Genomic DNA, 57671 nt, shown 5'->3' on the forward strand with positions numbered 1-57671 from the left:
GAGTAGCCAAGTGGTAAGGCAACGGACTTTGACTCCGTCATTCGTAGGTTCGATCCCTACCTCCCCAGCCATACAGGGTTGATGCTCCCATAGCTCAGTCGGCAGAGCGCATCCATGGTAAGGATGAGGTCACCAGTTCGATTCTGGTTGGGAGCTCCAGTATATTATCGCGGGGTGGAGCAGTTGGCAGCTCGTCGGGCTCATAACCCGAAGGTCGCAGGTTCAAGTCCTGCCCCCGCAACCAACATTGTTTGAGGTCGGAAGATCATGAGTAGTGTATATTTACATATCGGCAGTATTTTTTATGGTTGATATGTTTTTTCGGCTCGGTAGCTCAGTCGGTAGAGCAGAGGACTGAAAATCCTCGTGTCGGCGGTTCGATTCCGTCCCGAGCCACCATGTATTGGCGCCATAGCCAAGTGGTAAGGCCAAGGTCTGCAAAACCTTCATTCCCCGGTTCGAATCCGGGTGGCGCCTCCATTTACATAGATATAGACCTAAAGGTTTCTCTCTGAGAAACTTTTTATATTTTATAATGCAAAGGATATACTAAATGGGTAGAACATTTTCTCCTCCTAGCATAGCCGCATTTACCATGCGGCTATGCTTGTTTGCGTTTCAGCAAATCTGGTCTAGTGATTACAGCCACAACTATTTCTCAAAACGAGACGGGATGACAATACATCATTTTCCAGTCTTGTGTTTTCGGTTTCTATGATTTGAATAAGTTTTTGCGCTGCTAAATCTCCTAGTTGTTGTGTGGGTTGTTGTACAGATGTCAATGGGGGTGAGATTAATTCACTTGTTGGAATGTCATCCCACCCTGTTACAGCAATTTCATCGGGTATGCGTATATTGTTTTCACGCAATGCTTGATACACGCCAAATGCTACTTCATCGTTTGCACAGAGTAAACATTGAGGGAGTGTGCCTTGTGTTAATAGTTTTTGTGCTGCTTGATAACCGTCTTGCTGACGATACCCGCAGCGGATTAATTTAGGTCTAGCTAGATTCTGTTCATGAGCAACTTTATTTACAGCACGCCATCTTTCAGTGACGTCATAGGCGATTTGCGGATCACCTAAAAAGGCAAAACTGCGATAGCCATGATCCTTTGTCAAGTGGGTCATAAGTTCAATTGCTGGGATCTGATTTTCAGAACGAACACTTGGTAAGTCTCCAATGGCAGAACGGGCTAAAAGGACGATTGGAATTCCTGAATCTGCAATAGCGGAAATAGTGGAGTCGCTTACTGTTCGATCCATAATCACCATACCGTCTACACGGCTTGATAATTCGGTGATCAATCGTGCACTTTCTTGGCGTCTATGGGTAGCGAGCACAAGAACACTATATCCAGCTGTGACCGCTTGATTTTCAAGTCCAAGAAGAACTCCGCCATAATATGGACCGGAAAAGTCGGGGAATACAATTCCTAATGCGCCATGACGTTGTTTTTGTAAGGCTTGACCAATTCTGTTGGGGACGTAGTTAAGCTGACGGATGGCCGCTAGCACTTTCGCTTTCGTTTCGGGAGATACTTGCCCGACACCGTTTTGTACGCGTGATACAGTTGCGATCGATACACCTGCAAGTTTTGCGACGTTTTTAATCGTGACTGTCACAGAAATCGCCTCACTTTAAAGATTGCAATTTTTCTTAAAGTCAATAGGCCGATTGGATGATTGACATCTGGTTGATTGCGCGTTATCCTGTAAACGTTTACGATACAATCTACTTTTATAATCATAACAAAAAGTAGATTGATATGCCAGGCCATTCTGTGGAGTGGGGGATAATTAGTGAAAAAATTTGTAGCTCAGTGGGATCGAGTAGATCTCCAGAATTCTGAGAATGCAGGCAGAAAGGATCATTCTGAGAGTTTATCGGGGGATCTTCCCGCTCCTGCTGAAGTTTTTGTGCAATCTGGTTTGGGTCAAGTGACGCTTCGATGGAGTGATGTGCCTGGAGCGTCAGGATATTTAATTTTCCGTGCGGATGCTAAGGAGGGGCCTTACGAAGTTGTTGATCACAAAGGCGGGGATAGTGTTAAAACGGTGCCCGGCCCCGTCTATGTTGATACGACTGGGGAACTAGGAAAGATCTATTGGTATGCAGTGGCGTCTGTTCGTGTTCCGGATCACGAGGCGGGACCCATGTCCATGCCTGTACAGGCTGGTGCACGTATATCTGGGGATTCGGAAATTCGCTTGGATGTGAAAGCAGATCAAATAGATTCTCCAATTCGGCCTGTCTGGCACATGATCGGCAGTGAACATCTTTCGCAAATTTTCTCAAAGGAGGTGATGGGCGGTAGAGAGATCGGATCTGAATTTCTTGCGTCGCTCGCAATTGCGCACAGTGAGCTTGGTGCAACCCATGTAAGAGCTCACGGGATTTTCCTTGATGAACTCGAACTGTTTCGCAGTGTCTCTGGGCAAGTGCCACAATACAATTTTCAAAAAGTTGATTTTATTTACGATCAAATTTTGGCGATCGGTCTAAAGCCTATTGTGGAATTGTCGTTTATGCCAAAAGAGCTTGCTCTCGATCAGGAGCCAACTGTTTTCCACTATCAGGCTTGTATCTCAAAGCCTCGTTCGTGGGCGCAATGGGCTGATCTTGTAAAAGAATTTGTTCGTCACCTTTTAGATCGTTACGGGGTAGATGAAGTCGGTCAGTGGGGTTTTGAAGTATGGAATGAACCTAATTTATCCGCATTTTGGGTAGATGCAAGTGAAGATTATTTTACTATGTACAAGGAAACGGTTCGAGCGATTAAAGAAGTAGATGCACATCTATTGGTGGGGGGACCAGCGACTGCTGCTGCAGGATGGGTGTTGGAGTTCATAAAGTTTGTCAGTGCAGAAAATCTTCCACTCGATTTTTTGGCGACACATCTCTATGGTAATTTGCCTGTAGATTTTCGTTCATTGCTGCACTCGGAGGGATTTCCTAACACAAAAATTTGGTGGACTGAGTGGGGAGTTACACCTACGCACTTCGCCCCCATTAATGACTCGGTGTTTGGAGCGCCCTTTATTTTACACGGAATAAAACGTTCTCAGGCAAGTCTTGATGCACTCGCATATTGGGTGATCAGTGATTATTTTGAGGAGCTTGGACGTGGCAAAAAGTTGTTTCATGGTGGATTTGGTTTATTGACAGTGGGTAACCTGCGCAAACCGCGTTTTTGGGCTTTGAAATTCGTTGAGGAGCTTGGACTTGAAGCACTTCAGATAGAACTGAATGGAGATGGTGCTGGTTCTCTTGTCGATGCGTGGGCGACACGGAAAGAATCTGGGGAGGTGGATGTATTGATCTGGAATGGCACATTAAATCAAGATCAACAAAATGGCCATCCCCTACTGGATCGAACGATTGAATTGCGGATTACAAATCTGCCTCAGGCAACCTATCAGGTGTCGCTAGCACGTATTGACGCATTGCATTCGAATCTATTGCGCGCGTGGTCGGGTGAACAAGAATGGCCAGACGATAAACAGTGGGAGATTCTTCAGTCGATGGATAAGCTTTCTGAAGTCATCATTTTTGATGAGTTTGTCAGCGACCTATGTGTTTTTGAACATAAAGTTGATTTGCCGATGCCAGGAGTAGCAAGATTGCGTCTTACACCAAAGATTGCTAGATAAACAGAGCAGTTGATCAGAATGGGGGCGGAATGATGAAAAAGATTGTAAAATATGCGGCGATGGTTTTGGCTATGGGGATATCAGTCACTTCCCTCACTGCTTGTGCTTCAAATACAAATAGTGCAACGAGCACTCCTTCCTCACGTGTAAATGCTTCGCAACTCGTTATCGGGGTAGATAATGGGTCGCCCACATTTACAGACAATTTCAATCCCTTTGGGCCGGGGAATCGAATTGGCACGAGCTATATCTATGAACCGTTATTTTTTATTAATACAATCAATGGGCAAGTGGTTCCATGGTTAGCGACTGCGTACAAATGGGAAGGGAATGAAAAATTAGTTTTCACAATACGCAGTGGTGTTAAGTGGAATGATGGGCAACCCTTTAGCGCAAAAGATGTAGCCTTTACTTTTAATTACATGAAATTACATCCCTCTCTAGATTGGCAAGGTTTGTGGCAAGTTCTTCAGAGTGTAACGGCGAATGGGAATAAAGTGACGTTTATTTTTAAACAACCAGATGTACCTGCATTTTACGAAATTTCCACTTCAATCATTATTCCTCAACATATCTGGGCTGCGATTGTGCATCCAACAAAAGGGATGAACATGAATCCGGTCGGTACAGGTCCTTACGAAGTAGCAAGTTTTACTCCTTACCAATATACACTCAAGAAAAATCCTTACTATTGGCAAGCGAGCAATGTACATGTTGAGAAGATTGTTTTCCCTGTACTGGGTAACAATCAGACGGCTGCTTTAAAACTCTCTTCTGGTCAATGGGACTGGGCTACTTTGTTTTTGCCGAATGTTCAACAGACCTATGTCAGTAAAGACCCACAGTACAATCAATATTGGTTTCCGCCCGGTGGGATTATTGCTCTAGAACTCAATTTAGGGAAGGCGCCTTTTCGTGATGTTCATTTCCGTGAGGCGTTAGCTTATGCGATTGACAAACAGAAAATTGCGCAACAAGCAGAAGATGGATACGTTTCTGCAGCAAGCCAAGTGGGACTCGTTTTACCAGGTCAACAACAATGGCTAAACCCCGCTCTTCCTAATCAAGGAGCCTACGGGTACAACGTGCAGATGGCAAAACAAATTCTCACGCAGGCAGGATATCACACAAACACACAAGGAGATTTGTTAGATCCGAGTGGGAAACCGGTTTCATTTAGCCTCGAAGTTCCTAGTGGATGGACAGACTGGATTCAAGCGGCGCAAATCATACAGGAAGATTTGAAACAGCTAGGGATTCAAGTGAATGTTTCAACTCCACAATACGGGGCTTACAGTCAAAGCCAGGCAATGGGGCAGTATGATGCGGCACTGATGGCATATGGTGGTACGCCAACGCCTTTTACTTCTTATGATTCACTGCTTGACAGCAAGTATACAGCGCCGGTAGGGCAAAATGCAAACGCAAACCAAGAGCGCTGGCATGATGCAAAAACGGATCAATTGTTAAATAATTGGCGACAAGCGACAAGCCAACAGACGCAGTTGCAAGATGCTTATCAGATTGAGTCGATTATGTACAAACAATTACCGGTGATTGATCTGTTTTATGGAGCAACGTGGAGTGAATTTAGCAGTAAAAAATTCATCGGATGGCCAAGTGCAAGCAATCCGTATGCTCCACCAGCTCCCTATGGGCAAGCGCCGCTCATGATCATGACTCACTTACAACCGCGCTCCTAGGATGTATGATGAGGAAAATTTTTTCTTGTATGCCCTTCATTGGCTTTTCTTGGGTCGGTGGAGGGCATCCACCCTTGATAAAGGAGTTCGGTAGCTGATGAAGTATTTTGTGCGCAAAACGGGCTTTTTACTTCTTACACTATGGATTGCGATCACACTTAACTTTATTTTGCCGCGACTGATGCCGGGTAATCCAGCACAGGCTATGATGGCAAAATATGCACAGCGTGGGCCGATTACACCAACAGAAGAACACGCGCTAGCTCTGATGTTGGGGCTCCCCACTGGATCGCTGTGGAGTCAATACTGGCAATATTTAAGTAATATTTTACACGGGAATTTTGGTGTTTCTTATTCATTCTATCCATTGTCTGTTATGGCTGTTATAGCAAATGCTTTACCATGGACTCTTATACTTGTTGGCTTGGTGACAATCTTGCAGTTTATCGTTGGTACACTCCTTGGTATTTATGCAGCTTGGCATCGTGGAAAAAAATTTGATTCGAGTGCGACCGTGTTGTTTTCTTTTACGTCTGCACTTCCGTATTTTTGGGTTGCCCTCATGTTTATTTATGTGTTTGGCTATATCCTCAATTGGTTCCCTATTTCTGGTGGATATTCTGGCTCATTGTCGCCCACATTGAATTGGAATTTCGCGGGAAGTGCTATTTATCACAGTGTTTTGCCTGCATTAACAATTTTTATCACTAGTATTGGCGGATCATTACTTGGGATGCGCAATAACATGATTAATACTTTGGGTGAAGATTACATTCTGCTTGCAAGAGCTGAAGGGTTATCAGAGACGACAGTGGCAATTCGTTATGCTGCACGCAATGCGTTATTACCTATTGTTACGAATTTCGCTATGTCATTAGGGATGGTTGTTGGCGGTTCACTTTTGATGGAAACGGTATTTGCTTATCCAGGAATGGGGTATCTCTTAGCCACTGCACTGAACAATCAAGATTATCCATTATTACAAGCCTTATTCTTCTTTATTACGCTAAGTGTATTACTCGCAAATTTTATGGCTGACGTGATCTATGGAGTTTTAGATCCACGAGTACGTAAGGGAGGTGCTCGGTAAGATGTTGTGGAATCCATTAAAACCATCGGTGACCCCAATTCGATTACAGTCGGATCGCGAGGATACACTGCGTAAACCACCCAATTTTTTCGTTCTTTTATGGTCAAATCGCAAAGCTCGTATTGGTATCACCATGCTGTTTTTTTTCTTTGCAATGGCTGTATTTGGTCCGCTTGTAGCACCGTATTCTCTCTCAGATACAGACTTTGCCACTTCGCAACCTCCAACTTTAGCACATTGGTTGGGCACGACACAAAGTGGTCAAGATGTGCTTACTCAACTTTTATATGGGGCGCGGGTTTCTCTATTTGTTGGTTTTGTCGCTGGGGCGCTCGTGATTGTCATTGCCATGTTCATTGGTTTCGTTGCTGGATATTTTCGTGGGTGGGTAGATGATTTATTGTCCTTATTGATGAATATCGTCTTAGTCTTACCTGGCTTGCCATTGATGATTTTAATTGCTGCCTATATTCCATCGCATGGAATTGGTGAGATTATACTCGTTATGTCAATTACTGGTTGGGCCTTTGGGGGAAGGACTCTGCGAGCACAAATGTTTACGATGGTCCAACAAGATTACGTGATTGCTGCAAAGTTTGCCGGTGAAAAGTCTCTATGGATTATTTTTCGGGAAATTGTCCCTAACATGTTGTCTTATATTATTGCCAATTTTTTTGGTGCAGTGATTGGCGCTGTATTGGCAGAAGCAGGTCTTGAGTTCCTAGGTTTAGGGAATCCAAGCATTACAAGTTGGGGTACCATGATTTATTGGGCACAAAGTAGTGATGCGATGCTAAGTGGGCAATGGGCGTGGATTTTAGCACCGGGTCTCTGTATTGCGGGATTGGCAGCATCTCTTACTTTTATAAATTTTGGCATTGATGCAGTGGCCAATCCGCGTTTACAGGAGGAGTGATAGCACAATGTTAGAAGTTAAGGATTTATGGGTGAAGTATAGATCACAACATGGACGATCCGTGTCTGCTGTGCGTGGGGTGAATTTTTCGATCCCCGACGGTACCTTCATGGGTTTAGTTGGGGAATCTGGATGTGGCAAATCAACGCTTGGCTTTGCGATCGCAAGACTCTTAAATTCGCAACAATTAGAGATCTCAGGAAGTGTATTGCTAAATGGTGAAGATCTGATAAAGATGTCCTCTCGTGAATTGCGCAAGTTGCGATGGGATAAAATCGCGATTGTTTTACAAGGAGGGATGAATGCATTTAATCCTGTACTTAAAATCAAGCAGCAATTTACGGATGTCATGAAGGCGCATGGACAGGGACGAGCGGAAGATAGGGATCAGCGCATTGCTGAGTTGCTGCGCCATGTGCAATTAGATCCAGCGTTGCTGGAAGCTTATCCACATGAGTTGTCAGGAGGGATGAAACAGCGAGTGGCGATCGCTTTGTCTTTGGTTTTAAATCCTGAATTGGTGATTTTAGATGAACCGACAACAGCACTTGACGTTATCGTGCAAAAAGCAATTGTCGAGATGCTGCAGGAACTACAACGACATATGAAATTCTCTGTGTTATTTATTAGTCATGATTTGGGACTTGTGTTAGAAGCGGCAGAACGTGTGATGGTGATGTATGCGGGTAAGATTGTGGAAGAGGAGCCTGTGGAAGTTTTACTCGAAGGGGCTAAGCACCCATACACAGAAGCACTATTAAGCTGTTATGGGGATCCACAAGCAAAGGAGTTGCGATTTAAAGGAATTCCTGGATCTCCTCCTGATCTTTCAAAACCTCTACAAGGTTGTTCTTTTGTGCCCCGTTGTTCAAAAGCGATGAGTGCTTGCAGGGAACTTGAACCACAGCGATTGGAATTAGAGAGAGGAGCGGTCGCGTGTCACTTATATACCAAAATGCAAGGAGGAATTGGAAAATGAAGCTTGATGAGCAAACGTTCTCGTCGCATAAAACCGCAATGTTAACCTTAAAAGAGGTAACCAAAGTTTTCAAAAATCGCGCAAGAACAACAGTAGCTCTGCATCGCGTAACTTTCACAGTGGCTCCTGGTCGCATTGTTGCATTAGTTGGAGAAAGCGGGAGTGGGAAAACGACTTTGGCTCGTATTGTGACAGGGATTGAGAAACCCACTGAGGGAAGTGTGACACTTGGTGAATGGCAGGTTGACCGCTTGCGTTCAAGTCAATTGCGAGTGTATCGGCGTTATGTACAGATGGTCTTTCAAGACCCTTTTTCATCATTGAATCCTCATAACACGGTATTACAAACAATTGTGCGTCCGCTTATGAATCACTTGCATTTGAATGTAAAGCAAGCGCGACTTCAAGCATTAGAAATTATGAATACGGTGCGTTTAACTCCAACTGATCAGTTTGCGCATAAAAAGCCGCATCAATTGTCTGGAGGGCAGCGGCAAAGACTTGTCATCGCGCGCGCAATTGCTCCAAATCCGGAATTGATTGTGGCGGATGAACCTGTATCTATGTTAGATGTTTCTATACGTGCAGATATTTTGGAACTTATCGATCAACTGCGCAAACGTACAGGCATGTCCGTGCTTTATATTACACACGATCTATATAGTGCTCGAGCGATGGCCGACGAAGTGGTTGTCCTGTATAAAGGTCATGTCGTTGAACGAGGCAACATTGAAGAAGTAATAAGTCATGCGCAACATCCATACACGCAATTACTGTTACAGGCAATTCCAAATCCGTGGAAAAAAAGGCAACCTACCGCACATCGTGTAGATGGTTCAGAGAGTGCTCCTCATTTTGCAGAGATTCCTGCAAAAGATGAGATCACTCTTTATGGTAGGTTACATGCGGGAGACAAGGGGTGTCCCTTTGCTGCACGATGTGAACTTGTCAGTGGGGAGTGTTTGCAAGCAAAACCTAGCTTGAAAGGGACAGAAGTACATCAAGTGAGTTGTTGGAACCGTCAAGTGTGAGTACAGTTTCTTCAACTTTCACGCTTTCTTTTTTCCTTAAGAAAAGTGTGCCAAGATAATGACGGTCGTCTTTTTTGAACAAGGGTATAGAGATTGTCATTATCTTGTTTTGACTAGATGGGGAGTTAGAATATTTTTTTTTCTTCTTGGTAGTCTTTTAGAATCTCTACAGCCTCACGAAAACGTATCGCATGGATGATTTCTCGTTGACGTAAAAACGAGAGACTATCTTTCAGGTCCACATCGTCAGTGAGATTGATGAGCCATTGATAGGTTGCACGTGCTTTTTCTTCAGCGGCAATGTCTTCGTATAAATCGGTGATTGGATCTCCTTTGCTTTGAATATAAGTCGCTGTAAATGGATTTCCTGCGGCATTTTCATAAAATAAAGAAACGCCGTGATTCGCATAATGTTCTCCTAACCCAGCAACTCGAAGTTGTTCTGGAGTAGCGTCTTTGGTTAGTTTGTAAATCATCGTAGCAATCATTTCAAGATGTGCAAGTTCTTCAGTACCAATGTCTGTAAGTAATGCGATGATTTTATCGGGAATCGTATAACGTTGATTCAGATAACGCAGGGCTGCAGCTAGTTCTCCATCTGCTCCGCCGTACTGTTCGATTAGATACTTGGCCATCTGAGGATCACATTTGCTCACTTTGACGGGGTATTGGAGTTTTTTTTCATAAATCCACACAGCACTCACCTCGTATAGGATGCATTACATTTGCCATGGCCAAGGACTTTCTATCCACTGCCAGGCTGTTTGTGTCATTTGCTGGCTGTATGATGTAAGGGGACCGAAAATTTGTTCAAATTGTCGTTCGATCGATTCTTTGCGTTGTAAAAATTGTTCGAATTGGGCAATTGCTTGTGTATCTGTGGGATGGGTATCGAGATAGAGAGTGAGTTCGCTAAGTACAAAGTCAAGAGATTGCAATTCTTGTAACTGATTGTAAAACTGTGGTGGCAATGGGTTAGTCATGAATCTGTCCCTCCAGTATATGGACTATAAAGATCGGGCCAAAGTACTCCATGGCGCAAGGCTTCGCGGTAAGCGAACTGCTTGAGACGACGGGGTTGAACCGTGAAAAACTGATTGACTGGGATAATAAATCGGCGTGTTTCTAAGACAGGGCAGGGATCGTTAGGACTTTTATAGGCAGAGTAGGTTTGCCAACGAGGTACCATATGCAATCCTCCTTCTCACACAGGAGATATGGAGAACGATATGCAAGTGGGACAAAAAATAGGTTAAAAAAATTCATGGAAATAAATAGTTGCTATGCTTCGGGAGCTTATTGAGATGACGAGTGCATAGGGGGAGATAAGTGTCGCTTCTGACTCAATTGACTCTTTGTAACATGATCTTTGTTAAAGATAGTTCACTATATCTTATTCTAAATCGTTGTGAACTTCTAGGATGTGGGCAGCGTGTATTGTACAATTGTGGGGCGATACAGATGGATCATGTCGCAGTGTTTTTGGGTGGGGGGATAAACAGTTGAATGCAGAACAAGAACATCCTTTTATTCCAGAAGTTTTGCATCCTTTTTTGCGATTAGGAGAAGCGGTGTCAATTACTGATGAGAAGCATATCTTCTTAGCAGTTAATAAAGAGTTTACCAGACTAACTGGCTATCGATCAAAACAGGTAATTGGGCAAAAGGCAAGTTTATTGCGGTCAACGATGACACCGCGATACGTATATCAGACGATGTATCACCGATTAAAAGAACAAGGATCATTTTCCGGTGTAATGACAAATCGCCGTCCGAGTGGTGAACTCTATTCAGTAAATCTAGGTATCACAAAATTTACAATTCAAGAGCGCGTGTTCTATGTAGGGATTTTCTGGGCTCTTGATCATCTCATGCGTGGTATGTACCTATCAAATGATCAATTAGAAAATTGGCGGCGCCGAATTTTAATGCAGTTAGCGTATGTCGCAGAGAGTTCAGATCCAAATATTGTAGATCATATACATCAAGTGGAACATTATACATTGACTCTATCACATGTATGGTTGAGAAAACATCCGATGTTTGCTTCTGAGCAGTGGCTTAAATCGATGGGGATTGCCGCTATGTTGCATGACGTTGGGAAGGCACATATCCCCTCTTCCTTACTTTATAAACCTGGCAAACTAAATACAACCGAGTTTGCATTAGTAAAACAGCATGTCGTTTATGGAGAGGAGATGCTACGAGAAATCGAGTTAGAGGGAATTTTAGCACCCGATGAGCAACTTAACGAAAATGTTTTTCAACTTGCCAAAGAGATCGCTCGTGCACACCATGAGTGGTGGAATGGGACAGGCTATCCAGATGGTTTACGCGGGGAAGAAATTCCGCTGTCTGCTCGCATTGTGGCGGTTGCAGACGTGTTAGACGCACTGCGCTCACAGCGTCCTTATAAACTGCCGTGGGCAGACCATGAGATTCAAAGTTATTTTTTAGCGCGTAAAGAAGTGCAATTTGACCCGGAATTGGTCGATCTGCTGATGGAAAATTGGTCACTTTTTCGCCCCTTAGAAGATGCACAGCGAAACTATAGGAACGTAGATTGATTCAAAGTGAGAAAGGCGGAATGGCCCCTACCATGCCAGAATATGATTGGATGAAATGGTTTATTGAGGGAAATACATCTCGCTCATTGATTCAAGCCTTTCGAGATCTAACTTGTGTACGTATTCATTCGCAGCATCAGCTAGTGATTGCAACTGATTCCGTCGGTGGCATTGGGATGAAAGCGGCAGATGCTGTGCGCGTCTTACCAGAAGTTGTGGGATATTTCGCTCTGCGTGTCCCATTGATGGAAATTTTGGCGATTGGAGCGACTCCATTTCTTGTGGTGAATACGCAATGTCAAACATCTGATGAATATAGTGACGCTATTTTACACGGAATGAAAATGCTTGCACAGGAAGTTGGAATGGAAGAACGTCTGCAGTTTAATGGAAGCACGGAGGATAATGTTCCCACAATACAGACGGGTGTTGGAGTCACGGTGGTAGGAATCGTATCTGATGAGAAATTTTATGGCGGCACAATTCGTGCAGGGCAAATAGCGCTTGTCGCGGGGCTGCCCAAAAGTGCACCCACTCACGAAATTCAGGTGGATGATCAGGAAATTTTATCGATCCGAGATTTACAAACGTTGCGTTCACATCCACAAGTTTCAGATATTCTGCCAGTCGGATCAAAGGGAATTCTATACGAGGCAAATCAACTAGCTTCTACTTCTGGACTTTCATTTCAACTAGAAGATTCGCCCATCTCATTCACATCATCTGCAGGACCAAGTACTTGTGTGGTGTTTGCTTGTGATGAATGGGGAGCAATCGATGTTATGCGACAGATTACGGCTCCAGTTACGCGAATTGGGACGTTTATCGCGCTTGATGCAAAGGAAGAATGAGGAGATCGACGAAGAATGCAAATACAGGGGAATGAACGATGGAAGATTGAACAATATGGGATTGACCCAATTCCTTATCATGCGCGGCAGGATCGACCAATGGATTTGTTTTGGGTATGGTTTGCCGCGAACATCGGCATTTTAGGAATTCTATATGGCGGGGTGATTATCGGGTATCATTTGAGTTTCTTGCAATCACTCCTTGCAGCTTTTATAGGCGCAGCCTCTTTTTTGATTGTGGGCATTCTTAGTGTTGCTGGGAAGCAGAGACATGCACCCATGTTCATTTTATCACAAAGTGTTTTTGGTGCTAGAGGAAATCTGTTTCCGGCGACTGTCGGTTGGGTAAACTTGCTTGGATGGGAAGCGGTTACAGTCGTCACAGGAACTCTTTCGCTTGCAGCTTTATTACAGGATATTTTTGTGCGAGCGAATCCGACCTATTTGGATCTCTTTGCTGTCACTTTATTTTCGGCTTGTGTCATTGTGCTTGGATTACTTGGACAGGCTACTTTACTCCTTGTGCAAAAGGTTGCGACCTTTGTTTTTGGATCTTTAATTTTAATCGTGATGCTCTTTTTGTTGCAGCATGGAATTCCGTGGAAATCATTGCTGGAGATGCCGACAGGGAATTGGCTGCAAGGGTTTCTTCCCGCAGTGGCAACCATTGCGGCAGGGACGAGCATTAGCTGGGGGCTTGTTGCAGCAGATTACAGTCGCTATCAAGCTTCGCATGTTCGCTCTCGTACATTGGTTTTGGCAGTCACATTAGGTGGCAGTATTCCTTTGTTTATTCTCATGACAATTGGCATTATACTCTGTGCACGAGATCCACAGCTTGTCATGAGTAGCAATCCGATTGCTGCAATTGGGTCGCTGTTGCCTCAATGGATGGTTATTCCCTATTTGCTAGCGGCGGTCGGAGGATTGATCGCGGAAGCAGATTTAAGTCTCTATTCTTCTGGACTGACGTTATTAGCGATAGGTGTACCTTTTAAACGGTATAAAACGATATGGATTGATGCAGCGGTAATGCTTGGTGTTACGATCTATATTTTGTTTTTTAAGCAAAACTTTCTAGGTCCATTTACTTCATTTCTTACGTTTACGGGGATTTCTTTGGCGGCCTGGGAAGCTGTATTTATTACAGATCAATGGCTTGTTCGCAGAGAGGATCCCGATGTATTGCGCATTGATGGGACCCTTAAAAAACAGAACCCGTCTTTTTTTCGTACGTTGCATCGCTACGCATTTATTTCTTGGCTGGCGGGTCTGATCATAGGAAGTTTGTTTACGACTTCTACATTCTTTCAAGGGCCGTTTGCAAATGGAGTATTTGCTACTAGTAGTCTGGGTATTTTGATTACGGCGCTCGTGAGTGGAAGTTTCTATTTCCTCCTTTTGGTGATCCAGCGTGGTAATTGGGGTAGGTAAACACACGATCTTGCTTTTGCTCCGGCGAACGCCGTCAACGATATCACATTTTCAATGTACCTTATCTACATAGTATAAGATGAACTGTGTTGCGGTTTGCGAGGGGGGAAAGAGTTGAAGGTGCAGGTGTACTCGGGGAAACATATGTGGATTTGGGAAGTTGATCAAACCTTCGCGGGGAATCTCTCGCTACTCATTCATACAGGTCAACAACTGGGGATCGATGGATTTTTAGTGAAAGCTCATGACGGCTCTACAATCTGGCCGCAATTTGCCAAAGTCATTGGCCCATTAAAGCAAGCAGGTTTTCATGTTGCCGCTTGGGGATACGTATATGGGACGGATGTTTTAGGTGAACTGAAGGCGGCACAAACGGTGATTGACCTCGGAGCGGATTGGTATGTACTCGATGCAGAGCAAAGTTTTAACGATCGGATGACTGCTGCAGAACAACTGTGCTCAGGACTACGCACGCAGTTTCCAGAGTTCATTATTGGGTATACGACATTTGCTTTTCCGAGTGATCACCCGCAATTTCCTTATACAACGTTTAGTCATTATTGTGATGTATGCTTGCCGCAAATTTATTGGGGAGATTTTGGTTTGGCACCTGCTCTTGCGGTACAACAGAGTTATTCTGAACTGCGCAACTTTGGAACCCCCATTGTTCCTGTGGGCCAGGCTTATGGAGCCGTAACGAGTGAGCAGATTGGGCAGTTTGCGCTGGCGGTTAGAGAGCAAGGGGGAATAGGGATAAGTTTTTGGGATATGCAATCGGCAAACTCAAAACAACTGCAGGCCATCGGACAAATTCGCCTTGGGAGGGAAAGCTACGTGAAAGACTCGCCAGCAGACATCCATCCAAATGATTGGTTCTATGGAGCAGTCAATGATCTACTTGCACGTGGAATCGTGACAGCGTATCAGGATGGACTCTTTAAGCCAGATGAGCCAATTACACGTGCACAAGCTGCAGATTGGTTAAACCGATTGCGCATCTATATAGAAAAGCAAACAGGAAGAGTCACATAGAGGCGGATTCATCCTCCTCTATGTGATTTTAGAACGCAGCTGCTATAAGTTTTGCAGCTTCTTGAAGGATTTGTTCAGACTGAACAAGGGCAAAACGCACGTAGTATTCTCCTTCAGGTCCAAATCCAACACCTGGAACGCAAGCGACTCCTGTTTTCTCAAGAAGTTGCCGCGAAAATTCTCGGGATTTCATGTGATTGGGTGTTTTTAGCCAGATAAACATTGTCGCTAAAGAAGGCTCGATCTCCCATCCTGCTTCTTGTAATGGTTGTAAAAAGGCATCACGTCGCGCTTGGTATAATTTACGGACATGGGTTATATGCGTTTCAGGGTGTTCTTTTAATGCAACTGTTCCAGCGAGTTGTGTAGCTCGAAAGACACCGTAATCGATGTTTGATTTGACGATGCGCAAGGCAGACAAAATTTCCCGATTGCCAGCGGCAAATGCCAGTCTTGGTCCTGCAAAATTGAATGTTTTTGAGAGCGAGTGAAGTTCAATGCCAACTTCTTTTGCTCCAGGTGTCGCCAAAAATGAAGGGGATGTCCGGCCATCAAATGTCAATTCAATATATGCCGCATCGTGAAGGACAAGGATCTCATGCTGTTTTGCGAATTCTACAACTTCCGCAAAAAAAGAATGAGTCGCAACTGCTGTTACAGGATTGCTTGGGTAATTTAAAATCATGAGCTTGGCTTTGTGCAAAATATCACTTGGAATTGCTGAAAAATCGGGTAGGAAGTTATTTTCTTTGCGCAAGGGCATGCGATAAGGTATTGCTCCGACAAGTAGAGCCGTTACTTCATAAATAGGGTAACAAGGATCTGGAATTAGAATGACATCTCCAGGATCGACAACGGCAACAGAAATATGTGACAATGCATCTTGAGCTCCCATGACAGTGAGTACTTCTGTATCAGGGTCAACTTTAGCCCCATAGCGGGATTCCAAGAAGTTGGCAGCTGCAGATCGAAATTCTTCTGTTCCTTCGGTTGTCGCATATCCGAAAACCCTCGGGTCTTTTAGAGCATTTTGAAACGCGGTTTGCACGTGGGAAGCTGGCGGCATATCTGGGGATCCAATTCCTAGATCGATGATACGAACTCCGCGCTTTGCTATTTCGGACTTGAGTTGTGTCATTTCAAAAAAAACTGCAGATGAAATTGCGGTCAGTCGTTTCGCTTTAACTTGCAACTCGATCCCTCCGAGACGTTATAATGTATATCCTACTATACTATGTTTTGGGGCGAAAGCCATGATTACACGTAAATGAACAATCGGAGATGGAATGAGTGGGGAATCACACAAATCCTTCAGTACTTGTGATTGGTGGAGGGCCAGCAGGACTTATGGCAGCGATCAGTGCGGCACGCTTAGGCGCCCAAGTGACATTGCTGGAAAAGGGCAATCGATTAGGCCGCAAGTTACTGATTTCTGGTGGAGGTCGCTGCAACGTTACGAATGCTCGTGGAATTGATCACATCATAGAGAATATACCTGGAAACGGGAAATTTTTGCATAGTGTGTTGCATCAATGGTCGAACCAAGATATTATTCAATTTTTCCGTGATTTAGGTGTCGAACTCAAAGAAGAGGACCGCGGGCGGATGTTTCCAGTGACAAATCGCGCTTCGACTGTTCTTGATGCATTATTGCAAGAACTGCATACACAAGGGGTGCGAATTGTATTTGAAGCATCCGTACAAGCTATTTCATATCGTAGCCAAACCTGCGATTTCGAAATTTTTATGCAAGGCGGTGGCACCTTTACTGGAGATTCTGTTGTAATAGCAGTCGGTGGATGCTCTGTCCCTGAAACGGGGTCAACTGGTGATGGTTATCACTTTGCTCGTACCTTTTCGCATACGATTGTAGAGCCTTATCCAACATCGGTCGCTTTAGTTATGCATGACCCTGTGATTCAAAATAAGACGCTTCAAGGCGTGTCTTTACGTCAAGCCGTCTTGCGGTTATATGACAGGAAAAAAAGACTTCTGACGACAGAGGAAGGAGATGTCTTATTTACTCATTTTGGATTATCGGGGCCGGCAGCGTTACGTGTAAGCCAATATGCGGTGAGAAGTTGGATGAAGGATGGGAAGGAACCACTCTTATTGACGATTGACGCAGATCCAACAAATACAGCAATGGAACTGAAGGAAAAAATCTTTGCTCTGTGTGAAATGATGCCAAAACGTGTGTTTCGTACTGTAGTTAAGGAGGTTACTGCAGTTAGTTTGTCGAATTTTATTTTGGAATCGTGTAATCTCCCTGGTGATCGACTTGCTGCGCAGGTGAGCAAGCGGGACATTGAACAGTTTGTTCGATGTCTTAAGGAGATTGAATTACATGTCGCAGATACGCTCGGACTTTCACGTGCAACGGTGACAGGAGGGGGGATAGCGATTAAAGAAATTGATCCGCGCACGATGGAATCGCGCAAACAGCGTGGGTTATTTTTTGCCGGAGAAGTGATGGACGTACACGCACATACAGGTGGTTATAATATCACTGTGGCGTTCTCTACAGGTTATGTAGCAGGTAAACATGCAGCGTTGCATTCGGCTCTTATGCGAGAACAATGTTAGGTTGCGGGGAAGAAGGCGATGGAATGGGCGACTCCATCTTCATACGCAATATGGAGTTTTATGGATATCATGGGGTATATCCAGAAGAGCGCCGCTTGGGGCAAAAATTTATCATCTCATTGTCACTAGGTTGTGATTTGCGAGCTGCTGGGAGGATGGATGATCTTACGCTTACAGTCGACTATGGAGACGTGTATAATAGAGTAAAAGCAATAGTGGAAGGGCGCCCGCGCAAACTAGTGGAGGCAGTTGCAGAAGAGATTGCGAACCATCTTTTGCGATCGTATCCGATTGTACATACAGTCACTGTACACCTAGAAAAACCAGCTGCGCCAATTTCAGGGATATTTGAAACGGTGGGGATTGAATTGGTTCGCTCCCGGGTAAATAGTTAAGAGATTGGGGGATTAAAATATGCAAAAAGCAATGTGGGTCTTCATGGCTATTCTTGTGGTGATCGTGGGCTATTATACGTTTACTTCACCTCAATGGGCAAACATTTCTGTATTGCAGATGTTGCTGAGGGGTTAATGATGGAAGCAAAACGAGTGAGTGAGTCACGCACTTTTATGACGGATCTTGTATTGCCACCTGATACAAATGTGCATGGCACGATTTTTGGCGGGCGTGTAATGGCATATATCGATAAGATCGCGAGTATCACGGCAATGCGTCACTGTCGACGCGCAGTTGTGACTGCATCGAGCGACAGTCTGGATTTTCTTGCTCCTATTAAAGTTGGTGAGGCAATTCAACTCGAGGCGTTTGTGACTTGGACTCACCAAACTTCTATGGAAATTTTTTGCCGCATTCAATCCGAGAACTTACTTACAGGGGAGCAGAGACTAACAGCTACTTCATATCTGACTTTTGTCGCTCTTGACGATCAGGGAAAACCTGTTGTAGTTCCGCCTGTTTTGCCTGAGACGGATGAAGAGTGGTGGCATTATAATACGGCAGCCGAGCGTCGGGAAACCCGTTTGAAACGGCGCAAAGAGCGATCCGCCGCTGCTATTTCATACGCCCACTAGAATGAGTGGGCGTATGTGTTTCGTCGGTGAGGGGGCTGCAACGCATCATGAAGTTGTCCGATCGTTATGAAGTGCAGACTGTCATTGCAACTTGTGCTGGGTGGAGTATTGCGCGCGGATTTGACGTGCGATTAGGCCGCCCGGTGTTAGTTGCCACACAATCTGGACGTGCTTTTGATCGTTATGCAGTAGATACGTGGCTTGCAAGGCGCGTGAGCATCTCGCATGCTTATGTAGCGGAGTTATTTGACGCACTACCGACTGATGATGGATTTTACTGTGTATTTGAGAGTAGAAAAAATGACTTACTTGGATTCCCTGATCTCTCGCGCTATGAGCTTTTGTCCGCATGTGTAAAAATCACAGAGGCAGTTGAATGTCTTGTTCAGGCAGGAATTGCATTTGCTTTTTCAGATCAGCAAATCATTTGGGATGGCGAATATCCGCATGTACTCGGACTTTTGTCAATCCCCTCAGAAGAGAGATCTGGGGCAGTTGAAATGCACGTGAATGCACTTAGTCAGTATATCGCCGATCGCTTGCAAAAACGTATAAATTTGTCAAATGATCCTGGTCGAATTCTTGAGCGTTCACCCGTATTACGTGTTGGGTTACAACGATTGCGTGGTGAAGTTGCATCCTGTACTACGTTTGCGGATCTTCGAATGATTCTTGAGGCGATGCTCATTGCAGAGCAGCGACGAAAAATGGCGTTACAGTCGAATCAAGAGCAAGCTGGCGAGGAATTTGCACGTCCAAGTCAAATCGACGAAGAGAAATTTCATAAGATGGAAACTCTTGAGTTTCAAGCTCCCACTCGCGCTCATCACGTTGCTAAAGAGGGATTCGCTGCGGGGAAATGGGATGTTTACGCAAATAACCGTTCGCAGTTGCCCCAAAAGAGTGTGGAGAGAGAGGAAGAACATGAGGACAATGGCGTGTTGTCGCGTAATTTGCGCATGCGTACTGTGCTTATCGTAATTTTAAGCGTAATCGCTGCACTTGCGATCATTTATGGTGGGGTGCGGGCAATGCGCAATGGGATGTTTGGAGCCAATACTCCTCGCCCATCAATAGAAACCTCAGGACAGATGCCAAAGAAGGAGATAAAAGTGCTTGGATTATCACCAAGCGCTGCTATTTCTTTGCTTACTTCACACGGAATTCACGTGGTTCGGGTCGAGGCTGTAAAGCTAATGAGTGGCGAGATTGCAGATACGGTAGTTGGTTCGCAGCCAGCGCTGCAAAGCGTCGCATCCCCTGTACGTCAAGTGACTTTACAAGTCGCGATTCCAAGTGGATATAAACTTGTGCCTAATCTTTTGACACGCACTTTGCAAGAAGCGCAGCAACAGCTTTTGGCTGATCACTTTCCCTATTCCTATGTCATTCAAAATGATCCAGGGGCAGTATCTGGTGAGGTGATTAAGCAAAATCCAATGCCGTTTACGATGCAGCTTGAGCAATCAAATGTCACTTTCATCGTTGCGCAAAATTCGTAAACAAGAAAACTATGATTCTATCATTGACAGACTTCCTCCGGCATCGACATAATAGGTGCTGGAGGGGAAAACACGCATGGTTCGACAGCACTCGACGATCTTAGCCTTGTTTCTTACAGGTGTCATGGCAATTGGTGTGCCAGTAAGCGCCAAGGCGAATGTGATATCTGCGCAGAATGTTCCGATTTGGCACATTTCATCACATGGAGATTTTGCGCAAAGTAGAGATGGAAATCCCTCTATAAGCGATGTCGCTTACATTGTGACCTATTCGTCTGGGGGAACTCGTAAACAGCAGACTTTTACAACACTTAACCAAGCAAAAGCTTTTGCCTCAGGGGTTACGGATGCAGTCGTCGTGGATGGGAAATTCGGATCTGTAGTATATTCGAATATTCGCCGTCCTTATGCTGTGGTACCGCAACAATCTGTATTTTCTGCAGGATCGTTTCTAAAATCCTCTACATACTCTTCGATTCAGGCGGCTATTGCTGCCGCAAAAAATATTCCCGGACAGGTTGTATTCAATCGCATAAGTCGTGCAGTGGTTTGGAGTGATGGGAACAACTACGAAGTGATTGGGCAGGGAGCCACCACTTCGTATCAAACGCTTGAGGCAGCTATGACAGCTGCACGGGGCATGCAGTCTGCTGCAGTGGTTAGTATCGATACACAGCAAACGCTGTGGAAGGCAGCTTATCGCGTATTGATCGATCAACAGTTTGCAGAGTCATTTTCCAGTTTTGCAAATGCGAAAGCGTATGCGACGCAAAATCCGCAAAGTGAAGTCATTGACATCGCAAATGGACAGGATGTTTGGGACAATATACCGCGCTTTAATGTCTATCAAAATGGCGTCTTGCTCAAGCAGTTTAGCAAGAAAAGCGATGCGCTTGCTTTTGCCAAAGGATTAAATAATGTCACGGTAGAAGAGATTGCGACGCAAACTGTGATTTACACAAATGTTCCTGCGTATGCCGTTGAAGTGGGCAATAAAACGATCCAATCTTTCGTGGATGAAGCGTCTGCAATCGCACTGGCTAAAACATTACCGGGTTCCGTTGTAGTACAATTGAGTACCAATCATATCGTTTGGACGTCAGCTGCAACGTACGGAGTTTATCAATATCTCCAATTAGTGCGCTCATTTAACAATGAGGCTGATGCAATTGCTTATGCACAAACTCTGCAAGATGTGCAGGTCATCGACAGCGCGAATAATCAAATTGTCTATTCGAATTATCCTACAGATGTAAAATCTCCTTATGGTGATACATTTACCGTACAAAATGGAATGGTTGTGGATAACTGGGGATCTATAAGCATCCCTCTGGCACCGGCGCCTTCCTTTATGACACCAGGTCAGACGTACGTATCCAATGATTACGATCATTGGTATGAAGTTCTTCCCACTGGCGATGTGTATGTCGGACAATGGGAAAATCCTTATCAAACGATGAATTTAGAGACACAGTCGACACTTACTGCTGCACAAATTAATAATTTTATCGCGCAAAACGCAGCTCCCAATAGTGTTTTGCAAAATACCGGACAGTATTTTATTGAAGCGCAAAATACATACGGAGTAAATGCACAATATTTAGTTGCGCATGCGATCATTGAATCTGCTTGGGGAACTTCTTATTTTGCCATGAATCGGGATAATTTGTTTGGTTACATGGCGTATACAAACAATCCAGATGCAGCAGCAACATTTCGTTCTATTGAATATGACATCAATTTTCAGGCGTGGTTTGTGCGCAATTCTTATCTGAATGCAAACGGCGCATTTTTTAATGGTCCTAATTTAGACGGAATGAATGTCGATTATGCGACAGATCCGTATTGGGCAAATAGTATTGCGCGGATCATGTCAGAGATTCAACCTTATAGTTCAAGTATTGGGGATCAGTCGCTTTTAGGAGAACAGGCAACGCGAAAAGTTTTTCCTTATCCTAAAGGTGCGATGGGACAAGCCACTTCTGACCTGACTGTTTATTCTGCACCAGATGATGCTACGACGGCGCAACCAACCGTACTAGGTACAATTCCTAGCGGAACTGATTTTCCTGTGTTAGGCGATTCGCCAGGGTGGGATCAAGTGCAATTGCCAAATGGACAGGTGGGATTTGTGAATTGGAATGGTGTTAGTTTGCAAAATGTTATGGAGGTAGTCGGGATTGATTATGGAAGTTTCTTGGCGGTCAACTCTGTAGATAATCCGACAACGACAGCTGATACAATCGATAAATTAACGAACGGTGTTTATGTTGTTTTAATCCAGTCTTCGTCTGACGGCTGGGATGAGATCATGGATGGCAATGGAATCGAAGGTTGGGTCAGTGCAAAGTATGTTCAGGTTATTCATTGAGCATGTGATATAATATGGCGTGTCCGAAAACGCACAGGCAATTTTTTTTACAACATTTGTCGTTTTCGGATCGCCTGTTCTATTTTAAGGTGAAATAAAGGTGACTTCATTTGAAAAAGGCGCTTGTCCTCTATACGTGAAAGTGACTGATTTCAGATGTAGCACGCATTTGAAATGATCTGGGGTGAAACCATTTGGGGGAAAGTGTTTTGCCGCTGCGGCTGAAATGGCCGCTTTACCTCTTAGCGGCCTTTCCGGTAGCTGACTATTTCTTGCATATTTATCCTTGGGGCATCATCGGTGCCGCATGGGACAAATTGGTCTTTATTTTGCTCGCTTTTTACGCGATTCGCGCGCGCATGGCGGGCGTGCAAAGAAAGTTTTATCCGACACAGCGCTATATTATCTTTATCGCTGTGCTGGGACTCGCATATATGCTGATGGATGTAGGCTATTTGACAGTCGCTTTTGCTGGTTGGCGAGTTGACTTTCTTTATATGTTATTCGCATTAGTTCTTCCGTATGTCGTTGAGAAGGAAGATATTGTGCCACTTTTGAAATTCATGGTGCTCATTGGATTCTTGATGGCGATTCACGGAGTTTATGAGTATATTATGCGGGCACCGATCCCAAGTGCTTGGATAAATTTAGGTGAGCATGTTCGTACGCGCGTTTACTCACTTTTTGGTAGCCCAAATATCTTTGGTTCCTATATGGCGTTTATTGCGCCAAATGCTATGGGATTAGCTCTATACGAAAAAAAGCGCGGTCCGCGTTTGTTTTACGGAGCAGCCGCAATCGTAAGTATGATGACGCTTGTCTTTACCTTTACACGGGGTGCATGGGTTGCCTTTTTTGTTGGCGCGCTGGTCTTCACATGGTTGCTTGACAAGCGTTTGACCATTATCGCAATCGTCTTGACGGTGCTTGCGATCTTTTTTGTGCCACCTATTCATGCGCGTATGGATCAATTTCTGTCGCCTGTGTATTGGGTTAAAACAGAGCAAAGTGGACGCATCGCGCGCTGGGGGCATGCTTACGATCAAATGTTAAAAAACCCGCTATTTGGCGCTGGACTTGGCCGCTATGGAGGCGCTGTTGCTTCCAAATATTTCGGGATTATCTATGTTGATAATTACTATGCGAAGACCTTGGCTGAAACTGGCCTGATCGGCATTCTCGCTTTTTTTGGCCTCCTATTCGTTTATTTACGAGATGTTTGGCGGGTTCTTAAACGGACGGCGGATACGAGGATGAAATATTTGTTTATTGGGGTGTTTAGTTCGCTCGTGGTGTTGGTGTCCCATAATGCGGTTGAAAATATTTTTGAGGTACCCTCTATGAACTTCTTGTTTTGGATGGTTGGCACGCTAGTGCTAATCTATGGGGCGGAAGGGGAGATGAATCGTGACTGAATCGACGTGGCGACGTTGGCTTTCTGTTCCGTTTCTGATCCTTTATGCGCTTTGGGTGATGGTTTTTTATCAGTTGGTTTTTACGGCTTGGACTTTGCAATACTCTTACTTTGGCATTTTATTGGTGATTGCGGCGAGTTTGCTTTTTATGTATGCGTTCCCGCTGCGTGATCGCAGGCTCGTGGTAAGGCTCACTTTGTTTTGCTTGATGGCCAGTATAGGAATCGCAAGTTTTGCTGGTGAATCATTGATTTGGCGGATTATTGATTTTATTGTCTTTGTTGGACTTGCGTTGACTCTTGGTCGAGTTCTCGTTGGTGTGAGAACACTGCGCCTGTTTTTTATTATTGTCGCGCTTACAATTGTTCAGATTTTTATTCCGCTGCATGATCTGCGCAACCTAGCTTTTTTTAATGTGCGGTATATCGGGCATTTGGCGAGCCCTGATCCGCAGGTTCCGAGTTTACCTGTAGCTGCTGTCTCAGATCCAGTCCGTCCAGGGATGCAGGAAATTGTTACTTTGCGCGGGCATCGTCCAATTAAGGACGAAGCGCAAGACTTAGTTCATTTGATGAACCAGAATCCTCAAGCGGGAACTACGATTGAATCTGCAATTCAGGAGTTACAGCACTCGTATGACGTTGTTGCGATTCGCCCTGGTCGTTTGCGCTTCATCACACATTATGCGACGCAACGCGAATTGAGCCAGTTGCCATTTTGGTCGTTAGGGTTGATGGACTTTCCATTTACAACGTCGCATTTTCTCAATTTGCAAGATCGAACGCGTATGTATGTCTCCCTTTCAGCTGATCCAGGAACCCTTTTATCAATGTTGTTAAGTCCCGGAACTGTTGCACAATCCATGGCTGATTTGAGCTTGAAAACAGCGAGTACGGAAGCTCAAAACTGGAAACAGGTAACCGGTCATCAAATCGACGTGACCGATGGGCTTTCCTTGCAAGGAGGATATTTAACAGGGACCTACCAAGGGTTACCTGTGCACGTTCGCACGCGTGGCGTCGCAATTTTAGGTGTTTATCACCTATTGCCGCAAAACGTCGATGCAAATCCGCAAGTAGTTGTTGAAGGCAACAACGTGATACAAGTGCTTTCTCTGCCGCCAGAAAGGCCGCATGTGATTGCGACCTTAAAAGGCTCCTATCTTCATCCTTTGACGACTGACGTGGTCTTTGCGGATCTCACTGGCAAACATCGCGATGCATTATTAGTTAACACAGTGCCAGCGCAAATTTTTCAGTTGACCAGTGCTGGAGAGTGGCAACGATTATGGGTGAGTGGGCGCGATTCATTTCGCTTTGAGACCGTCTTTCCACGCAAAGGGGGGGATTTGTTGATTGCAAATGCTCCGAGTTTGATCAACACTTCTCCTACCCGCTATTTAGGTGGTTACATCTATCATAATGGGCAATTGCAGCGTGTCTTTCGCGTGTACTATCCTAACTATGTCGATTTACAAACGGTACATGTCACTTCTGCTACACGGCCTGAATTGTTGACTTCTGTTTTCGCACATCAAGAAATCGTCTTGCTAGGTTTACAAAGAGTGCCTTGGTTATGGCTCATAGAAGCTGGTTATGTGTTAGCTATTGCCGTAGGTCTCGCCCGTCGCCTGCAATTGCGAAGGAGGGTTCTGCGATGAAAAAGAAGCGGATGATGTGGTTATCCGTACTTGCATCTGCGATGCTGTTAACGGGGTGCAACCTCGTCTCTGACCCTGCGCTTTATAATCAGGAAACGGTGCAGCGGTCAGTGACTCCAGATGGCTTGAATCAGGTTTCTACAGCCCTTTCGAGTATGGCGGATGTAAAATCCTATGAATTGAAAGCTTCCATGCAGGCGCATACAGGACGTTTCGTTCAAACTGTGCAATTTTATGGGTCGGTAAAGTTGCCAAGTGAGGTGTCGATGGATGAGACGATTGGTGGAGCAAACTACCTGATTTATCAAGATGGGTCATTTGCCTATGAAAAAGATGGAAATCGGTGGTCGCCCATGCAACCACTCACTGCTCTCACGCCGTGGCAGTCTCTTTCCAGCTTATTAAGTGTAAGTCCGCCTAAAGTGGTTTATCAATTACCGCAACAAACGGTCGTTTCGTGGTTGTGTGACGTATATCAATTTAAGACTGTTGCGAGTGGGACACTGCTTGGTGGAATGGGAGCAACATCGAATATGAACCAACGTACAGTTCCGCGCGAAGCGCTATATACAGTTTGGGTCGATACGACGGATGGTAAATTACGCCAGATTGAAGTGCAATCAACCGTTGGTGTTCCAGGTCTTGGGACGACAGCGTTTGATGCAAAAGAATTATTTTTTGGGTTTAATAATCCTAAATTAAAGTTTAAAATTCCAACTGATTTATTGTCCCAAATTGAAAGACCATAGGGTGCAAATTCGCTCGGAGGATTCTGTTGGGGCATAAACGTTTGCTAAGTTGGCATTTCAGAAATCAATGTGGTACAATGGCGACTGGTATCAGGGTGGTCCGCTGCTGCAATCGAGCATGAACACCTGTCGGGAGGAGGGGTTTTATGCATCCATTAATTCGTGAGATCGCTTCTGAACAATTGCGCAGTGATCTTCCAAAGTTTCGTCCTGGTGACACGATTCGCGTTCATGTGAAAGTACGAGAAGGTTCGCGGGAACGGATTCAGGTATTTGAAGGCGTCGTTATCAAACGTCGCGGTACAGGGATCAGTGAGACGTTCACTGTACGTAAGATTTCGTATGGGGTAGGTGTAGAGCGAACATTTCCTTTCCATACTCCAAAGATTGACAAGTTAGAAGTTGTCCGTCGCGGGAAAGTTCGCCGTGCAAAATTGTATTATCTGCGCAATTTGCGTGGTAAGGCAGCTCGTATTAAAGAGTTGCTGTAGGCAACTGAACAAACCGGGGACTTGGAAAAACCAAGTCCTCGCTTTTGTATGTGGAGGTTACAAAGTGAGTATTCAATGGTTCCCAGGTCACATGGCAAAAGCGCGCAAAGAAGTTCTCGAACAATTAAAATTGGTCGACGTGGTACTCGAAGTTGTCGATGCGAGACTGCCGAATTCTAGTCGTAACCCCATGATGGAAGAGCTTACCCGTGCGAAGCCTACTGTGCGTGTGCTCGCAAAAGCTGATTTAGCGGATGACGAAGTGACCCAGCGCTTTTTAGCGTTTTGGAATCAGGGAGAAGCGTCTCGAGCCGTCGCGGTTAATATTTTAAAGGGAGACGGAGTATCAGGGATATTACGTGCTGCGCGGGAGGTCACTGTTCCCACCTTTAAAAAATTAGAAAAGAAAGGGATCCGTAGAAAGACAATTCGCGCGATGGTCCTCGGTATACCGAATGTCGGGAAATCTTCTCTCATTAATCGTCTTGTCGGAAAAAAAGTGGTGAAAACGGGAGACCAGCCAGGAATCACTCGTCAACAGCAATGGATTCGAACAGGAAAAGAGTTTGAGTTGCTTGATACGCCAGGAATTTTATGGCCAAAATTCGAAGATCCTGATGTCGCGAAACGACTTGCATGGTCTGGGGCAATTAAATCATCTTTACTGAAGGTAGACGAATTGGCGAAGGATCTACTTTTGTGGTTAGCTACAAATTATCCGGATGAATTGTCTAAGCGCTACAATATTACATTAGATGAACAGGATCCAGAGATTTTATTGACTCAAGTTGCACTGAGTCGGGGAGCACTTGCGCAAGGCGGAGTGCCCGATACGCTGCTTGCTGCAGAATTGCTTTTGCGTGATGTACAATCCGGTTTAGTTGGGAAAATCTCGTTTGATCGTTTATGATCGTACGTCTTTGCGGGCTGTGTGAACTGGGTGTGGGGGTTTTCGCGATGAAGGTAAAACGGGCGTTGCAAATGGAAAATTTATGTACACAAGCTTATTTGTACGATCAAATGGCACGCAGAGAATTCGGCCCTTTTCTATGTGGGATCGACGAGGCGGGAAGAGGACCATTAGCAGGGCCGGTGGTTGCCGCGGCAGTCATTTTACCGGATACGTTGAACCAGGAATGGATTTATGATTCGAAAAAGCTAAAGCCAGCTGAGCGTGAGGAACTTTATCAGGTTATCGTGGAACGCGCCCTTGCTCATGGCGTTGGAGTTATTGACCATACATACATTGACCAGTACAATGTGTTGCAGGCGACTTATGAGGCAATGCGCACGGCACTGCGTCAAGTGGCGACAACCATGCCACAAATTGACATGGTTATGGTCGATGGTGCAACCATCCCGAATGTACAATATTTGCAGCGAAAGTTGATTCGTGGGGATCACTTAAGTCAATCGATTGCAGCTGCTTCTATTGTAGCGAAAGTAACGCGTGATCGGATCATGGAGAATTATTCGAAAATATTTCCGGATTACGGATTTGAAAGACACATGGGCTATGGTACCCCTGAACATTTACAGGCACTTGCACAATTTGGCCCAAGTCCAATCCATCGATTAACTTTTGCTCCAGTTAAAGCGGCAGTAGAGCGGTCTGCATCTAGTAGTAAGTGCGGTGACCGACGTAAGGAGACGGGAAGGCAAGCTGAAAATTTAGCAATTTCCAACCTCCTTGAAAAGGGTTATCACTTACTTGTGCAAAACTGGCGCTCTATGTTTGGAGAGATCGATGCGATTATGAAAGATGGGGATACCCTTGTTATTGTTGAGGTGCGGTCGCGAGTAGGGTATTGTAAGGAAAGAAATCTGAGCACGGCGGCTGAATCAATCAATGGTCAAAAGCAACAAAAATTGCGTCGGCTGGCCGAAGCTTATTTGCAACAAGTATCTAGTTTTAATCAAGTTCGTTTTGATGTGGTTGTCGTATCGTTTAAGGAGAATGCCAAAGAGGCACAGATTGAACATTATATATCTGCGTTTTAATGTTCGCACAAAAGGAGAGATAGCCAATGCAATGGTGGTTTTTGGTAATCGGATTAATTGTCGGGCTTGTTGCTGGGTTTTTCTTAGCCGCTTGGTATCTTCGCCGCAGTATGGCGAATATGGAATGGGAAGATAAGGACATTGCACAAATGGCCAAGCGCATGGGTATGAATTTAAATCCGCGCCAACTACAGCTTGTTAAACAACAGATGAAAAAAGCGAGCGCAAAACCTGCTCCACTATTTGGAGGTGTAAAGAAGAAGAACTCAAAGCGTGAGCCAGCGAAAAAACGTTAAATCTGTGCGTGTAGGTTCACCTCCTCTTCATAAAATGATGGTTTTACAGGTAAACATGAACAGAGTTCAGACGATTCACGTTCGCAAGGAAAGCGCATGAAGAATGTATGGAATGCGCTTTTTTGTATATTCATAGCCTAATTCTGCGACAGAGGCTAGGCGCGGAAAATCGAGAGCACCAATAGGGCCGACTGGGGGTGCTAGAAATAAATCGGCTTGTAGTGCACTTAGTGCAGCATGTCTACCAAGCCCAATATTGATTACTTGCTGTGCTAAAGTTCGCGCTTTAAGAAGTAATTTTCCGCGTAATCGTAAAAATGGCGTGATCGTATCTACTGCAATTACAAGATCTGCTCCCATTGTACGCACAGGCAAAACAGGGCAATTATCTACCAGCCCACCATCTGCAAGAATCATTTCATTAAATTCGATGGGCTGAAAGACAAATGGAATGCTAATACTTGCACGGATTGCTTTTGCAAGTGAGATATCAGTAATTGTTTCCCAAAGCGGAAAATGAAACTCATCTGCAATTCCTCGGACATTTGGTGCAATACACGGATGAGATGAGAAGATCACTTCGCGTCCCGTTTGCAGGTTTGTCGCTGCAATTGCGAGGGGAATGCGCACATTGCTCATAGACTGTTCTTGTACAGCAGATCGGATAAATTGATATAAGCGGTCGCCGCGGAGCAATCCACCAGGGTATTTTCTCGTAAAGATGCGAGGCAATAGTGTAAAATCTATGTCGATGTGCCGCCGCGTAAGAGAAGGAAGCAGGCGCAACATATCGCTTGTAGTGACTCCAGCTGCGTAAAGTCCCGCGACCATGGCACCACTGCTTGTTCCGCCGATCAAATCGATGGGGATCTGTGCCTCTTCTAATGCGCGCAGCACGCCAATGTGAGCGCCGCCAGACGCACCTCCACCAGCTAGTGCTAATCCGATTTTCATGGCACAGCTCCTCATGCGGAAAGTGTATGACCATTGCTCAAATAAAGTATAGCCAATGTACGCTTTTCTCTCTACACTTGCTTCATGGGAAAAACTGTGCCTTTTTCATCAGTGAATAGAGTATGATGTGATCAGGTATAGGATCGATATTGTAGCGCTTCAGCAACATGTTCGACGCGTACGATGATACTATGTTCAAGGTCAGCAATGGAGCGAGCAACCTCAGTAATTTTTCGGAGGCTGCGGTTTGACAAATGTAAACGATTTGCTGCTGAAAGGAGTAGGTCTTGACTCGCCTTATCAAAAGCAAACATAGACCATACCGTTTCTTGAGGAAAAGAAGAATTTGTAAAATGCGAACTGCTTTCTCTTTCGTTTTTAAACTCAATGGCTTCTTGTACCATCACACGCATGACTTCAGACGATAATTCATTTGTTCCTGTAAAATTACTCCACGCTGTTTGCGGTGTGGGCGTAACCCATAAAGTCATATCGATGCGGTCAAGAACGGGCCCGGAAATTTTTGCTCGATATCGATCGATGTCACGGATACTACAACGGCAATGGTGTATTTTAGAAGAATATCCATGATAGCCACACGGACAGGGATTCATGGCTGCTATAAAATAGAAATTACAAGGGAAAGTCATTGTATACGAAGAACGACTTACTGTAATTTTTTTAGCTTCCAAAGGCTGACGCAATCCTTCAAGTGCTTTTCTTGAAAACTCGGGAAGCTCATCTAAGAAAAGTATGCCGTGATGCGCTAAAGAAATTTCACCGGGGCGAGGTTGGGAACCTCCTCCTAAGAGTCCTTGTGCGGTGATGGTATGATGTGGAGAGCGAAATGGACGTTTTGGTTGTTCTGGAAGTGAGAAGCCTGCAATACTGTATATGTGTCTGAGTTCAGCGTACTCAATTCGCGTGAGGTTTGGTAAAATAGAGGCAAAACGTTCTGCAAGCATACTTTTTCCGGATCCTGGTGGGCCATAGAGTAAAAGATGGTGCCCTCCAATTGCACTGATTAACATTGCTCGTTTGGCATGTTCTTGTCCTACGATGTCATGAAAATCCGGAAATTGGTCATCTAATTGGCTTATTATTTCATGACGAGGAGTTTTTGCACCAATTAATACACTACTTCGGGGAGTGTTTAAGTCGTCTCTGTGGATGGCATGTCCCTTTAGTATTTGTACAGTCTCAAGTAAACTGGCGATTTGAACGGTTAAAATCGAATCGCAAGGAGGATCGAATTCTATCCCCTCTGTAATTGGGAAAATGATTCGTTCAGCCCCAAGATCAGATGCACATTTGACTGATGCGTATAATCCTTTAAAAGTCCGCACGCTGCCGTCTAAAGCAAGTTCGCCAAGCAATACCGTTGTATGTGGGATCGGCGCCAGTTGTTCTGATGCAATCAAGATGGCAATTGCAATCGGAAGGTCTAACCCACTTCCCTCCTTTTTCCAATCAGCCGGAGTTAAGCTTACTGTAATCCGGCTGCGTGGCCAAGTAAAGCCACTATTAACTAGGGCGGCACGCACACGTTCTTTTGCTTCGCGAATTGAGGATGCAGGAAGTCCAACCATCTCAAAGCTAGGTAGGCCAGTTTGCACATCCGTTTCTATGCCAATGACTAATCCTTCAATACCATAAAGAGCAATACCATACGTAACAGCATACAAAAGAAACACCTCGAATTTCGCAGAATATAAAGCGCAGCTAGGAATTTGGAGACAAGACTGAGCTTGCGATTCTGGTCGATGTGCATCCTTTTGTCTGTTGTATAACACAAGACCACATTCACACTCATCTCGATCACAGCCAGGGAAAAGGGGGAAACGTTTACGCCGATTTTTTGCGTCAAACATTCTAACCCTTTTCCATCCCAGCCAATCAAGTTTTTTCGTGTTGTGTGGTCATTTTACGAGATTAATTTGTATGTTGCCATTAACTTTAGGATTGTGGTTGTAACAATTGACTCTGTGAGTGAACTTTATGCAATTTGATTAAAGCTGCTTTGATCTCTTCAATCCATTCAAGATCATTAATTTGTTTTGCAAAATTCCATACGTCAAGCATATGGTCAATTTGTTCTTTCGTGACGATAGGATGTGCAGGGCCTTCAAACAGTGGATACTCTGCGATGATCGCTTGTAGTTTTTCCTTGCTGATCACGTCGTAGATACTCGCTTGTTTTACTCCGTCGGTGTCGCAATAGTGTGTGTACATTGTCACGTCGAACTCAACTTCGGGAGCGACAACCGTGTGTCCGCAAGTCTGGCAATACAGGAAGGGAACATCGGTGATCTGCGCGCCCCCATCTGTAGTAAGTGGTGCTAATCGTAATGTCATCGTAGTGCCGCAACAGAAATCCATACAACTTCCCCTCCCCTTTTTTGTATTATAACAGGCTTTGCATGAATTACAATGTGATAGATGCGAAAAAACAAAAAAATTAGATTTTTAATTGGAATAGATTAGAAATGGAGAAAAATCATCTTATTGAATCGATCAGGAGAGGAATACATTTGTATATTGCAAACTATTGGAAGAGAGTAAAAAGCCTGCCGCCAGATATGTTGCGATTTCTTTGGACGGATGGAATCTATGGTTTTTCCATTGGAGTCATTGGTGTCTTATTCAATTTGCATTTAACCGCGTTGGGTTATCATGCAACCGCAATTACTTGGATCACTTCGATAAATCCCATTGCAACAACTGTTCTTTCGGTATTGATGGGTGGTTTAGCCGATCGTTTTGGACGCACGCGCATGTTGGTCTTAGGTACGACACTTCTTGCGTTTGGAGCGTTATTACTTCCTGTATTTTCAAGTTTTGCATTAATATGTGCAGCTCAACTACTCTTCTCAATTGGGCAAGCGATGATTGGTGCAACTGAATTCGCGGTTGTGGCAGCTTATGTATCTGAAAAAGAGCGGGATTTTGCGATTTCCTTAATTTTCGCCAACTTTATGCTGATGATCGGGGTGGGAAGTATTGCAGGAGGGTGGCTTCCTCACTGGTTGCCACAAATGCGCACACCGTATGAATCAACTTTGTTACTCAGTGGATTAATTTTTTGTATTGCTCCGCTTGCTCGGCGCAAACTAAAAGCTGTAGGAGAAGCGGGAATCTCCCGCGATATACACGGAGGATTCCTTAGGCCATCACGACCTGTTGTGTTTTACAGTGTATTTGCGTTCCTGTCGGGCCTGTCGTATGGGTTGGTCATGCCTTATTTAAATTTGATCTTAGCCGGCCAATTCGGCTTATCTGTCACTATGATTGGAATTGTGATGGCAATTAACGAGTTCGCATTGTTTCTCGGTTCATTTATGACTCCTTGGGTACTTGATCGTTTTTCTGTACATCGAGCGTTAGGACCACTTTTATTTTTTGCTTTTCTCGTCAATTTTGCTTTGTCTATTCATATTGACTTGATCGTGTTTGTTATCTTATTGGCTTTACGTTCCTTGGTAAACATGATGTACGCCCCTGCAATTGATAGTTTAGCATTGGGGGTGGTAACAGATATGGAAAGAACGATCATGCAATCTTATAGAGGATTCATGAGGGGGATTGGAAATATTGTGTCTGTATGGTTTGGGGGTGAGTTGCTAACATTTAAAATGTATGGATTTTCATTTGCAATAACAGGACTGATTATTTTGGGGATGACTGTCTTTTACAGACGAGGATTAAAAGGGATTGCCTCTGTACCGATGTCATCAACGTATGAGTAAGATCTGGTTCCGCAGATTAAAACAAAGTCTTATTCAGTGAAAATCGAGTTGAATTCCGCCACTTAGTAGTCTATCTTTTAAGTTGTGCAAATGGACCTGGATTCCTTCGGGTGTGATCACTAAAGGAATCCGAAACAGGTTGGGAGGAAGCATCGTGAATATTCATGAATATCAAGCCAAAATGGTTTTGCGCAAATATGGCGTAGCAGTTCCAGAAGGGGAAGTAGCATTTACTCCTGATGAAGCGGTCAAAGTCGCTGAGCGATTTGGTGGACGGGCTGTCGTTAAAGCGCAAATTCATGCAGGGGGTCGCGGGAAGGCTGGAGGCGTAAAGCTTGCAAAATCATTGGATGAAGTCCGCACCTATGCAAAAGAATTATTGGGCAAAACATTAGTCACTCATCAAACGGGACCAGAAGGGAAAGTGGTTCGTCGACTTTTAATTGAATCCCTTACAGATATTAAAAAAGAGTATTATGTAGGGGTTGTGGTAGACCGTCAAACTGGGCGTGTAGTTATGATGGCTTCAGAAGAAGGCGGTATGGAAATTGAGGAAGTTGCGGCTAAAAGTCCAGAAAAGATTTTTCGGGAAGTAATTGATCCTGCAGTTGGACTTCGTCCCTATCAAGCCCGCAAACTCGCATATGCCATACATATTCCAAGCGAACTCATAAACAAAGCTGCAGCGTTTATGGTGGCACTTTATCGTGCGTTTGTGGATAACGATTGTTCCATTGCGGAAATTAATCCGCTTGTCGTTACAGGCGATGGGAATGTGTTGGCGTTAGATGCGAAGCTAAATTTCGACGATAATGCGCTTTTTCGTCACAAAGATATTGTGGAATTTCGCGATTTTGAAGAAGAAGATCCACGCGAAGTCGAGGCTTCGAAATTTGATCTCAGTTACATTGGTCTTCAGGGAAATATTGGATGCATGGTGAATGGTGCGGGACTTGCTATGGCAACGATGGATACCATTAAGTATTTTGGTGGGGAACCAGCAAATTTCCTTGATGTAGGTGGCGGTGCTTCTGAGCAGAAGGTGACAGAAGCGTTTAAAATCATCCTTTCTGATTCTGGAGTTAAAGGAATCTTGGTCAATATTTTTGGCGGGATTATGAAGTGTGATGTCATTGCAAATGCTGTCGTTGCAGCAGCTCGGCAAGTGGGAATAGATCGTCCACTGGTCGTGCGTTTGGAAGGAACAAATGTGCAACTCGGGAAAGAAATTTTAAATAAATCAGGGCTTGACATTGTTGGTGCGGATTCCTTGGCGGAGGCAGCACAAAAAATTGTTGAACTCGTGAAGTAGGAGGAGTATCTCATGAGTATTTTAGTGAATAAAGACACGCGTGTCATTACCCAAGGAATTACAGGTGCTACCGGTTTGTTTCATACGAAACAGGCAATTGAATATGGAACAAAAATGGTTGGCGGAGTGACCCCTGGAAAAGGTGGAACACTCGTCGAAGGGGTTCCCGTTTTTGATACTGTAGAAGCGGCTGTAAAAGAGACTGGAGCGAATGCCTCCGTCATTTATGTTCCCCCTGCATTTGCCGCAGACGCGATCTTAGAAGCCGCAGACGCTGGGTTAGAACTCGTCATTTGTATCACAGAAGGTATCCCTATTCTTGATATGGTTACGGTGAAGCGTTACTTAGAGGGAAAAGGGACGCGATTGATTGGCCCGAATTGCCCAGGAGTCATCACGCCAGAAGAGTGTAAAATAGGAATTATGCCTGGTTATATTCACAAACGTGGACATGTGGGCGTAGTTAGTCGCAGCGGAACTCTTACGTACGAAGCTGTGTATCAATTGACCGTTCAAGGCGTGGGACAATCGACTGCAGTTGGTATCGGTGGCGATCCTGTGAATGGGACAAATTTCGTAGACATTTTGAAAATGTTCAATGAAGACCCGGATACGGAAGCTGTCATCATGATTGGTGAAATTGGTGGAACGGCCGAAGAGGAAGCAGCAAAATACGTAAAAGAACACATGAAAAAACCTGTAGCAGGATTTATTGCTGGTCGTAGCGCTCCTCCCGGCAAGCGTATGGGGCATGCAGGTGCAATTATTTCTGGTGGGAAAGGGACTGCGGAAGAGAAAGTGGCTGCAATGGAGGCTGCTGGAATTCGAGTGGCAAATACCCCCTCTGAAATGGGCTCTACACTTGTAAAAATGTTAGAAGAACGCAATCTGTTGGAAAAATGTCGTTCTTAATGTGAATCAAATCGCTTTCATCGTTTATCGATGCTTGTGCCGACTTCATTTGAAGTCGGCATTTTTTAGTACAAAGTTTACAATTCAGCATTCTTTTTAGCAATAGGAGTGGTGTTTTAGGAAGTAAACATGGGACAATGTTGACACTGGGGGCTTCTGTGAGGGGTGTTACCCAATGCGGGTGAATCAGCTGTTGTATTGGCTTTCTTTGCTTGGAGTAAAGGGGATTGGACCACGTAAAGCATGGAAGATACACTCGAAAGTTTCAACATTTGAAGAGGCACTCACAATGACGAACCAGGATTGGTCAGCGTGTGGGTTATCTACTAGTCAATCGGAGGAATTACATGCTGCATTAGTACTGAAAAGGCATTACAAAAATGCTGAAAGGATCATGATGGGGTATCAGTTTGTTTTAATAGATGACCCCGAGTACCCTGGTTTATTGCGCCATATAACCACACCTCCACCCATTTTATTTTATAAGGGTCAGTTTCGCGAACTGACAAAGAGTGTTGCGGTAGTTGGCACAAGAAAATGCACGACATATGGGAAGAATGTCGCTTTTGCAATAGCACGTTTGTTGGCTTATGGAGAATATGGTGTTGTTTCTGGTTTGGCCCAAGGAATTGATCAAGCGGCGCATGAAGGTGCGCTCGAAGCGGGTGGAGTGACGTTTGCTGTACTAGGTTCTGGGATTGACTATATTTATCCTAGGCAGAACCAGTTGTTGGCAGATCGGATTTTGGCTAACGGTGGTGCGGTGGTAAGTGAATTTCTACCTTGGACTGGTCCGGAGCGTCATCGTTTTCCCATGCGCAATCGGATCATTAGCGGTCTGTCTCAGGCTGTTGTTATCGTTGAGGCGGGAGTGCGCAGTGGGGCACTTATTACAGCGGATTTTGCGCTTGAGCAGAATCGCGAGGTCTATGCCGTTCCAGGATCAATTTTTAGCTCGGCATCTGCTGGGACCAATGCATTGATTGCCTGTGGTGCCATACCACTTATACATCCTGCAGCGATGATGACTGAGTTTGTCACGCCTGAAAAGAATATGGAACGTATTGCACATGAGTGGGAAGCTAAAGAGAGTGATACAAAGGAAGAAGTCGTTTTAGCACGTCATATTGTCCATGAGTTGCAGGCAGCACCCATGAGAATCGAGGAACTTATAAATTCACTTAGGAAGAGCGGTTTTTCAATGAAGTTAATTCAAACTTCAATTGCTCAAATGGAAGTGTCAAATGCCATTCAGCGAACGGATGATGGGCAGTATGTTTTAGTGGGGAATTCACACGAATAGTAGATCAGGAATTTACAGAGAGGATGATTGTCAACCTCTTTTTCAAAGGATTTGCATACTCTTAGAGGAGAGTGATAAGATGTGGTGAACTTAGGGAGGCGAGGAGGAGAACGATGGCAGACTATCTCGTCATCGTCGAGTCGCCAGCAAAGGCTAAAACCATTGGGAAATATCTTGGGGCTCGATACGTGGTTAAGGCGTCAATGGGGCATGTGCGCGATTTGCCCAAAAGCCAACTTGGTGTTGATGTTTCACATCACTTTGAACCGAAATATATTACGATCCGCGGAAAAGGCGATGTATTAAAACAATTGCGCGAGTCAAGCAAAAAAGTAAAGGCGGTCTATCTTGCCGCCGACCCTGATCGAGAAGGCGAAGCGATCGCATGGCATCTTGCGCAAAGTCTTGAAATTGATCCGAATCAGCCATGCCGTGTCGTTTTCAATGAAATTACTAAACAAGCAGTAAAAGAAGCGTTTAAACACCCGCGTAAAGTGAATATGGATTTAGTACATGCGCAACAGGCACGACGCATCCTCGATCGTCTTGTGGGGTATAGGATTAGTCCACTCCTATGGAAGAAAGTGAAGCGTGGGCTTTCTGCTGGGCGGGTACAATCTGTTGCTGTTCGACTGGTTGTCGATAGGGAGCGTGAGATTCGCGCCTTTGTTCCTGAAGAATATTGGACAGTGACGGCATTTTGTCAAAGTAATGGAGAAAATTTTAAAGCACAGTTTCATGGGTATGGAAAAAATAAGGTGGAATTGCATTCCGAGCAAGAGGTTGCAGAACTTCTTTCACGCCTTTGCGAATCTTAATTTGTTGTAAAAAGTGTAAAAGCATCAGAGCGCAAACGCAATCCTGCTGCTCCTTTTATTACGAGCAGTCTACAGCAAGAAGCCGCTCGTAAATTATCTTTTCGCTCGCAAAAAACGATGGCTGTAGCTCAGCAATTGTATGAAGGGGTGGAATTGCCTGCAGAAGGGGCTGTAGGTTTGATCACATACATGCGCACAGATTCTACACGCATTTCTGAAACAGCCATTGCTGAGGTGCGAGAGTATATCAAAAACGTTTACGGCGATGTATATGTACCAGAAAAACCACGGGAATACAGTGTAAAGAAAAATGCTCAAGATGCGCACGAAGCGATTCGTCCGACGTCAGTCAAACGGCATCCAGATGATCTAAAAGATGTGCTATCGCGCGATCAATTACGTCTTTACCGATTGATTTATGATCGGTTTGTTGCTAGTCAAATGACATCAGCCATCCTAGATACTCTCAGTGTAGATTTGGCTGCGGGAGATGCTATTTTTCGAGCGACAGGTTCCAAAATCAAATTCCCGGGATTTATGAAAGTTTATACCGAATCAACAGATGATCAGCAAGATGAGCAAGGCTATTTGCCGGATCTGACGGTGGATCAAGTTCTTGTTCCGCGTCCCACATTAAAACCGGAACAACATTTCACCCAACCACCTCCCCGGTATTCAGAAGCTCGACTGATCAAGGCGATGGAGGAACTTGGTATTGGTCGACCGAGTACATATGCTCCTACGGTAGATACCATTCAAAAAAGGGGCTATGTGTTACTTGAAGAAAAACGATTTGTACCTACAGAGTTGGGCGAAATTGTAGTCGACTTGCTCAAGGAATTTTTTCCGACCATCGTGGATGTTGATTTTACAGCGCAATTGGAAAAACAGCTTGATCAGGTGGAAGAAGGAGAAAGTGATTTTGTTCAAATGCTCGAGCAATTTTACAGTGGCTTAGAAGGCTATCTTGAAGTTGCGGAAAAAAGTATGGAGCATGTGCAACTTGAAGAAGAGTATGCTGATGAGTACTGTGAAAAATGTGGTCGTCAGATGGTATATAAACATGGTCGATTCGGAAAATTTCTCGCGTGCCCTGGATTTCCTGAGTGTCGCAATGCTAAGCCGATTGTAAAAGAGGTTGGTGTAAATTGTCCGCGTTGTGGGAAGCCGTTGGTTGAGCGAAGAGGGAAAAAACGCAAAGTTTTCTATGGTTGTAGTGGATATCCTGAATGCAATTACGTGCTCTGGGATCAACCGACAGGGGAGTTGTGTAAATTTTGCGGAGAACCTTTAGTGCGAAAGCGTAAGGGGAAATCGAACCAAGATGTGGTAGCGTGTTCCAATCCGAATTGCCATTACGAGGAAGCGACAAACGATGCATAGATGCATTCGTGTGTTTGTACTGTAAAGAGGTGGATGAGGTGCAGATGTGGGATCGCGTTATTGTTATTGGTGCCGGACTTGCTGGCTCTGAAGCGGCTTGGCAAATCGCTCGCCGCGGGGTCGATGTAACACTTTATGAAATGCGTGGGGTGAAGTCTACGCCTGCTCACCGCGGTGCAGATTTTGCTGAATTGGTATGTTCAAACAGCTTGCGCGCGGCAGCATTAACAAATGCGGTGGGATTATTAAAAGAAGAAATGCGGCGACTTGATTCGTTGATTATGCGTGCCGCTGATTTACATGCTGTTCCTGCTGGTGGTGCTCTGGCGGTTGATCGCGAAGCTTTTTCACGCTTTATTACAGACACGCTCATTCATCATCCGCATATTACTGTAAAGCGAGAGGAAATCACAGAGTTGCCTGAAGGCCTTGTCGTTGTGGCGACGGGGCCACTGACAGCAGAACGGCTAAGCGAATCAATCTTATCGTTTACTGGGCGCGACTCACTCTATTTTTATGATGCTGCAGCTCCTATCATAGAACGTGACAGCATTGATGAAAGGATCGTTTTTAGGGCTTCACGATACGAGAAAGGCGATCCGGCTTACCTCAATTGTCCGATGACAGAAGAGCAATTTGATCATTTTTATGAAGCGTTAATTGTGGCTGAAGTAACAGAACTGAAAAATTTCGAAAAAGAAGTTTACTTTGAAGGTTGCATGCCTATTGAGGTGATGGCCAAACGCGGACGACAAACAATGCTCTTTGGACCCCTAAAACCAGTTGGTCTGATTGATCCGCGTACGGGACGACAGCCGTTTGCCGTTGTTCAATTACGTCAGGACAATGCGGCAGCGACGCTTTATAATATGGTTGGATTTCAAACACATCTTAAGTGGGGAGAACAAGCACGTGTTTTTCGCATGATCCCTGGGTTAGAGAATGCACAATTTGCGCGTTATGGCGTTATACATCGTAATACATTTATTAATTCTCCTGAAATTCTACACTCCACGTACCAGACAAGAAAGCGAGAGACGCTATTTTTTGCTGGTCAGATGACAGGAGTAGAGGGATATGTAGAGTCTGCTGCTTCTGGATTGGTTGCTGGGATCAATGCTGCGCGTTTAGCAAAAGGGGAGCAACCGTTTGTATTTCCCCAAACGACAGTGATCGGTAGCCTTGCACATTATATTACGCATGCAGAGGCATCCAATTTTCAACCTATGAATGCAACATTTGGGTTATTACCTCTACCGGATGAGAAGTTTCGAAGCAAAAAGGAAAAAAATGAAAAGATTGTGACGAAGGCGCTGGATACAATTCAGAATCTTATGCAGATCTTAGCTGTTTAGCTTGCGATATGAACTGTTTACGTGGTACGATACGAATGCTGACTTTTAAGATGCGTCTGGCGAACAAAGGGGCGAAACTCGATCGAATGTCCAACGCGCAAGCGCAATTACAAGTAGATTGGCAACGGGCGTTGCATGCGTTTGCTCAGTATCTCGAAGTTGAGCGCAATCTCTCTGGCCATACTGTTTCTGCCTATGTCCACGATGTGTTTGCATTTGCTATATGGGTTGGAGATTTGCCATTTAACGTGACGGCGACGATTATTCGAAAGTATTTGGCACAGCTTGTTGATCGTAAACTTAGCAAGCGATCCATCGCGCGTCAGATGAGTGCACTGCGATCCTTCTATCGGTTCTTAAGGACGGTTGAAGGTGCAAAGATCGCAGCGGTGGAATCAGTTCGCTCACCACGACTGGAAAAACGATTGCCATCGTTTTTGTATGTTGATGAAATGCTTGAACTGCTAAATGCACCAGATCTATCTCAGCCATTAGGAATACGTGATCGGGCTATTCTCGAATTTCTATACGCTTCAGGTGTGCGTGTCGCAGAATGTGTCGCATTAGATGTTTCGGACTTACGTGTTGAAAGTGGCTTAGTGTCTGTCATTGGTAAGGGCAATCGAGAGCGCATCGTCCTTTTTGGGACAGATGCAAAAAATGCAATGCGCAACTATTTGCAACTGTCAAGGCCGAAATTACTTCGCAAAGAGGAGCGTGCGCTTTTCTTAAACCACCGTGGAACGCGACTGAGCGATCGCTCAGTAAGGAGAATTGTAGATCGGTATGTTCAACAAGTTGCATTAAGTAAAAATGTCACACCGCACACTTTTCGTCATACATTTGCTACACATTTACTTGAGGGCGGAGCTGATTTGCGCGTCGTGCAAGAGTTGCTCGGTCATCAAAGCCTCTCTTCAACGCAAATATACACTCATACCGCAAAGGAACACTTAATGCGAGTATATGAATTATCTCACCCGCGCGCATAAGTGGAGGAGGGGATAGCAATGGCAGATTTCCACGCTACAACGATCTTTGCCATTAAAACGGCAACTGGCGGGGCAATGGCGGGAGATGGGCAAGTGACCTTCGGAAATGCCATGATCATGAAGAAGACAGCAAAAAAAGTGCGTAGATTGTATCGCGATCAGGTGATTGTAGGGTTTGCCGGGAGTGTCGCGGATGCGTTTGCACTTTCGGAGCATTTTGAGAAAAAATTAGAAGAGTATCACGGGAATGTCCCGCGTGCAGCGGTGGAATTAGCTAAAATGTGGCGAACGGACCGCATGCTAAGTAAACTTGAGGCAATGTTGATCGCTTTATCCAAAGAGCATCTGTTACTGATCTCTGGCACCGGTGAAGTAATTGAACCAGACGATGGCATTTGTGCAATTGGTTCCGGTGGCGGATATGCTTTGGCAGCAGGGCGTGCTCTCATTCGTCATGCTTCATTGACGCCAAGCCAAGTGGCGCGTGCGGCACTTGAGATTGCTGGAGAGATTTGTGTCTTTACAAATGATCAAATCGTCTTAGAAGAGATCTAGGGACCGGGGGAAATGCGAATGCAAAATTTAACTCCGACTCAAATCGTTGCGGAACTTGACAAATATGTCGTCGGTCAAAAAGAAGCAAAGCGCTCTGTTGCGGTCGCATTGCGCAATCGGTATCGACGTTCTCGTCTCTCTGAAGAATTGCGCAATGAAGTGACGCCTAAAAACATTTTGATGATTGGCCCGACGGGGGTTGGGAAAACTGAAATTGCCAGGCGAATTGCAAAATTGACGGGCGCTCCATTTATTAAAGTGGAAGCGACCAAGTATACAGAAGTCGGCTATGTCGGACGGGATGTAGATTCAATGGTTCGCGATCTAGTGGAAACATCAGTTCGCATGGTGAAAATTGAACGTTTACAAGAAGCTTCTGTCCGTGTTGACGATTTAGTCAATGAGCGTCTATTAGAAGCACTCGTTCCTAACCCGAATATAAATCGTTTTCGCAATCCACTAGATGTGCTCTATTATGGGAATCCTGATAAAAACGCGCGTGTGCCAGATGAGGTTGTCCGCCAAAGGGAGCAGTTGCGTCCAGATTTATTGGCTGGTCGATTGGAGTCGCGAGTCGTTGAGATTGAGATGGATGGTCCTCCTGCTCCTGCGCTTGAGATGATTCCTGGAATGGTTGCTGAAAACTTGGGGAATTTGCAAGATATGCTAGAGAGTTTTGCGCAACGACGAAAAAAGCATCGCAAATTGAAGGTTTCGGAAGCGCGAAAATTGTTAGCTCAAGAGGAAGCGCAAAAATTGATTGATATGGATGATGTCGTGAGAGAGGCAATCCGTCGCGCCGAAGAGAGCGGGATCATCTTTATTGATGAGTTTGACAAAATTGCAGTTCAATCAGGCGGTTCTGGTGGATTTGTATCTCGTGAAGGTGTGCAACGCGACATTCTTCCGATTGTTGAAGGATCGACGGTTATCACGAAGCACGGTCCTGTGAAGACAGATTATATGTTGTTTATTGCAGCGGGTGCTTTTCACATGGCAAAGCCGTCGGATTTAATTCCGGAATTACAAGGAAGGTTTCCGATCCGCGTTGAATTAGACAGTCTCACTGCAGATGATTTTGAGCGAATTTTGACAGAGCCCGAGCATGCGTTATTGACACAATACACCGCATTGCTTGAGACTGAAGGCATAGAGGTTCGCTTTACACCTGATGCAGTACGCACTCTTGCCGAGTTTGCTACAGAAGTGAATGCGAATACAGAGAATATTGGAGCTCGTCGGCTACATACGTTGGTCGAACGCGTCCTCGGTGATCTGTTGTTTGCTGCACCAGACATTGGCGAAACTGAAGTAGTGATCACACCTGAATACGTACGAGAAAAACTGGGCCGAATTGCTCAAAATCGCGATTTAAGTCAATACATTCTATGAACGGAGGAATATGAAATGGATTTATTAGCAAAAACAAGAAGAATTAATCGGTTGTTGCAACGTGCGGGACAGTTTGTGGATTTTGTAGAAATGGCTGAAGTGATGCGTGAGGTTATTGCAGCTAACGTGTTTGTTGTCTCTCGTTCGGGTAAAATTTTGGGGTATGCGATTGTTCACGAATTTGAGAAGTCTGTAACGAATGAAGAGGTCCTTTCGCAACGCGTATTCCCTCGGGATTATAATACCGATTTGTTGCGGCATGACGTAACTGCGGCGAATATCGATGACGAAAACCCGTTTTGTGTGTTTCCGGAAGCGATCACACAAATGTTCCCGCGCAAGTTTGTAACCATCGTCCCGATTATTGGTGGAGGTGAGCGCCTTGGAACTTTGATCTTGGCTCGCTTTAACTCTGAATTCACGGATGAAGACTTGTTGCTTGGTGAATACGGAGCTACTGTAGTTGGGATGGAAATTTTGCGTTCGCGGGCTCATGAGATGGAAGAGGAAACACGGGCGCGCGCAGTCGTGCAGATGGCAGTTGATTCGCTTTCTTTTAGTGAACTCGAGGCGATCGAACACATTTTTGAGGAACTAGATGGGCGAGAAGGGTTGCTCGTCGCAAGTAAAGTTGCGGATCGCGTAGGCATCACACGTTCAGTCATTGTCAATGCACTGCGCAAATTAGAGAGCGCTGGCGTAATCGAATCGCGATCGCTTGGGATGAAGGGTACGTATATTCGCATTCTCAATGATAAACTGTTGCCGCAATTGGATAAAGTTCGCAATCGGTAAACTGATCATCGTTTATGGGGATCATAAGTGCGGTTCCGTGTTCTCTGGCTAAAGTGAGCTTTTCATAAACAAGGAATTGCACATAAATCAGTCGCCTTCTCGGGTGTTAGGAGAGGGCGGCTTTTTTATGTCACTTGTATATGGATGGGGGGTCAGGCGCACGCTACATATGTTTATGATTGATTGAGGAGGGATTTCATGGCGCATCCAAATGGTCAAAATGATCGAGTGGGCAAACTAAAAGAAATCATTGCAAACACAGAACAAAACATGGAGCAAGCAGAAGAAATCCTGCAAACGCAAGCTCTTTCAGAGCAACAGCGAGAGCAACTGGAATTCACGAATTCCCATCGCCAAGCGAGTCTTCGTGAATTTAAAGAGGAATTAGATGAAGAATTTAAACATTGAGGCGATGTTGACGCGCCACTCACTCTTACTGTGAGGGCGCGTTTTGTTTTGATTTTGTGATCATTCACTAGAAAAAACTACAGAGTCAATTTTTGTCGGATTTCGTCGAGGACGATGCAGGATTTTGATGAACTGTGTTGAATATAAGATGTGGGAATTTTGTTCTACGGAGGTGTATGCAAAGTGACGATGCTGGATTCGCTATATATGAATGCAATGCAATCCGCTTTAAATGCCAGTTTAGTACGTCAACAGGTTTATGCAAACAACATCGCGAATGTCAATACGCCGGGATATAAGCGGGAACAAGTGCATTTTGACAGCTTACTGCAGAGTCAGTTGGCGGCTTCTGGATTCTCGGGTAGTGGAAGCGCGAAGCTGCCTCTAGAGGCAAATAACCCTCGTGATTTAGGTGGCAATTACTTTACGCCCGCTTCGTTGGGGGCAGTTGCTCCAGTTATTTCAACAGATACTTCGACAGCGGTTGGCCCTAATGGAAACAACGTCAATGTCGATGCAGAAATGAGCGCCTTGGCTGAAAATCAAATTGGCTATGGTGCGCTGGTTCAGGATATGAACGATCAATTTACAATGTTGCGAACAGCAATTTTAGGGAGTTGATCAAGATGGGGTTATTTGATGGGATGTCCATAAGTAGCTCTGGGCTTACTGCGAATAGGACATGGCTGGATGTGATTGCAAACAATATTGCGAATGCGAACACGACGCGCACTCCGCAAGGAGGGCCTTATCGGGCTGAAGAGGTTGTGTTTAGTCCAATTCCAAATGCCGGAGGTTTCTCGTCTGCGCTGACTCGCGCATCTGGTGCGGTCGGGCAAGGTGTGCAAGTTGCAGCTGTGGTTCAGGATCCCTCGCCGTTTAAACTGGTCTATGACCCGAGCAGCCCGGATGCTGTCAATGGATATGTACAAATGCCGAATGTTAATATTGCAACTCAGATGGTGGATATGATTTCAGCATCACGAGCGTACGAAGCAAATGTAACGGCTTTTAATGCCGCAAAGACGATGGATACACAGTCAATTTCACTCGGAAAGTAGGGGCTTAAATGATTCAGGCGGTGAGCGCGGTAGGAGGACTTACAGCAAATTCGTCGGGGACTTCTGCGTCGGCAGCTTCTGGTGGGTTTTCGTCTATGCTTGGACACGCTTTGCAAACACTCGATCAATCGGTAGCGCAAGCAGAACAGCAAGGGATTAATTTGGCGAGTGGCACCGCGCCAAATATTGCGACGGTGATGACGACTGCGACGAAAGCGGAGTTGGCCGTAGATCTTGCAGTGCAGGTGCGTAATCGGGCGATTTCTGCGTACAACCAAATGATGAATATGCAAATTTGAGGCTGGCACTAAGGTGGATATAAACAAATGAATGAATTCCTGACGAACCTGGTGGGCCGCCTAAAAAACTACTATCAGGGGTTAGAGTCGCGGCAACGTCGAAATCTTTTGTTGATCGCTATATTTTTTCTTCTAACAATCCTTATTCTTTCGTTTATTTTTCTAAACCCAAACTATCAGGTGGTCTTTTCTAATCTTGGGGCTAAATCTGCAGGAGAAATCACGCAAAAACTCGATCAAATGAAGATTCCGTATCAGTTACAAGGCAACAGTATTCTAGTTCCTGCTGCAGATGCGGATAAGGTTCGGATTGACATGGCGATGGATGGATTACCGGCAAGCGGGATGATTCAGTATTCGTCCATTTTTGATCAAGGGAATTTATTTGGGATGACCTCGCAGGAGTTGAATTTGCAGACTCTGGATGTTCTAGAACAACGCATTGCACAGTCGCTGGAGCTCATTAATGGGGTGGAAAATGCGCAAGTAAATGTTGTATTTCCACAGCAGCAGACATTTCTTGATCCAAGCGCTGACATGGGCGCAAAAGCTTCAGTCGTGATTACAGTCGGTGCAGGAGCTGCGCTTACCCCAAGTCAAGTGTTTGGCATTCAGCAACTTGTCGCACATGCTGTGCAAGGATTAAGTGCGAATCAAGTTACTGTAATCGATCAGTATGGAAACGATCTGTCATCCTCTGTTCCGAGTGCACTTGGCACGGCGGGTTTGACCAGTCAACTGGCAAATGAAATCAGTATGCGCACGGCGCTGGAACAATCGATGGCGAGTGAATTAAAAGCGAGTTTGACGAAGCTTGTAGGTCCAGGCAATGTGGAGGTTGTCGTACATGCCAATGTCACATTTAATCGCGTACAGCAACAGCAACATATTGTAAAACAAGGACCGATTTTATCAAACCAAGCACAGTCTTCCTCAAGTACGGGGGGGGCGAGTGGAGTGGGGGGGATCGCTGGTCAAGCGACTCAGAATCCAAACATTCCTACGTATGGATCTCCGGGTGCGGGTACAGGATCTTCTTCGACAGACCGTTCCTCGACTACGAATTATGATAACAGTTATACGAATACCTCGACCTCGTTTGATCCGATGCAAATTCAGGGGTACACAGTCAGTGTGTTGATTAACTCGAATGCAATTCCCTTGACGAAGACCTTGTCGCAAAGCATTCAGTCTTATGTGTTAACTGCGATGGGACAACAAGCGACGGGGAAGGTCTCACCGAGTGTCACCGTGCTTGGCGTTCCTTTTGCTCCTGGTCAAGGGAATCTACCTGTCGCGCCGAGTTGGTACAATTCCCCACTTGCGCTTGGTGGCTTGGCAACGTTATTGCTTGGTGGAATGGGGACTGCTGTCTTTATGGTGCTGCGTTCGCGCAACCGCAAGCGGTTGACAGAGGATGCATTAGATTCTCTATCGGTCGCTTCATTGGCGAGTCCACCTCCAGAACCTGAAGACGTGACATTGACAAAAATGTTGCAAGAACTAGCAGTGAAAAAACCAGACGCATTTGCTTCGCTTTTGCGTACATGGTTGTCTGACGAATAGGGGTGTGGGGCGATGGCGAGAACTGATCACTTCACAAACCGTCAAAAAGCGGCAATCTTGCTTATTTCACTAGGGCCAGAAGTAGCATCTACGATCTATCATCATCTGCGCGAGGATGAAATTGAAGAGTTGACTTTAGAGATTGCTGCTTTGCGTCGCGTGGAAAGTGAAGAACGCTCTAGTATTTTAAAGGAATTTCATGAGTTGGCGGTGGCTCAAGATTACATAACTCAAGGCGGGATTGAGTATGCCCGCGAGATCTTACAAAAAGCGCTCGGTGCGGAACGCGCCGTCGCGATTATTGACCGCTTAACTGCATCCTTGCAAGTGAGACCGTTTGAGTTTGCGAGAAAAGCGAATCCTAGCCAAGTTCTTGGGTTTATCCAAAATGAACATCCTCAGACGATTGCGCTTGTTCTTTCCTATCTAGATGCCGCGCAAGCATCTACTATTCTCGGAGCATTGCCGACCGCTTTGCGAACCGAAGTTGCCCGGCGCATCGCGACGATGGATGCGATGAGTCCAGAAGTCGTTTCCACTGTGGAACGCGTGCTTGAAAATAAACTCGCTCAGACCGCTTCTCCTGATTCGATGAATGTAGGGGGTCTTGATGCGATTGTACAAATTATTAACGGAGTGGATCGCGCGACAGAGAAAAGTATCTTAGAACAACTCGAAGAGAGCGATCCGGAACTTGCTGAAGAAATTAAAAAGCGCATGTTCGTATTTGAAGATATTGTATTTCTTGACAATCGTGCGATTCAGCGTGTCATACGCGATGTCGAACAAAGTGATTTGCAACTTGCCTTACGCACTGCGAGTGAAGACGTGCAAGAAGCCATCTATCGCAACATGTCCAAGCGCATGGTGGAAACGTTCAAACAAGATATGGAGTTTGCAGGACCAGTGCGGTTGCGCGATGTAGAGGATGCACAGCAGCGGATTGTCGCCCAAATTCGTCAGCTCGAAGATATGGGTGAAATAGTGATTAGTCGCGGTGGAGGGGATGACATCCTTGTCTAAAATTCTGCGTCCACGATCTCAAAATTTTCCTTCTCGTAAGATCGAAGCACAAGCTGATCGATCGGTCGTGCAGGGATCAAATTTGGAAGATGCTGCGAAAGGACCAGATGTGCTGGGTTTTGATCAAGTGGCCGCAAAGGAAAGGCAGATTGCCTCTCTCGAAACGCAAATCCACGAGTATGAGGACAAGCTTGAAGAATTAAAAGCAAAAGCAAAGGATGCGTTGGAACAAAATCGCGTTGCGGCGCAACAATTGCTTGATCAGGCGCAACAAGAGGCGCAGGTACTTCTTGCACAGGCAAAAAAGACAGGGGAAGCAGCTGGTTATCAGGCGGGGGAAATAGCGGCCAGAGAAGCTTGGGAAGATCTTCTTGCACAAGCGAGACGGACTTTGGAATTTGCAGAACAAGAACGCAGGGAGAGAGTGCGCAGTTCTGAGGCGATGATTGTAGCGTTGGCGATTGAGATTGCGCAAAAAATAGTTGAGTTACACTTGGAAGTTGACGGAAAACTGGTGTCGCGCTTACTCAGTGATTTATTGCTTGAAGTTGACAAAGCAAAACGAATTGAAGTGCGAGTCGCGCCAAGCGATTTGGAACAGACACTCGAACAGCGTGGTGCCTATGAGCGAATCTTAAGTCACCAAGCAGAACTATTGATCGTGCCAGATGGTGGACTGAGCAAAGGGGACGTCGTAATCGTCTCGGAGCATGGCACAGTAGATAGTCGCATATCAACGCGCTTTGCAGAAGTCGAGCGCGTTTTAACACAGTGCGTGCGCGACTGGGAGAAGAGTGGCGAATCAGATGGATAAGCGATTGGCATTTTATCGACGATGTCTTGCGGATGTAAAACTGCATCGGATTCACGGCCGAATTGAAAAGGTGATCGGTTTAACGATTGAATCAAGAGGCCCAGTAGCCCGCATAGGGGATGTTTGTATTGTTAAGTCTGGGACGGGAAAAGAATCGTTGTGTGAAGTGGTTGGATTTCGTCGAGATGATGTTTTGCTCATGCCGCTTGGTTCAGTAGAAGGGCTAGGTCCTGGAAGTGAGGTTAGGGCGACGGGGGAGTCGTTAAAAATTCGCGTGGGGCCAGAACTGTTAGGGCGTGTTGTCGATGGCTTAGGCAACCCGATTGACGACTTGGAACCCCTACCAGACAGGGAATGGAGGCCGCTTCACCGAGATCCTCCTTCTCCACTGTCGCGTCCGCGCATTAATACTCCGCTATGTACAGGTGTGCGTGTGATTGATGGCCTGCTAACTGTAGGACAGGGGCAACGCATCGGGCTGTTTGCGGGCAGTGGAGTTGGAAAAAGCACACTGCTAGGAATGATCGCGAAAAATAGTGAGGCAGATGTGAACGTGATCGCTCTTATCGGTGAAAGAGGTCGTGAGGTGCGTGAATTTATTGAGCGCGATCTTGGAGAAGAAGGGCGTAAGCGTTCTGTGGTTGTTGTCGCTACGTCCGATCAACCAGCGCTTGTCCGCGTCAAAGGTGCATTTACGGCGACCGCTATCGCTGAGTATTTCCGTGATCAAGGGCTTCAAGTGGCACTGATGATGGATTCAGTGACGCGTTTTGCAATGGCACAACGTGAACTTGGGTTGGCCGTCGGTGAACCGCCAACAGCGCGCGGTTATACGCCTTCGGTGTTTAACCTGTTGCCAAAGTTACTAGAGCGTGCAGGACGAGCCAAACGTGGGGCCATCACAGCAATTTATACGGTTCTGGTAGACGGTGATGATTTGCAAGACCCGATTGCTGATGCGGTGCGAGGAATTTTGGATGGTCACTTTGTTTTGACGCGGGAACTTGCAAATAGGGGACATTTTCCTGCCTTAGATCCACTGCAAAGTGTCAGTCGTTTGATGAGTGATTTAGTGTCGGATGAACATCTTCAATCTGCGGTTCAAGTACGTGCACTACTTGCTGCAAAACGCGAGGTGGAGGATCTCATCCGTATTGGGGCTTATCAAAAAGGGACTGATCGCTTGGCGGACTTGGCGATTACTGTCGAACCGCAGTTATTGACATTTTTGCGACAGAGCCGCGATGAAAGCACCGATTTTGCATCGACCCTGCAAGTGCTTCAGGCGATTGCAAGAGGGGTGGTTGCAGAGTGAAAAACTCGAATAGAATTCAGCGGATGGGACGTTTGTATGCACAGCTATTAAAAGCAAAAGAACAAGAGCAACAGCATATCCGTCTGCAGGCAGAAGTGCAACGTGAACAATTGATTGGAGCGAGAGAGGCATTTGATGAGATTTTTGCAACTTGGCAGGAAACGGCTGCCGATGGGGCTGACGTTTTGCAATGGCATCGTTATGAGGCCCTTTTAGAGGGGCGAATCATGCAACAGGAACAAGCGGTTGTGACACTCGAAGGAGAGTTAAAAATAGCCGTGGAAAAGACGAAGTCAGCCTATCAGCAATCTGAAAAGTGGAATCGCTTTGAGGAACGAGTGCAAGCAATGGAACAGCGTCAAAAAGAGCGAACGAGGATGGCCGTCAATGATGAGTTAGCACTGAATCAAAAGCGTGTAGGGGTCGATCATGAAGAGTAAAGGAAAGGTTTCCGTCAATAAGGCGGAGGGAGAACGGCGCTTTCGTCCACTGTCATGGATCTTTTATTATGTTTTACTTCCGATCATAGCGACTGCGCTTTTTGCGGCTGTGGCCTTGCAAATTCTCGGCTATAACGTAATCGGAACACTAGAATCGCGCATTACCCGGATTGCAGGTACTCACCAATTGCTAAATCATGGGGCGGGTTCCACGTCATCAGCGCAAACTGCCGCTTTGCGTATCGAAGTAGCACAAAAACAGTTGACGATCGAAACTCTAAATCGTAAAGTTGCGGCTCTTTCTCAGCAGGTAGCATTGTCAACTCGCCAAATACAGTCAGAAAAAACTGCGATTCAAGCGTTACAAGCAAAACTTGCACAAAAGCAAAGTGCTGCTGCAATTGCTGCAAAGCAAGCTGCGATTTATACCAACATGTCATCACAACAAGCAGCGGTTATCTTACTTCAACTTTCGCAAAGTGAACAGGTCGCGATCTTAAAAGATATGAGTTCGGCAGATGCGGCGTCAATCCTTGCGGATATGCCTGCGAAACAAGCAGCGCAATTACTTCAAGCAGGGGCATAAAGCGATCTTCAAATGTGGTTTTGGAAGTGAGGTGATGCTAGGCGCCTAGAGATTGCGTGTTGCTATGTGAGAGGCTGCGTTGGGGGAAGGAGGTGACTAAGACTTTTGAACGGTGGAATCGATCTGCTTTCTAGCTTGACAAGTATGCAGATGGGAAAAACAAAGAGTGGATCGTCTAAACAGCATGATCGACAAAAAGTGGAATCAGCGAGTAAAGTGCAACAAGATTTTCGTGCGCTCATGCAAACTCATGTAGCAATTCGTGTAGCAACTCGGGAGGTTCGCAAACCACCCGTTGTGTCGGTAGGTGTAAAGGGGAAGAAACAAAACAAGGATTCCAAAGTCAAGGATGCTAATACATTGACCCTTGGAGCGCCAATTGTTGTTCATGAGAGCAAACAACATCTTCCCACTTCCCCAATTGTCACAGGCTCGCGAGATCTACGTGTGCATGAGCATAAGATGCAAAATGGTTTTTTGTCTGATCGCTATTTATCAGGCGAATCTAATGCTCAAGGAGTTAGTAGGCAAAAAAATGTGACAGGTGGGGTGAGGCAAGAAAGCAGGGTGCCAGTTGCTCAGTCACATCTTGCCCGCCAGCAGGTGAAAACACCGATTTCTTATTCGAGGATTGTCACAAGTGAGAGACATTTGACTCAACTTTCCTTGGAAATGCCTTCGCGCTCACGTTTGAACGGTTCTAGAAACACGGATCGGGTTTTAAAAAGTGTTTTGCCTCAAACTCAACAAATGGCTTACCCTATTTCGCGTGCTCCAGTCTCTTTACGCTTGGTGCAAGGAACGACAATTGAGAAAAAAATGCGCCTTGACGCGCCCGTTTCTCACAAACACATCGAAGTCATTAAACGCGGTGCATGGGGCGACAAACAAAAACCAAGCGGCGAAACACCTCGATTTGTTCAGGCGAGAATGGCTTCTTCGATCGCGAAGAATCACGATGTGATGGGGAGGCACTCTTCCTCATCTGGTCGCGAACAAAAGAACGGTGGCACTTCAATCGCTCGTGCTGTCCAGCAAGATGGCGCCTATCAAGTGGGGCAGTTGGCGCCACCATCTACCACAAATAGCGCTGCTGGATTGGGGCAAGAGCCGGTTTTTGCACAGCAGATTGTATATGCAACGACACAGTGGATTTCTCGACAAATTGCGCAGCGCAATTTATTGGGCCGTTCGACAGTTGTGATGACACTTGTACCCGCACATTTAGGGAAGTTACATTTGAGCATCACTGCTTCAAAAAATGGCGTTCTACAAGTAAGTTTCACAACCTCAAATGGAGAAGCGCAGTCTTTGATACATGATCAGATGTCCACACTCTTAAACCAGTTGCAGTTGCAAGGGTTTCAATCAGTTGCAATCGACGTTCGCACAGATTTAGGGCAGCAAAATCAAACGTCTTCACAACAAACGGCACCGTCGTACAAAACGAACTCACTTGGTAGCAATGAACGTGCTTTTAATGCAAGAACAGCAGTGCATTTTGAGCGAGTTGATCAAGCGTTGCTTTACGATGGTTTTTATGCGGAGGCGTAGGAGGAGGGTTTATTCTGAGTACAACGACGACGCAGACAGGGATTTCACCTGTTTCCTATTCTACTTCAACGTCAGGCACAACATCGACTTCGACGACGAGTACCACAAGTACGGATCAATTAGGGAAGAATGCCTTTTTGCAATTGCTTGTGACACAAATGAAGTATCAAGATCCATTATCGCCGCAGAGTAACACACAATTTATTGCTCAATTGGCACAGTTTTCGTCGCTCGAGCAAATGACAAATGTGGCGCAGGGAGAGCAAAATCTGATCGCAGATTTGCAAGCTTTACAAACTTCACAGTCTTTGACGGGTGCTTTACAGTTGCTCGGTGCGACCGTAACGGTTATGACTAGCAATGGATCGCAGACTTCCGGTACTGTAACCGCTGTGCAAACGTCGGGAAGTGCACCGACTGTCATGATAAACGGTACAGCGTATCCAATCTCCTCTATCCAATCTGTTACTCGCTAAGGTCAAAAGTACCGTTGTACTGTGTGAGCGGGTCTCGATGTTCTAAAGTGACGATGCTGCGCAATTTCGACAGGAATTTGCGCAGCGGTGTCGAATCATAGTATGCGAGAATCCTTCGCGGGTTGCAAAGCGGTTGTTTTGCTCAACCTCGGGCCTTTCACCGCGGCAAACGCTGCGAGAACTCGCAGTTTGGTGGTGAGGGTAAGTGATTCATTTGACGCGTATGAACGGCATTTCATTCCACTTAAATGCGATCATGATCGAGGTCATCGAAGCTACACCAGATACGGTGATCACATTGGTTTCGGGTCGTAAGTACATAGTTCGCGAACATGCAGATGAAGTGATCGATCAGATCACACGTTATTACAGATCGATTGGATTAGTGGGTAATATTGCGTCACAAGTGGGGGGTGGTCATCTGGAATGAATCGCAAGCGTGTGGTTCTAATTGGAATTCTAGCGATTGGGGTGATCGTGGTCGGAGGAGCTGCGGCTTATGAGTTTGTGATTAAACCGATGGATAGTGGACCTCCAAGTGCCGCACAACTTGCAGCTTGGCAGTATAGTGTCCCTAAAATCACGACAAATTTGCAGGATAATGGCATCATCGAGATGCAAGTGACCCTACAAGCACCAAGTGCTGCTGTGGCTGCGGAGTTATCAGATCGCGCAGCACAGGTTGAGGATGCTGTGATCGCTGTGTTGCATGGCCTCAGTGGTCAACAAATCATGCAACCGGGCGGCCGCCATCTAGTAAAATTACTTGTTTTAAAACGAATTAATTCATTTTTAACGTCAGGAAAAGTTACTGAGGTTTATATTGATTCTTTAATCGTGCAATAAGGAGGCATGGGGATGCCGGAGGTATTATCCCAAGGTGAAATTGACGCCTTGTTATCCGCGCTCACTTCCGGCGAATTGTCAGCGGAGGAGATCAAGCGCGACGATGCGCAAATGCGCGTTCGCACGTATGATTTTAAGCGGGCGATGCGCTTTTCTAAGGAACATTTGCGAACGATCTCGCGCATTTACGAACACTATTCGCGACTGTTAGCGAATTATCTCTCTGCGCAAACGCGAACAGTGGTACAAATTACGGTAACCTCTGTCGATCAAGTGCCGTTTGAAGAATTTGTGCGGTCCATTCCTTCTGTGACAGTGATTCACGTAGTCGACGTACAACCGCTTGGCGGAAAGTTTCTTCTTGAGATGGGGACGGATTTGTCTTTCGCGACGCTTGATCGCTTGTTTGGTGGAACTGGGCGTTCAACAATCGAGGGACATAAACTTACAGAGATTGACACGATGGTTCTTGAGCGGTTGTTTTCGCGGTCCTTGTCAACTTTGACCACCGCCTGGTCGGGAATTGCTGATTTAAAACTTAGTTACGATAGTCTAGAGATTAATCCACAATTTATACAGATTGTCAATCCTAATGATATCGTACTCGTGGTGTCTCTATCCGTAACAATGGGTTCTGTCCATGGAATGATCAATGTTTGTATGCCTCATGTTGTCCTAGAATCTGTGATGCCACGATTGAGCGCCCGCTTCGCTTTTTCTGGGACAAGTCACGCGGACAGTGAAGCAAATCGAGGGAAAGTGGAACTGCTCGCAAAGCACATGGATCGGGTCGCCGTGGTGATGACGGCTGAATTGGGGCGTACTGAGATTCAAGTCAATGATTTATTGAATTTACAAATCGGGGATGTGCTTACACTGGATCAAGCAATCTCAGAACCGCTCGCGATTCGTGTGGGAGATGAGGTTAAATATCGTGGGTTCCCTGGAAAAGTAAGAGGGCATTACGCTTTGAAGATTACGCAAGTTGTGGAAGAAGGTGCGGAAAATGGCGAGTGATTTTCTCTCGCAAGAAGAAATCGATGCACTGCTTGCAGGAAATGGCAGTCAAGCGAGTGATGCAGTAACTCCGGAGCCTTCGGATGAGGATCTTTTATCTTTATTTGATCGCGATGCACTCGGAGAGATAGGCAATATATCCTTTGGAACAGCAGCAACGGCATTATCAACTTTACTGCGCCAAAAGGTTAATATTACGACCCCGCAGGTCAGATTATTAAAACCGAATCAATTAAACCAAGACTTTCCTGTCCCGCACGTAGCGGCGCGCGTGGAATATACAGAAGGCCTATCTGGCAGCAATATCCTCATGATTCTTGTCGATGATGCAAAGATTATCGCAGATCTCATGTTAGGCGGTGATGGGACAGCTCCCTCAGAAGAACTGAATGAATTGCACATTAGTGCAGTGGCTGAAGCGATGAATCAAATGATGGGTTCAGCTTCGACTTCGATGTCTACAATGTTTCATCGCACCGTGAATATTTCCCCCCCGGTGGTAGAAGTTGTCGATTTAAAGCAGGAAACGGATCATTTATTTACTGGATTTGCAGAAGAGTTGCTTGTCGAAGTTTCTTTTCACCTGCAAGTCGGTAACTTAATCGATTCAAATATCATGCAGATGTTGCCATTGTCATTTGCAAAGTTATTAGTACAAATGCTCATGGGGACAACGGAGCAGGCGGCGCAAGCTCCAACGTCTGCTCCTGTAGCAACTGCCGCGGCAGAAGTCGCAACAGCAGCGGCAACACAAGCTTACGCTGGCAGTGGGCAAGCCACATCGCAGCAGCTGAGGGGAGGAACAAAATCATCTAGTGCAGCGGTTGATCCAGAGCCAAAGATTACTTCGCAACGCGAGCAACCAGTTGTAGAACGGGCTGTTTTTAGCGCGTTTGATGAGGCGCCTGCAACGCATGCCGGAAGAAATCTTGATTTATTATTAGATATTCCTCTGGGGTTGACGGTCGAGTTAGGTCGTACAAAAAAATTAATCCGAGATATTTTAGATCTTGCTCCGGGTTCGATCATTGAACTTGAAGCTTTAGCTGGCGAACCCGTCGATATCTTGGTGAATAACAAGTTGATTGCACGTGGCGAGGTGGTTGTCATTGATGAAAAATTCGGAGTGCGAGTGACTGATATTTTAAGTCCAGCAGAGCGAATCAAAAGACTACAATAACTAATCAACTGATTTTTTACTGGGAAGGGAAGGGGATTCGATATGTCTAAAAATGTACTTATTGTAGATGATGCCGCCTTTATGCGGATGATGATTAGAGAAATATTGACAAAAAACGGATATCAGGTTGTGGGGGAAGCGGGCGACGGACAACAAGCAGTTGATAAATATAAGGAACTTCGTCCGGATCTTGTAACTATGGATATCACCA

The 57671-nt window shown here is 45.4% G+C and carries 56 protein-coding genes, 4 tRNA genes and 1 pseudogene (1 of these 61 running past the window's edge); 53 read left to right on the forward strand and 8 right to left on the reverse strand.

Annotated elements, in window-relative coordinates:
* Nucleotides 1-83: 83 nt before the first annotated feature.
* The 4 genes from BM613_RS04235 to BM613_RS04250 all read left to right on the forward strand — a co-directional run bounded on the left by BM613_RS04235 (nucleotide 84) and on the right by BM613_RS04250 (nucleotide 480).
* Nucleotides 84-159, forward strand: a tRNA-Thr gene (locus BM613_RS04235).
* 9 nt (nucleotides 160-168) lie between these two features.
* Nucleotides 169-244: transfer RNA gene (locus BM613_RS04240), tRNA-Met, on the forward strand.
* A 79-nt stretch (nucleotides 245-323) separates the two neighbouring features.
* Nucleotides 324-399 (forward strand) — tRNA-Phe (locus BM613_RS04245).
* Between the two features lie 6 nt (nucleotides 400-405).
* Nucleotides 406-480: transfer RNA gene (locus BM613_RS04250), tRNA-Cys, on the forward strand.
* A gap of 152 nt (nucleotides 481-632) precedes the next feature.
* Here BM613_RS04250 and BM613_RS04255 read toward each other — a convergent pair.
* Nucleotides 633-1625: a LacI family DNA-binding transcriptional regulator gene (locus tag BM613_RS04255; protein WP_109429937.1), complete on the reverse strand. Its 993-nt coding sequence runs from the start codon at nucleotides 1623-1625 to the stop codon at nucleotides 633-635.
* Nucleotides 1626-1802: 177 nt separating this feature from the next.
* Between BM613_RS04255 and BM613_RS04260 the strand changes: the two genes are divergently transcribed.
* From BM613_RS04260 to BM613_RS14855, 6 genes are all read left to right on the forward strand, one after another.
* Nucleotides 1803-3653, forward strand: a complete 1851-nt coding sequence (locus BM613_RS04260; RefSeq protein ID WP_109429938.1) for a GH39 family glycosyl hydrolase — start codon at nucleotides 1803-1805, stop codon at nucleotides 3651-3653.
* Between the two features lie 32 nt (nucleotides 3654-3685).
* Entirely contained in the window at nucleotides 3686-5356 is a 1671-nt protein-coding gene (locus BM613_RS04265; RefSeq protein WP_181362880.1) for an ABC transporter substrate-binding protein, read from the forward strand.
* Between the two features lie 97 nt (nucleotides 5357-5453).
* On the forward strand, nucleotides 5454-6446 hold the full coding sequence (locus BM613_RS04270; protein ID WP_109429940.1) for an ABC transporter permease: 993 nt from the start codon (nucleotides 5454-5456) through the stop codon (nucleotides 6444-6446).
* 1 nt (nucleotide 6447) lies between these two features.
* On the forward strand, nucleotides 6448-7362 hold the full coding sequence (locus BM613_RS04275; RefSeq protein ID WP_109429941.1) for an ABC transporter permease: 915 nt from the start codon (nucleotides 6448-6450) through the stop codon (nucleotides 7360-7362).
* 7 nt (nucleotides 7363-7369) lie between these two features.
* Nucleotides 7370-8341 (forward strand): ABC transporter ATP-binding protein, encoded by a 972-nt coding sequence (locus tag BM613_RS14850; RefSeq protein WP_181362881.1) that lies wholly within the window; start codon nucleotides 7370-7372, stop codon nucleotides 8339-8341.
* A complete protein-coding gene (locus BM613_RS14855; protein ID WP_146192760.1) occupies nucleotides 8338-9372 on the forward strand; it encodes an ABC transporter ATP-binding protein in 1035 nt (344 codons plus the stop codon). Before BM613_RS14850 ends, BM613_RS14855 begins: the two co-directional genes overlap by 4 nt.
* A gap of 125 nt (nucleotides 9373-9497) precedes the next feature.
* Here BM613_RS14855 and BM613_RS04285 read toward each other — a convergent pair whose 3' ends face one another.
* The 3 genes from BM613_RS04285 to BM613_RS04295 are packed head-to-tail and all read right to left on the reverse strand — an operon-like array spanning nucleotide 9498 to nucleotide 10561.
* On the reverse strand, nucleotides 9498-10067 hold the full coding sequence (locus BM613_RS04285; protein WP_109429942.1) for a manganese catalase family protein: 570 nt from the start codon (nucleotides 10065-10067) through the stop codon (nucleotides 9498-9500).
* Nucleotides 10068-10091: 24 nt separating this feature from the next.
* On the reverse strand, nucleotides 10092-10355 hold the full coding sequence (locus BM613_RS04290) for a spore coat protein CotJB (protein WP_109429943.1): 264 nt from the start codon (nucleotides 10353-10355) through the stop codon (nucleotides 10092-10094).
* Nucleotides 10352-10561, reverse strand: a complete 210-nt coding sequence (locus BM613_RS04295; RefSeq protein ID WP_109429944.1) for a spore coat associated protein CotJA — start codon at nucleotides 10559-10561, stop codon at nucleotides 10352-10354. Before BM613_RS04295 ends, BM613_RS04290 begins: the two co-directional genes overlap by 4 nt.
* Nucleotides 10562-10874: 313 nt before the next feature.
* On the opposite strand from BM613_RS04295, the gene BM613_RS04300 reads away from it, so the two are divergent.
* The 4 genes from BM613_RS04300 (at nucleotide 10875) to BM613_RS04315 (ending at nucleotide 15256) form a co-directional block, all read left to right on the forward strand.
* On the forward strand, nucleotides 10875-11939 hold the full coding sequence (locus tag BM613_RS04300) for an HD-GYP domain-containing protein (RefSeq protein WP_181362882.1): 1065 nt from the start codon (nucleotides 10875-10877) through the stop codon (nucleotides 11937-11939).
* Between the two features lie 32 nt (nucleotides 11940-11971).
* On the forward strand, nucleotides 11972-12790 hold the full coding sequence (locus BM613_RS04305; protein ID WP_146192761.1) for an AIR synthase related protein: 819 nt from the start codon (nucleotides 11972-11974) through the stop codon (nucleotides 12788-12790).
* A gap of 15 nt (nucleotides 12791-12805) precedes the next feature.
* Nucleotides 12806-14224 (forward strand): purine-cytosine permease family protein, encoded by a 1419-nt coding sequence (locus BM613_RS04310; protein ID WP_109429947.1) that lies wholly within the window; start codon nucleotides 12806-12808, stop codon nucleotides 14222-14224.
* Nucleotides 14225-14344: 120 nt separating this feature from the next.
* On the forward strand, nucleotides 14345-15256 hold the full coding sequence (locus BM613_RS04315; RefSeq protein WP_245926250.1) for an S-layer homology domain-containing protein: 912 nt from the start codon (nucleotides 14345-14347) through the stop codon (nucleotides 15254-15256).
* 28 nt (nucleotides 15257-15284) lie between these two features.
* On the opposite strand, the gene BM613_RS04320 is transcribed toward BM613_RS04315, so the two are convergent.
* A complete protein-coding gene (locus tag BM613_RS04320; RefSeq protein ID WP_109429949.1) occupies nucleotides 15285-16448 on the reverse strand; it encodes an aminotransferase class I/II-fold pyridoxal phosphate-dependent enzyme in 1164 nt (387 codons plus the stop codon).
* A 98-nt stretch (nucleotides 16449-16546) separates the two neighbouring features.
* On the opposite strand from BM613_RS04320, the gene BM613_RS04325 reads away from it, so the two are divergent.
* The 12 genes from BM613_RS04325 to BM613_RS04380 all read left to right on the forward strand — a co-directional run bounded on the left by BM613_RS04325 (nucleotide 16547) and on the right by BM613_RS04380 (nucleotide 29358).
* The gene (locus tag BM613_RS04325) at nucleotides 16547-17842 is read left to right on the forward strand and encodes a BaiN/RdsA family NAD(P)/FAD-dependent oxidoreductase (RefSeq protein WP_245926235.1); all 1296 of its coding nucleotides are present in this window, start codon (nucleotides 16547-16549) and stop codon (nucleotides 17840-17842) included.
* Complete coding sequence (gene folB, locus BM613_RS04330; RefSeq protein WP_245926236.1) at nucleotides 17836-18237, forward strand: dihydroneopterin aldolase; 402 nt, start codon at nucleotides 17836-17838, stop codon at nucleotides 18235-18237. Before BM613_RS04325 ends, folB begins: the two co-directional genes overlap by 7 nt.
* A 138-nt stretch (nucleotides 18238-18375) precedes the next feature.
* Complete coding sequence (locus BM613_RS04335) at nucleotides 18376-18873, forward strand: acyl-CoA thioesterase (RefSeq protein WP_109429951.1); 498 nt, start codon at nucleotides 18376-18378, stop codon at nucleotides 18871-18873.
* A 47-nt stretch (nucleotides 18874-18920) separates the two neighbouring features.
* Nucleotides 18921-20375 (forward strand): hypothetical protein, encoded by a 1455-nt coding sequence (locus BM613_RS04340; protein WP_109429952.1) that lies wholly within the window; start codon nucleotides 18921-18923, stop codon nucleotides 20373-20375.
* Between the two features lie 76 nt (nucleotides 20376-20451).
* Nucleotides 20452-22746, forward strand: coding sequence for a glucosaminidase domain-containing protein (locus BM613_RS04345; protein ID WP_109429953.1), 2295 nt, complete (start codon nucleotides 20452-20454; stop codon nucleotides 22744-22746).
* Between the two features lie 194 nt (nucleotides 22747-22940).
* Complete coding sequence (locus tag BM613_RS04350; protein WP_146192762.1) at nucleotides 22941-24161, forward strand: O-antigen ligase family protein; 1221 nt, start codon at nucleotides 22941-22943, stop codon at nucleotides 24159-24161.
* Nucleotides 24154-25821 carry a hypothetical protein gene (locus BM613_RS04355; RefSeq protein WP_109429955.1) on the forward strand — a complete coding sequence of 556 codons (1668 nt, stop codon included), beginning with the start codon at nucleotides 24154-24156 and terminating at the stop codon, nucleotides 25819-25821. Before BM613_RS04350 ends, BM613_RS04355 begins: the two co-directional genes overlap by 8 nt.
* Nucleotides 25818-26570: a hypothetical protein gene (locus BM613_RS04360; RefSeq protein WP_109429956.1), complete on the forward strand. Its 753-nt coding sequence runs from the start codon at nucleotides 25818-25820 to the stop codon at nucleotides 26568-26570. Before BM613_RS04355 ends, BM613_RS04360 begins: the two co-directional genes overlap by 4 nt.
* 146 nt (nucleotides 26571-26716) lie before the next feature.
* Entirely contained in the window at nucleotides 26717-27061 is a 345-nt protein-coding gene (gene rplS / locus BM613_RS04365; RefSeq protein ID WP_109429957.1) for a 50S ribosomal protein L19, read from the forward strand.
* A gap of 64 nt (nucleotides 27062-27125) precedes the next feature.
* A complete protein-coding gene (gene ylqF, locus BM613_RS04370; protein WP_109429958.1) occupies nucleotides 27126-27971 on the forward strand; it encodes a ribosome biogenesis GTPase YlqF in 846 nt (281 codons plus the stop codon).
* Nucleotides 27972-28018: 47 nt separating this feature from the next.
* Nucleotides 28019-29062: a ribonuclease HII gene (locus BM613_RS04375; RefSeq protein WP_181362883.1), complete on the forward strand. Its 1044-nt coding sequence runs from the start codon at nucleotides 28019-28021 to the stop codon at nucleotides 29060-29062.
* A 26-nt stretch (nucleotides 29063-29088) separates the two neighbouring features.
* Nucleotides 29089-29358 (forward strand): YneF family protein, encoded by a 270-nt coding sequence (locus BM613_RS04380; RefSeq protein ID WP_109429960.1) that lies wholly within the window; start codon nucleotides 29089-29091, stop codon nucleotides 29356-29358.
* Nucleotides 29359-29433: 75 nt separating this feature from the next.
* Here the strand turns inward: BM613_RS04380 and BM613_RS04385 are convergent, their stop codons facing one another.
* From BM613_RS04385 to BM613_RS04395, 3 genes are all read right to left on the reverse strand, one after another.
* Nucleotides 29434-30312: a patatin-like phospholipase family protein gene (locus tag BM613_RS04385; RefSeq protein ID WP_181362884.1), complete on the reverse strand. Its 879-nt coding sequence runs from the start codon at nucleotides 30310-30312 to the stop codon at nucleotides 29434-29436.
* 131 nt (nucleotides 30313-30443) lie between these two features.
* Nucleotides 30444-32006: a YifB family Mg chelatase-like AAA ATPase gene (locus tag BM613_RS04390; protein WP_181362885.1), complete on the reverse strand. Its 1563-nt coding sequence runs from the start codon at nucleotides 32004-32006 to the stop codon at nucleotides 30444-30446.
* A 262-nt stretch (nucleotides 32007-32268) separates the two neighbouring features.
* The gene (locus BM613_RS04395) at nucleotides 32269-32667 is read right to left on the reverse strand and encodes a hypothetical protein (RefSeq protein WP_146192763.1); all 399 of its coding nucleotides are present in this window, start codon (nucleotides 32665-32667) and stop codon (nucleotides 32269-32271) included.
* Nucleotides 32668-32843: 176 nt separating this feature from the next.
* On the opposite strand from BM613_RS04395, the gene BM613_RS04400 reads away from it, so the two are divergent.
* The 27 genes and pseudogenes from BM613_RS04400 to BM613_RS04530 form a co-directional block, all read left to right on the forward strand.
* Nucleotides 32844-34058, forward strand: coding sequence for an MFS transporter (locus tag BM613_RS04400; RefSeq protein WP_181362886.1), 1215 nt, complete (start codon nucleotides 32844-32846; stop codon nucleotides 34056-34058).
* 154 nt (nucleotides 34059-34212) lie between these two features.
* On the forward strand, nucleotides 34213-35370 hold the full coding sequence (gene sucC / locus BM613_RS04405) for an ADP-forming succinate--CoA ligase subunit beta (RefSeq protein ID WP_109429965.1): 1158 nt from the start codon (nucleotides 34213-34215) through the stop codon (nucleotides 35368-35370).
* A gap of 12 nt (nucleotides 35371-35382) precedes the next feature.
* Entirely contained in the window at nucleotides 35383-36282 is a 900-nt protein-coding gene (gene sucD / locus BM613_RS04410) for a succinate--CoA ligase subunit alpha (RefSeq protein ID WP_109429966.1), read from the forward strand.
* 175 nt (nucleotides 36283-36457) lie between these two features.
* On the forward strand, nucleotides 36458-37585 hold the full coding sequence (gene dprA / locus BM613_RS04415; protein ID WP_109429967.1) for a DNA-processing protein DprA: 1128 nt from the start codon (nucleotides 36458-36460) through the stop codon (nucleotides 37583-37585).
* Between the two features lie 113 nt (nucleotides 37586-37698).
* Nucleotides 37699-39786 (forward strand): annotated as a pseudogene (gene topA / locus BM613_RS04420) (type I DNA topoisomerase).
* Between the two features lie 44 nt (nucleotides 39787-39830).
* Entirely contained in the window at nucleotides 39831-41141 is a 1311-nt protein-coding gene (gene trmFO / locus BM613_RS04425) for a methylenetetrahydrofolate--tRNA-(uracil(54)-C(5))-methyltransferase (FADH(2)-oxidizing) TrmFO (RefSeq protein ID WP_181362894.1), read from the forward strand.
* A gap of 35 nt (nucleotides 41142-41176) precedes the next feature.
* Nucleotides 41177-42133, forward strand: coding sequence for a tyrosine recombinase XerC (xerC, locus tag BM613_RS04430; protein WP_342767152.1), 957 nt, complete (start codon nucleotides 41177-41179; stop codon nucleotides 42131-42133).
* Between the two features lie 18 nt (nucleotides 42134-42151).
* A complete protein-coding gene (gene hslV, locus BM613_RS04435; RefSeq protein WP_109429968.1) occupies nucleotides 42152-42688 on the forward strand; it encodes an ATP-dependent protease subunit HslV in 537 nt (178 codons plus the stop codon).
* Between the two features lie 12 nt (nucleotides 42689-42700).
* Nucleotides 42701-44080: an ATP-dependent protease ATPase subunit HslU gene (gene hslU, locus BM613_RS04440; RefSeq protein WP_109429969.1), complete on the forward strand. Its 1380-nt coding sequence runs from the start codon at nucleotides 42701-42703 to the stop codon at nucleotides 44078-44080.
* Between the two features lie 15 nt (nucleotides 44081-44095).
* Nucleotides 44096-44875, forward strand: a complete 780-nt coding sequence (codY, locus tag BM613_RS04445; protein WP_109429970.1) for a GTP-sensing pleiotropic transcriptional regulator CodY — start codon at nucleotides 44096-44098, stop codon at nucleotides 44873-44875.
* A 198-nt stretch (nucleotides 44876-45073) separates the two neighbouring features.
* Nucleotides 45074-45283: a hypothetical protein gene (locus BM613_RS04450; protein WP_109429971.1), complete on the forward strand. Its 210-nt coding sequence runs from the start codon at nucleotides 45074-45076 to the stop codon at nucleotides 45281-45283.
* Nucleotides 45284-45472: 189 nt separating this feature from the next.
* Complete coding sequence (gene flgB / locus BM613_RS04455; RefSeq protein WP_245926251.1) at nucleotides 45473-45904, forward strand: flagellar basal body rod protein FlgB; 432 nt, start codon at nucleotides 45473-45475, stop codon at nucleotides 45902-45904.
* A 5-nt stretch (nucleotides 45905-45909) separates the two neighbouring features.
* A complete protein-coding gene (gene flgC / locus BM613_RS04460; RefSeq protein ID WP_109429972.1) occupies nucleotides 45910-46344 on the forward strand; it encodes a flagellar basal body rod protein FlgC in 435 nt (144 codons plus the stop codon).
* 8 nt (nucleotides 46345-46352) lie between these two features.
* Nucleotides 46353-46643, forward strand: coding sequence for a flagellar hook-basal body complex protein FliE (gene fliE / locus BM613_RS04465; protein WP_109429973.1), 291 nt, complete (start codon nucleotides 46353-46355; stop codon nucleotides 46641-46643).
* A 27-nt stretch (nucleotides 46644-46670) separates the two neighbouring features.
* Nucleotides 46671-48209, forward strand: a complete 1539-nt coding sequence (fliF, locus tag BM613_RS04470) for a flagellar basal-body MS-ring/collar protein FliF (protein ID WP_109429974.1) — start codon at nucleotides 46671-46673, stop codon at nucleotides 48207-48209.
* A 12-nt stretch (nucleotides 48210-48221) separates the two neighbouring features.
* Nucleotides 48222-49232 carry a flagellar motor switch protein FliG gene (gene fliG, locus BM613_RS04475; RefSeq protein ID WP_109429975.1) on the forward strand — a complete coding sequence of 337 codons (1011 nt, stop codon included), beginning with the start codon at nucleotides 48222-48224 and terminating at the stop codon, nucleotides 49230-49232.
* Nucleotides 49225-50046, forward strand: a complete 822-nt coding sequence (locus tag BM613_RS04480) for a FliH/SctL family protein (RefSeq protein ID WP_181362887.1) — start codon at nucleotides 49225-49227, stop codon at nucleotides 50044-50046. The genes fliG and BM613_RS04480 overlap by 8 nt, the downstream gene beginning before the upstream one ends.
* Complete coding sequence (fliI, locus tag BM613_RS04485; RefSeq protein WP_109429977.1) at nucleotides 50039-51361, forward strand: flagellar protein export ATPase FliI; 1323 nt, start codon at nucleotides 50039-50041, stop codon at nucleotides 51359-51361. The genes BM613_RS04480 and fliI overlap by 8 nt, the downstream gene beginning before the upstream one ends.
* On the forward strand, nucleotides 51358-51801 hold the full coding sequence (locus BM613_RS04490; RefSeq protein WP_109429978.1) for a hypothetical protein: 444 nt from the start codon (nucleotides 51358-51360) through the stop codon (nucleotides 51799-51801). Before fliI ends, BM613_RS04490 begins: the two co-directional genes overlap by 4 nt.
* The gene (locus tag BM613_RS04495; protein ID WP_109429979.1) at nucleotides 51791-52387 is read left to right on the forward strand and encodes a magnesium transporter MgtE N-terminal domain-containing protein; all 597 of its coding nucleotides are present in this window, start codon (nucleotides 51791-51793) and stop codon (nucleotides 52385-52387) included. The genes BM613_RS04490 and BM613_RS04495 overlap by 11 nt, the downstream gene beginning before the upstream one ends.
* 105 nt (nucleotides 52388-52492) lie before the next feature.
* The gene (locus BM613_RS04500; RefSeq protein WP_109429980.1) at nucleotides 52493-53941 is read left to right on the forward strand and encodes a flagellar hook-length control protein FliK; all 1449 of its coding nucleotides are present in this window, start codon (nucleotides 52493-52495) and stop codon (nucleotides 53939-53941) included.
* Between the two features lie 41 nt (nucleotides 53942-53982).
* A complete protein-coding gene (locus tag BM613_RS04505; protein ID WP_245926252.1) occupies nucleotides 53983-54417 on the forward strand; it encodes a flagellar hook capping FlgD N-terminal domain-containing protein in 435 nt (144 codons plus the stop codon).
* Between the two features lie 205 nt (nucleotides 54418-54622).
* Nucleotides 54623-54847, forward strand: a complete 225-nt coding sequence (locus BM613_RS04510) for a flagellar FlbD family protein (protein ID WP_109429982.1) — start codon at nucleotides 54623-54625, stop codon at nucleotides 54845-54847.
* A complete protein-coding gene (locus BM613_RS04515; RefSeq protein WP_109429983.1) occupies nucleotides 54844-55263 on the forward strand; it encodes a flagellar basal body-associated FliL family protein in 420 nt (139 codons plus the stop codon). Before BM613_RS04510 ends, BM613_RS04515 begins: the two co-directional genes overlap by 4 nt.
* Before the next feature lie 12 nt (nucleotides 55264-55275).
* Nucleotides 55276-56280 carry a flagellar motor switch protein FliM gene (gene fliM, locus BM613_RS04520; protein ID WP_109429984.1) on the forward strand — a complete coding sequence of 335 codons (1005 nt, stop codon included), beginning with the start codon at nucleotides 55276-55278 and terminating at the stop codon, nucleotides 56278-56280.
* Entirely contained in the window at nucleotides 56270-57460 is a 1191-nt protein-coding gene (gene fliY, locus BM613_RS04525; protein ID WP_109429985.1) for a flagellar motor switch phosphatase FliY, read from the forward strand. Before fliM ends, fliY begins: the two co-directional genes overlap by 11 nt.
* 42 nt (nucleotides 57461-57502) lie before the next feature.
* A protein-coding gene (locus BM613_RS04530; RefSeq protein WP_109429986.1) for a response regulator crosses the window boundary here: on the forward strand, nucleotides 57503-57671 show its start. Its footprint extends 197 nt past the window's final position; the window shows 169 of its 366 coding nt (coding positions 1-169); its start codon is at nucleotides 57503-57505; its stop codon lies beyond the right edge, outside the window.

The organism is Sulfoacidibacillus thermotolerans, assembly GCF_003144315.1.
GTDB classification, from domain to species: Bacteria; Bacillota; Bacilli; order Alicyclobacillales; family SLC66; genus Sulfoacidibacillus; species Sulfoacidibacillus thermotolerans.

What these genes read in the sequence shown, in the direction of transcription:
- BM613_RS04265 (WP_181362880.1), top strand. Translation starts at nt 3,686, where the DNA reads ATGAAAAAGATTGTAAAATATGCGGCGATGGTTTTGGCTATGGGGATA.
- BM613_RS04270 (WP_109429940.1), top strand. Translation starts at nt 5,454, where the DNA reads ATGAAGTATTTTGTGCGCAAAACGGGCTTTTTACTTCTTACACTATGG.
- BM613_RS04275 (WP_109429941.1), top strand. Translation starts at nt 6,448, where the DNA reads ATGTTGTGGAATCCATTAAAACCATCGGTGACCCCAATTCGATTACAG.
- BM613_RS14850 (WP_181362881.1), top strand. Translation starts at nt 7,370, where the DNA reads ATGTTAGAAGTTAAGGATTTATGGGTGAAGTATAGATCACAACATGGA.
- BM613_RS14855 (WP_146192760.1), top strand. Translation starts at nt 8,338, where the DNA reads ATGAAGCTTGATGAGCAAACGTTCTCGTCGCATAAAACCGCAATGTTA.
- BM613_RS04290 (WP_109429943.1), bottom strand. Translation starts at nt 10,355, where the DNA reads ATGACTAACCCATTGCCACCACAGTTTTACAATCAGTTACAAGAATTG.
- BM613_RS04295 (WP_109429944.1), bottom strand. Translation starts at nt 10,561, where the DNA reads ATGGTACCTCGTTGGCAAACCTACTCTGCCTATAAAAGTCCTAACGAT.
- BM613_RS04305 (WP_146192761.1), top strand. Translation starts at nt 11,972, where the DNA reads ATGCCAGAATATGATTGGATGAAATGGTTTATTGAGGGAAATACATCT.
- BM613_RS04310 (WP_109429947.1), top strand. Translation starts at nt 12,806, where the DNA reads ATGCAAATACAGGGGAATGAACGATGGAAGATTGAACAATATGGGATT.
- folB (WP_245926236.1), top strand. Translation starts at nt 17,836, where the DNA reads ATGTTAGGTTGCGGGGAAGAAGGCGATGGAATGGGCGACTCCATCTTC.
- BM613_RS04335 (WP_109429951.1), top strand. Translation starts at nt 18,376, where the DNA reads ATGGAAGCAAAACGAGTGAGTGAGTCACGCACTTTTATGACGGATCTT.
- BM613_RS04340 (WP_109429952.1), top strand. Translation starts at nt 18,921, where the DNA reads ATGAAGTTGTCCGATCGTTATGAAGTGCAGACTGTCATTGCAACTTGT.
- BM613_RS04345 (WP_109429953.1), top strand. Translation starts at nt 20,452, where the DNA reads ATGGTTCGACAGCACTCGACGATCTTAGCCTTGTTTCTTACAGGTGTC.
- BM613_RS04360 (WP_109429956.1), top strand. Translation starts at nt 25,818, where the DNA reads ATGAAAAAGAAGCGGATGATGTGGTTATCCGTACTTGCATCTGCGATG.
- rplS (WP_109429957.1), top strand. Translation starts at nt 26,717, where the DNA reads ATGCATCCATTAATTCGTGAGATCGCTTCTGAACAATTGCGCAGTGAT.
- BM613_RS04375 (WP_181362883.1), top strand. Translation starts at nt 28,019, where the DNA reads ATGAAGGTAAAACGGGCGTTGCAAATGGAAAATTTATGTACACAAGCT.
- BM613_RS04380 (WP_109429960.1), top strand. Translation starts at nt 29,089, where the DNA reads ATGCAATGGTGGTTTTTGGTAATCGGATTAATTGTCGGGCTTGTTGCT.
- BM613_RS04385 (WP_181362884.1), bottom strand. Translation starts at nt 30,312, where the DNA reads ATGAAAATCGGATTAGCACTAGCTGGTGGAGGTGCGTCTGGCGGCGCT.
- BM613_RS04395 (WP_146192763.1), bottom strand. Translation starts at nt 32,667, where the DNA reads ATGACATTACGATTAGCACCACTTACTACAGATGGGGGCGCGCAGATC.
- sucD (WP_109429966.1), top strand. Translation starts at nt 35,383, where the DNA reads ATGAGTATTTTAGTGAATAAAGACACGCGTGTCATTACCCAAGGAATT.
- dprA (WP_109429967.1), top strand. Translation starts at nt 36,458, where the DNA reads ATGCGGGTGAATCAGCTGTTGTATTGGCTTTCTTTGCTTGGAGTAAAG.
- trmFO (WP_181362894.1), top strand. Translation starts at nt 39,831, where the DNA reads ATGTGGGATCGCGTTATTGTTATTGGTGCCGGACTTGCTGGCTCTGAA.
- xerC (WP_342767152.1), top strand. Translation starts at nt 41,177, where the DNA reads ATGCTGACTTTTAAGATGCGTCTGGCGAACAAAGGGGCGAAACTCGAT.
- hslV (WP_109429968.1), top strand. Translation starts at nt 42,152, where the DNA reads ATGGCAGATTTCCACGCTACAACGATCTTTGCCATTAAAACGGCAACT.
- hslU (WP_109429969.1), top strand. Translation starts at nt 42,701, where the DNA reads ATGCGAATGCAAAATTTAACTCCGACTCAAATCGTTGCGGAACTTGAC.
- codY (WP_109429970.1), top strand. Translation starts at nt 44,096, where the DNA reads ATGGATTTATTAGCAAAAACAAGAAGAATTAATCGGTTGTTGCAACGT.
- BM613_RS04450 (WP_109429971.1), top strand. Translation starts at nt 45,074, where the DNA reads ATGGCGCATCCAAATGGTCAAAATGATCGAGTGGGCAAACTAAAAGAA.
- flgB (WP_245926251.1), top strand. Translation starts at nt 45,473, where the DNA reads ATGCTGGATTCGCTATATATGAATGCAATGCAATCCGCTTTAAATGCC.
- flgC (WP_109429972.1), top strand. Translation starts at nt 45,910, where the DNA reads ATGGGGTTATTTGATGGGATGTCCATAAGTAGCTCTGGGCTTACTGCG.
- fliE (WP_109429973.1), top strand. Translation starts at nt 46,353, where the DNA reads ATGATTCAGGCGGTGAGCGCGGTAGGAGGACTTACAGCAAATTCGTCG.
- fliF (WP_109429974.1), top strand. Translation starts at nt 46,671, where the DNA reads ATGAATGAATTCCTGACGAACCTGGTGGGCCGCCTAAAAAACTACTAT.
- fliG (WP_109429975.1), top strand. Translation starts at nt 48,222, where the DNA reads ATGGCGAGAACTGATCACTTCACAAACCGTCAAAAAGCGGCAATCTTG.
- fliI (WP_109429977.1), top strand. Translation starts at nt 50,039, where the DNA reads ATGGATAAGCGATTGGCATTTTATCGACGATGTCTTGCGGATGTAAAA.
- BM613_RS04495 (WP_109429979.1), top strand. Translation starts at nt 51,791, where the DNA reads ATGAAGAGTAAAGGAAAGGTTTCCGTCAATAAGGCGGAGGGAGAACGG.
- BM613_RS04515 (WP_109429983.1), top strand. Translation starts at nt 54,844, where the DNA reads ATGAATCGCAAGCGTGTGGTTCTAATTGGAATTCTAGCGATTGGGGTG.
- fliM (WP_109429984.1), top strand. Translation starts at nt 55,276, where the DNA reads ATGCCGGAGGTATTATCCCAAGGTGAAATTGACGCCTTGTTATCCGCG.
- fliY (WP_109429985.1), top strand. Translation starts at nt 56,270, where the DNA reads ATGGCGAGTGATTTTCTCTCGCAAGAAGAAATCGATGCACTGCTTGCA.